Source organism: Zafaria sp. Z1313, from assembly GCF_050563205.1.
In the GTDB taxonomy this organism is placed as follows: domain Bacteria; phylum Actinomycetota; class Actinomycetes; order Actinomycetales; family Micrococcaceae; genus JAZDCJ01.
The window spans coordinates 1-55,879 of sequence record NZ_JBNWUK010000011.1; the positions used below are offsets into that span (position 1 = coordinate 1).

Consider the following 55,879-nt stretch of genomic DNA (forward strand, 5'->3'; position numbering starts at 1 on the left):
ATGAGATGGTCCTGTCGCTCTATGCCAAGGGCCTGACCACCGGGGAAATCAGCGCGCACTTCGCCGAGATCTACGGTGCGTCCGTGTCAAAGGAGACCGTCTCGCGGATCACCGACAGGGTGCTCGACGAGATGGCCGCGTGGCAAAACCGGCCGCTGGATGAGGTCTACGCGGCGATCTTCATCGACGCCATCGTCGTCAAGGTCCGCGACGGGCAGGTCGCCAACCGGCCCGTCTACGCCGCGATCGGCGTGACGCTGGAGGGTGAGAAGGACATCCTCGGCCTGTGGGCCGGCACCGGCGGTGAGGGCGCGAAGTTCTGGATGAGCGTGCTCACCGACATCAAGAACCGCGGCGTGAAAGACACCTTCTTCCTGGTCTGCGACGGCCTCAAAGGCCTGCCCGAAGTCGTCACCAACGTCTGGCCGCTGACAACCGTGCAGACCTGCATCATCCACCTGATCCGCAATACCTTCCGCCTGGCCTCGAAGAAGGACTGGGACGCGCTCAAACGGGACGTGAAGCCCATCTACACCGCCGTGAACGCTGCGGCCGCCAGGGCGGCGTTCGAGGAGCTCACCGAGCGCTGGGGCAAGAAATACGGGGCCATCGTGCGGCTGTGGGAGAACGCGTGGGAGGAGTTCATCCCGTTCCTGGACTATGACGTGGAAATCCGGCGCGTGATCTGCTCGACCAATGCGATCGAATCCCTCAACGCCAGGTACCGGCGCGCCGTGAAGGCCCGGGGTCATTTCCCCACCGAGCAGGCTGCGCTAAAGTGCCTGTATCTGGTCACCCGATCCCTCGATCCGACCGGTGCCGGCAAGACCCGATGGGCCGTGCGTTGGAAGCCCGCTTTGAACGCCTTCGCCATCACTTTCAGCGACCGATTCCCGGCCGCTGAAAGCTACTAAAAGAAACCGCCGGATACACCGTTAATGAGATAGTCCCCCAAGGACCCGAAGTGAACTGGCTCATGATCTCGGTAGATACCGATCCGAGCGATTGGCTTTGGTTCCAATGGAATGTCGGCGGCACCGAAGGCTTTTTGGAATTCATGCTTGAGGCCCCTTCACATGCCCGTCAGGCCGAGGAACTCGTAGAACGGGTCGGAGTCGACGCGTTATACCTTGAGAAGCTGGCACACCAGAGGTGGCAGTTGTGGTTCGGTGGCTCGGCGTTCCTTCCCAGTAGCAAGAAGACTGGTGGGCCCGTGACGAAGAACTTGATCAAGCTGATTCCGTCCACTGTCGATCGTTGAACGGATCACGATCCAGCGTGAGCGTGTCACACACCGTCCTTCGCTTGGTCTTCCGCAAGGAAGAAGGCCGTAAGTGGCGCGATGAGATCGACTTATTCGATGATAGTGCGGAACTCGTGTCGCTAGCCTTTTTGGCCTTCGCTGGCTGGTCTATGTACTTCGCATTCGCCTATATCCTTGGGCAGGTTGCGGCGGCACTATTATGGGAGGTGGAGATTCCGCACCCTTGGCGGGGCCTTCCCCTTGCCGTGGCTTTCAGCGGAGTTGCCCTAAGGTTCCTCAACTGCCTTGCGATCAGATTCATGGAGCGCGTGACAGGACGAGCTGATGGATGGTTTTGGTGGCCCAAGAGCGTGAAGGCCGTGACGTCGGCATGCGAGGTCGTGGCGGCACTGCTGGTTTCTGCTCTCTTCATCTTCGTTTGCGGAGCACCCGCGTGGCTTTAGTGGAAGGGCGAGTGCCGCGTCAGCCATGGGGCAGGCGAGAATAGCAAGCTAGTTTGGGCATCAAGCACCGAGTTTCACGGGGGCCTTCCTTTTTGGCGTCAAGGACGGATGCGGTCAGCCCGTCCGGGCCAGGGTCAGAAGCGGGACGACGCGTTCGGCGCGCGTCACCGAGCCGTGCTGGCCCACCACCTCGAAGGCCTGCGGGGCCACGCGCCGGCCGTCGTAGAGCGCCAGTTCGGGCACCGACGGGAGCACCAGGAGGTCGCCGATGCGTGGGAGCACGTGCGCGTCGACGTCGCCGAAGAAGCCGTGGGCCACCGCCTCGCGGCGTTCCAGGATCCAGGCACGGGAACCGAGGGCCGCCCGCCAGGCCCCCACGAGGCGCTCCCGCCCCCGGGCGGAGAGCCCGGGCTCGACGTGCAGCTGGACGCAGCGCGGCTCCCCCGCGGTGTACGCGACGCCGTCGACGAGCTCCGGGGTCAGCGAGTAGTCGATCCGGTGCCGCTCGGGGACGTCGACCATGCCGTGGTCGGCGGTCAGCAACAGCAGCGTCCCGGCGGGCAGGCGCGCCGCGAGCGTGCGCATCGCCGCGTCGAGCTCCTCGAGCTGCTCCCCCCATTCGAGGGACGCACTGCCGTGGCGGTGGCCCGCCTTGTCCAGCTCGTTCCAGTAGCAGTACATCAGAACGCGCTCGTGGGCCGCGAGGATCTCCGAGGCCCGGCGGACGCGGGCCTGGGACGTCTTCGCCGCCGCGAACTCCCCGCCGCGCAGGGCGGCCCGGGTCAGGGAGGAGCCGTCGAACTGCGGCAGGCTCACGGTCGCGACGTGCACGTGCCCGGCCGCGTCCTCGAGCACCGTGCGGTGCGGCTGCCACGCGGCGGGATCGAGGTCCGACGGCCAGCCGCCGAGCATGTTGACCACGCGCGACCCGGCCGGGTCGAGCACGTCGTAGCCCACGATCCCGTGCCGTCCCGGCGGCAGCCCCGTCCCGAGCGTGGCGAGCGAGGCCGCCGTCGTCGTCGGGAACGCGGCGTCCAGGTGCCGCCCCGTCTCGAGGTGCCGGCGCAGGAACGGCGCGTGCCCGCCCCGCGACTTCAGCAGGGCCGAGCCCAGGCCGTCCGCCATGACCACGCAGACCCGGCGGGCGGGCGGCAGTCCCAGCGTGTTGGCGTAGCCCGGCACGCCGAGGACGGCGGCCGCGCTGGGCAGCACCTCCCCCAGGCTCGCGCTCCCATAGCGGGGCGGCGCCGGAAGGCGCGCCGCACCGGCGTCGTTCGCTGTCTGCGGCACGGATCAGGCCTGGTGGTGCCCGCGGACCAGCCGGCTGCCCACCCACCCGGGGCGCGGCTCGGACACGACCGCGGCGCGCGGCTGGACGGCGGTGGCCGTCGCCGTGCTGATCTTCCGCAGGGCGCGCGCGAAGGTCCTGGCGTCCTCGACGGCCTGCAGCCCGTCCGCCTCGGCGCTCACGCGCAGCACGAGGTCCTCGTGCTGGAGGCTGCCGGTGTAGCCGTGGTCGGCGTCGCACTGCGGGTCGGCGCAGCCGGCCGGGGCCAGGTCGACGCGCTGCCCGCCCGTCCAGGCGATGCCGAGCGTCAGCTCGCGGACCTTGTCCGTCGAGGAGTAGTCCTGCGGCTGGTGGTACATCGAGGACAGCACCACGGAACCGATCCGGGACACGGCGACCGTCTCCGTCGAGGCCTGGGCCACGGCCGTGTCGCCGAGCTCGTCGAGCTGCTGGTCGTCCACGTGGACGACGACCATGACCTCCTGGGCGAGCACGAGCGCGGTCACGTGGCGGTGCACCTCGCCGTGTTCGATGTGCGTCTCCAGGTGCACCAGGTGCGCCACGGGCTCCATCCCGTCGAGGGCGTCGTCGATGACGTCGGCGACGAGCCGCGGGTAGAAGCCGGCCCGTTCCAGGGCGCTGTGGAGGTCGCGGGCGGCAGGGGTGCGGGAGATCATGTCCTCCAGTCTATCCGGGGGCCCGTCAGGGCTCCGGGGAGCGGGCGCGGTCCCGTCTACCCGGACAGGGCGCGCCGGGCGCTGTCCGTTCGCTGGCCGGGATGGCCGATCCGCAGATCGGCCGAGAGCACGGTCACGCCCGCGGCGGAGACGAGGACGGGGTTGAACTCGAGCAGCGCGACCTCGGGGTGGTTGTCCTTGAGCGCGGCGACGCGGTTGAGCAGCTCCTCGAGGCTGCGCACGTCGACGGCGGGCAGGCCCTGGTAGCCGAACAGCTTGCGGGCGGCGCGCGGGGAGCGGACGAGCTCGGCCAGGTCCGTCGTCGTCAGCGGCGGGATGGCGTGGGCCCAGTCGTCGAGGAGGTTCACCGCGTCGCCGGCGAGGCCGAAGGAGACGAGGGGGCCGAGGAGCGGATCCTCGAGGGCGCGCACGATGCAGCCCTGGCCGGAGGGGGCCATCGACTGCAGCTCGAGCCCGGGGGCCCCGAACGGCTCGAGCATCTGGCGCATGTGGCGGATGTTCCCGCGCAGGCTCGCCTCGTCGAAGATGTTCAGGCGCACCCCGCCGAGGTCCAGGCGGTGCCGCAAGTGCTCGTCCGTCGCCTTCAGCGCCACGGGCCAGCCGAGCCACGCGGCCGCCGCGACGGCCTCGTCCTCCGTCTCGAAGCCGCGCGAGGCCAGGACGTCGATCCCGTAGCAGGCGAGCAGCTCCGCCGCCTGGTCCGGGCCGAGCCGGAGCAGCTCGGTGCCGCGCACGCGTTGAACGTGGGCGGCGACGAGGTCCTCCGCCCGGTCGACGTCGGTCCCCTCCAGGGGCATCGGCTCGCCGAAGTCGCGGGCGCGCCACTCGGTGTAGCGGACGACGGCGGCGAGGGCCGCGGTCGCGTCGCCAGGGTTGGCGTAGCACGGCAGCCCGCCCAGGAGCCCCTCGGCCGGGCCCGAGGCGTCGAGACGGCCCGTGAACGCGGCGACGACGGGCTTGCCCGCCTCCCGCGAGCAATCGGACAACGTCCGCGCGACGGCGTCGGTATCGACGCCCCGGGCGGGCAGGAGCGCGACGATCGCCGTGTGCACTTCGGCGCCGGACAGCGCGTCGAGGACCGCCTTCTTGAGCCGCGGGAGGGCCCGCGACTGGCCGTCGTCGAGGGGCACGGCCCCTGCGGTGGCGGCGATCTCGAGCCCGTGCTGCAGGGCGCTGTCGGCGACGACGGCGGCGAGGGCCTCGGAGTTGGAGACGACGGCGGTTCCCCGACCGGCCGGGAGCGGCTGCGCGGCCACGAGCTGGGCGACGTCCATGAGCTCCTCGGTCGTCCCGACCCGGATGACCCCGGACTGGCGCAGCATCGCGTCCACGGCGCCGAGCGGCGCCTGCGTCGTCCGCACCGCGTGGCCGGGCGGAAGGCGCAGGCCCATGACGTCCGACTTGGCCACGATGACGGGCTTGCTGCGGGCGAGCCGGCGGGCGATCCGGGAGAACTTGCGCGGGTTGCCGAAGCTCTCGAGGTAGAGGCCGACCGCCGAGGAGCGCTCGTCGTCCTCCCAGAACTGCATCGCGTCGTTGCCCGAGACATCGGCGCGGTTGCCTGCGGAGACGATGCTCGAGACGCCGAGCGCCCGGCGGCTCGCGGCGGCGTAGAGGAGCACCCCCATCGCGGCCGACTGGCTGAAGAACCCGAACGCGCCCTCCTGCGGCATCCCCGGCGCGAGCGAGGCGTTGAGACGCACCTCGGGATCGGTGTTGACGACCCCGAGCGATGCGGGGCCGATGAGGCGCATGCCGTTGGACCGGGCCGAGCGGACGAGCGCCCGCTGCCGCGCGAGCGTGGCCCCCGGGTCGGCGTCGGCGAGGTCGGTGACGACGAGCAGGCCCTTGACCCCTGCCGCCCCGCACTCGGCGACGACCGCGTCGACCTGGTCCGCCGGCACGGCGACGACGGCGAGGTCCACCGGACCGGGGACCTCCGCGATCGAAGCGTGGGAGACCATCCCCGCGACCTCGAAGGCCTCGGGGTTCACGCCCGCCACGGTACCCGTGAACCCGCCCTCCACGATGTTCTCCAGGAGCGTGTAGCCGATCGAGCCCCACGCCCGGCTCGCACCGATCACGGCCACGGAGCGCGGCGCGAGCAGCTCGCCGAGGCTCCTGGCCTCGGCCCGGTGCTCCCGCGACTCCATGACGGCCCGGGAGCGGTCGGTGGGGTCGATGGGGAACTCGAGCATCACGACGCCGTCGTCGAATCGCCGCTTGACCTCGTAGCCGGCCTCGGCGAAGACGGTGAGCATCTTGCGGTTCTCCGGCAGCACCTCCGCGCTGAAGCGCTCGATCCCGTTCTCGCGGGCCGCGGCGGCGAGGTGCTCGAGCAGGATGGAGCCGACGCCCTTGCCCTGCGAGGCGTCCGCGATGTTGAAGGCGACCTCCGCCTCCTCGGGGTCGTCGAGCCGGTCGTAGCGGCCCACGCCGATGATCACGCCGCCGCGCAGGACGACGAGGGCGACGCGGTCGCGGTGGTCCACCTCGGTGAAGCGGGCCAGTTCCTTCGCGGTCAGCTTGGACTTGTAGGTGAAGAAGCGCAGGTAGATCGAGGCCTCCGACTGGCCCGTGTGCAGGGCCTGCAGCGCGTCGGCGTCGGACGGGGCGATGGGCCTCAGGTGGGCGGTGGACCCGTCCCTCAGGACGACATCGGCTTCCCAGTGGGCCGGATATTCCCGGCTTTTGCTCGCTGCACCCATAGGCTTAGCCTACGGCTTCCACGCCGGGGCCGGTCCGCCGTGCGCGGGACCGGCCACCGGTGCCGCCCGTGGACCGGACCGCCGGCACCGGGCGGCCGGCGGGGCGCCGGAGCAGCAGCCCAGGAAAGAGGACCCGCACGAGCATGGCCCGACGCCAGAAGACAGCTCCCGAAGAGGACTTCACGGAGAACATCGTCGACATCGACGTCACGAGCGAGATGGAGGGCTCGTTCCTCGAGTACGCCTACTCGGTGATCTACTCGCGCGCCCTCCCGGACGCCCGCGACGGCCTCAAGCCGGTGCAGCGGCGCATCCTCTACATGATGACCCAGATGGGCCTGCGCCCCGACCGCGGGCACGTCAAGAGCGCACGCGTGGTCGGCGAGGTCATGGGCAAGCTCCACCCCCACGGCGACGCGGCGATCTACGACGCGATGGTGCGCATGGCCCAGGGCTTCGCCTTGAGGCTTCCGCTCATCGACGGGCACGGGAACTTCGGCTCCCTCGACGACGGCCCCGCGGCCCCCCGCTACACCGAGGCCCGGATGGCCTCCCCCGCGGTCGCGATGACCGACTTCCTCGACGAGGACGTCGTGGACTTCATCCCGAACTACGACAACCAGCTCCTGCAGCCGGAGGTCCTCCCGGCGGCCTTCCCGAACCTGCTCGTCAACGGCACCACGGGCATCGCCGTCGGCATGGCCACCAACATGGCCCCGCACAACCTCGGCGAGGTCGTCGCGGCGGCCCGGCACCTCGTGGACCACCCGGACGCGACGCTCGCCGACGTCATGCGGTTCATCCCGGGCCCGGACCTGCCCACGGGCGGGATCATCGTGGGCCTGGACGGCATCAAGGACGCCTACGCCACGGGGCGCGGCTCGTTCAAGACGCGGGCGAAGGTCGAGCTCGAGCAGATCACGCCGCGCCGCAGCGGGCTCGTGGTCACGGAGCTGCCGTACATGGTGGGCCCGGAGAAGGTGATCGAGAAGATCAAGGACGCCGTGACGTCCAAGAAGCTCGCCGGCATCGCCGACGTCGTGGACCTCACGGACCGCAAGCACGGCCTGCGGCTCGTGATCGAGCTCAAGAACGGCTTCAACCCCAACGCCGTCCTGCAGCAGCTGTACAAGCTCACGCCGATGGAGGACTCCTTCGGCATCAACAACGTCGCCCTCGTCGACGGCCAGCCACGGACCCTGGGCCTGCTGGAGCTGCTGCAGGTGTACGTGGGCCACCGGCTCGACGTCGTCCGCCGCCGCACCGCCTTCCGGCTGGGGCGGAAGAAGGACCGGCTGCACCTCGTCGAGGGCCTGCTGATCGCGATCGTGGACATCGACGAGGTCATCCAGATCATCCGCACCTCGGACGAGACGGCGGCCGCCCGGCAGCGCCTCATGGCGGTCTACGACCTGACGGAGGTCCAGGCCAACCACATCCTGGAACTGCGCCTGCGCCAGCTGACCCGCTTCTCCCGGATCGAGCTCGAGAAGGAGCAGGACGAGCTCAAGCGCGAGATCGACCGACTCGAGGCCATCCTGGCCTCCGACGCCCTGCTCCGCGAGGTCGTCTCCGGGGAGCTCGCCGAGGCCGGTGAGCGCTTCGCGACCCCGCGCCGCACGGTGCTGCTCAAGGCGGAGGGGACGACGCCGCTCAAGGGCACCGTGATGCCCGCGCCGGCCGCCGCGGGCGGGGCCAAGGCCCCGTTGTCCCTCGAGATCGCGGACGATCCGTGCTGGGTCCTGCTCTCGGCCACGGGGCAGCTGGCCCGCACCGCGGACGCGTCGCCCCTGAACGATTCCGGACCCCGGGCCAAGCACGACGTCCTCGCGTCGGTGGTCCGCACGACGGCCCGCGGCGAGCTCGGCGCCGTGACCTCCGCGGGCCGGATGCTGCGCCTGCAGGTCGTGGACATGCCCGTGGTCCCGTCGACGGCCGGGCTCCCGCAGCTGGCCGGCGGCGTCCCGGCGAAGGATTTCGCGCCCTTGGCGAAGGGCGAGCGCGTCGTGGCGGTGGTCCCGATGAACACCGTGGTCGCCCTGGGCACGCTGCAGGGCGTGGTCAAGCGCGTCACCCCGGACTACCCGCTGAACCGCGACGAGTTCGAGGCCGTGACGCTCAAGCCCGGCGACGCCGTCGTGGGGGCCGCCCCGGCGGCGGACGACGACGAGCTCGTCTTCATCACGCGCGGCGCGCAACTGCTGCGCTGTCCGGCCTCGGCGGTGCGCCCGCAGGGCCGGACGGCAGGCGGCATGGCCGGCATCAAGCTCGGCGGCGGGGACGCGGTGGCCTCGTTCGGCGTCGTTGCGGCGGATGATCCGCAGGCCGTCGTCGTGACGATCGCGACGGGTTCCGGCACGCTGCCGGGCACGGGCGCGGGGACCGTCAAGGTGACGCCGCTGGCGGAGTATCCCGCGAAGGGCCGGGCGACCGGGGGCGTGCGCGCCCACCGCTTCCTCAAGGGCGAGGACACGTTGTCCCTGGCCTGGACGGGGCACGGCCCCGCGCGGGCGGCGTCGGCGGCCGGCGTCGCGCGGGCCCTGCCCACGGAACACGGGCGCCGCGACGGATCCGGCGTTCCCCTCGCCCAGTCCGTCGAGCTGCTCGGCGGTTCGCTTCCCCCGCAGGACGACGCCGTGGCCCCGGCCCCGGGGTCCGGCGGCGGCCCTGGCGCGCACGAGGGGCGTGACGCGCCACCGACGCTGCCGGGCCTGCCCGAGCCGGAACCGGCGCGCGCCTCCCTGCGCGCCCCGGAAGAGGATTCCGTCCCGTTCGGGGACGCGGGAGTCGTCCAGACGGATTGACCCCGGGGCCTTAGGAGGCGACCGGGGCGGCCGCTCCGAGCGCGGTCACGGCGTCGCCGGGAGCGGCGAGGCGGGGATCGTGGGTCACGAGGACGACCGACCGTCCCGAGAGTCCGAGCCGCAGGTCGGCGATGAGGTCCGCGGCCTCGTCCTGCCCCAGGTGGGCGGTCGGCTCGTCGAGGAGGACGACGTCGGAGCGCGCCACGAGCGCGCGGGCCGCGGCGAGGCGCTGGCGTTGGCCGCCGGAGAGGTGGTGGCCGCCGGATCCGATCCGCGTCGCGAGGCCCTCGGGCTGGCGCGAGAACCAGGAGCCCAGACCGACGGCCCCGAGCGCGTCGACGAGCTCGGCGTCCGTGGGGGCGTCGTGCTCCGGCCGCCCCAGGCCGAGGTTGGAGCGCACGCTCGAGTCGAAGAGGTGGGCCTCCTGGGGGCACCACGAGACGCGGGCGAAGTCGTCCGCGGCCGCGGCCCGCCACGGGCCCGTCCCCGTCCGGGCCTCGAGGCGGCCGGAGCGCAGGGGCAGGGCCCCGAGCAGGACGGCGAGCAGCGTGGACTTGCCGGTCCCGGAGGGCCCCGTGACGAGGGTCCACCGCCCCGGAGCGGCCTCGAGGTCCAGGTCCGCGAACACGTCCGGCCCGTCGCCCCAGCCGCCGGCTCCCCCGCTCAACCGGAACCGGAGGGGGCCGCCCGCGGCGGCGAGGGCGCGCGGGGGAGCCCCGTCCGCCGTCGTCGGGCCCTGAAGGGGACGGCCGGCCGCGGCGTGCGGGTCGTCGAGGACCCCGGCGACGCGGCGCAGCCCGTCGCCGAGCTGCGGGAGCTGCCGCGCGGCCGCCGCCGTGGAAGCCACCGGCTCGCCGAGCGCGAGCAGGGTCAGCGCGGCGATCGCGGCCGCCTCCGCCGTCCCGGCGACGCCGCCGACGGAGCAGAGCGCGGCGACGGCGGCCGCCGAGGCCAGGAGGACGGCTCCGCCCTGGCCGATCCCGTCGGCGCGTCCGGCGCGCTTGAGCTTCGAGGTCGCCGCGGCGTCCTCGCGCGCGAAGCGTTCCACGGCGTGCCGCGCGGCCCCGTTGCCGCCGAGGTCCACGGCGGCGGCGAGCAACGTGGGGACGCGGGTGCCGAGGGCGATCCGGTGCCCGGCGAGCGCCCTGCCGGAACGCCGTTCGACGGCGATGACGAGCACGGGCAGCAGGACCCAGCCGGCCACGCCGAGCGCCACCGCGGCGCCGAGGCCCGCCGGCGCCCAGAGCGCGATCGCCGTGGCGGCGAGCGCCCAGGTGGCGATCCCGGCGAGCGGGGGCACGAGGACGCGGGGAACGGTGTCGCGGACCTCGTCGACCTCCGCGACGAGGTGTCCCAGCGCCGCGCCGGAGCGCGTGATGCGCCCCCAGTGCCGGGGCTGGGAGACGAGGGCGTCCCAGAGCCGCTCGCGCACCGTTCCGGCCCAGCGCAGGAGGGCGTTGTGCACGGCGAGCTGTTCGAGGTAGCGCAGCACGGCGCGTCCCATGCCGAAGAAGCGGACGCCGACGATCGCGACCATGAGGTGCAGCATGGGCGGCTGGTGGCTCGCCGTGACGATCAGCCATCCCGACACCGCGGTGAGCGCCGCGGCGAAGGCCAGGGCCAGGGTCCCGTAGCCGATGCCGAGGGCGAGCCCGCCCCGCCCCCAGGGCAGGCCGCCGACGAGCGAGAAGGCCCGTCCCGCCGTGCCGCGGGGACCGTCGTCGTCGGCCCAGCCGGCGGTGGAGGAGGAGGTCTCCGAGGCCGCGGCAGGAGCCGGCAGGGCGGTGGACACCCCGGGGCCCGCCGCCCGAACGGCGTCGAACGGCCGCGCGGTGCCCCGGGGGGAAGCCCCCCGGGACGCCCGCGGATCGGCCGAACGGAGCTCGGCGGCCAGGACGCGGTCGTGCGTGGCCACGAGGACGGCCCGTCCCGGCAGCGCCCGGACCATGGCGGCCCGGACCGCGGCCGCGGACTCCGGGTCCAGGTGCGCCGTCGGCTCGTCCGCGATGAGGAGGGCGCACGGGGCCCCGTAGGCGATCCTGGCCAGCGCACGCGCGACCGCCAGGCGGCGCAGCTCGCCCGGGCTGCACTCGTCGGGGCGCCGCCCGGCCAGAGCGGTCAGGGCGGTCTCGGCGAGGAGTCCGCGCACCTCGTCCTCCCCGAGCGGGCGGCCCGCATGCAGGGCCAGCTCGGCGGCGACCGTCTCCTCCGTGAAGCGGGGGTGCTGCGGGATCCAGGCCGTGGCCGAGCGGTCCACGGCGAGGGCGCCGTCCACGACGGCGGAGGCCGGGAGCCGCCCGAGGACCGCATGGAGCAGCGTCGACTTGCCGCTTCCGCTCGCGGTGTCGAGGACCTCCACGCCCCCGGCGGGCAGGACGAGGTCCCGGGCCTGGAGCGCCGGGGGCGCCCCGGCGCCGAAGCGCACGGCGAGCCCCTCGAGGCGCAGCGCCGTGCCCGGAGCCGGCGGCTCCGCCGACGGATGGGAGGCCCCGGCCGTCCCCGTCCCGGACCGCCCGCCGCCGTCGTCCGTTCCCTCTGCCGCGCCGGTGCCCGCGAGCACGGCCTTCGAGCGCTCCATCGCCTCGACCCCGTCCTCGGAGGCGTGGAAGGCCGCGCCGACCTCGCGCAGCGGGGCGAAGCACTCCGGGGCGAGGATCAGGGCCAGCAGGCCCGTCTCGAGCCCGATGCCCCCGTGCACGAGCCGGACGCCGATGAAGACGGCGACGACGGCCACGGAGATCGTCGCGATGAGCTCGAGCGCCAACCCGGACAGGAACGCCGTGCGCAGCGTGCCGAGGGTCGTCGCGCGGTAGTCCTCCGAGGCGCGGGCCACGGCGCGTCCACGGCCGCCGGCCCGGCGCACGCCGATGAGGGCGGGCAGGCCCTGGGCGAGCTCGAGGAGGTGCCCGGAGATCCGTTCCAGCCCGTCGGCCGCCTCCCGCACCCGGTCCTGGGTGTGCAGGCCGATGAGGGCCATGAAGAGCGGCACGAGCGGCAGCGTCAGGAGCACGACGAGGGCCGAGACCCAGTCGGCGAAGAGGATCCTGGCCCCCACGAGCGCGGGGACGACGGCCGCGGCGACGAGCGCGGGGAGGTAGCGCGTGTAGTAGTTGTCCAGCCCGTCGAGCCCCCTCCCGGCGAGCGCCGCGATCGCGCCCGGTCCCTGGGGGTTCCGGACGCCGGCGACTCCCGCCCCGACGAGCCGGGCCCGCAGCCGCTCCTTGGCCCCGAGGCCCGCGCGCAGCGCTGCGTGCTGGGTGGCCCAGGCCGCTCCCCCGCGCAGGAGCGCGCCGGAGAGCCCGAACGCGAGGGCGCGGGGCGCGTCGAGCTCCCCGCCCGCGGCGAGCTGGGCGATCCCGGTGGCGAGCGCGTCGGCGAGCAGCACGAGCCCGGCGGCCTTGGCGGCGGCGAGCACGGCGAGGACGGCCAGGGCGCGGCGCGTCCCGGGGTCCTCGGGCAGGGAGGGCTTCACGGGCGGGTCCTAGGCGATCGGGGTGACGCGGTGGGCCTGCGGGATGTGCGCCTCGCTGATGCGCCGGCGGAAGACCCAGTAGGTCCATCCCTGGTAGGCCAGGACGAGCGGGATCCCGAAGGCGGCGACGATGCTCATGAGGCCCAGCGTGTAGGGGCTCGACGACGCGTTGCCGACCGTGAGGTCGAACGCGGCGTCCAGCGTGGACGGGAGCACCACGGGGTAGGCGGCGGTGAAGACCGCCGCGACCCCCGCGAGGAGGAAGCCGCCGAGGGCGAGGAACGCCCGGCCTTCCCGTCCCGCGCGGGCGGACGCCCAGGCGGCGATCGCGAGGGCGAGCCCCACGGCGATCAGGAGGAACGGAACGGTCCCTCCCCCGCGCAGCGCGACGACGAGGGCCCACGCGGCCATCGGCGCGATCGCGAGCGGCAGCCAGCGCACCACCGCCCGGCGGGCGCGGGCGCGGAGGTCGCCGTCGGTCTTCAGGCAGAGGAAGGCGAGGGCCTGGACCAGGCTGAACCCGACGACGGCGAGGCCCCCGAGCACGGCGTAGCCGTTGAGCCAGGCGAACGCCCCGCCCACGCGGTCGCCGTTGGCGTCGAGCGGCAGGCCCGTCGTGGTCAGCGCGAGCATGGCGCCCACGCCGAAGGCCGCGGTGAAGCTTCCGAGGCACAGCGCCCAGTCCCACAGCTCCCGCGCCCTCCGGGTGTGCGCTTTGCCCCGGTATTCGAAGGCCACCGCGCGGAAGATCAGCGCCAGCAGGACGACCACGAGCGGAAGGTAGAGCGCGGAGAAGAGCGAAGCGTACCAGTACGGGAACGCGGCGAACGTGGCGCCGCCGGCGGTCAGCAGCCAGACCTCGTTGCCGTCCCAGACGGGGCCGACGGTGTTGATCAGGACGCGGCGCTGGGTGTCCCCGCGCGCGAACGTGCGCAGCAGCATGCCGACGCCGAGGTCGAATCCCTCGAGGAAGAGGTATCCGCTCCAGAGGACGGCGATGAGGATGAACCAGAGGGTGGGCAGGAAGTCCATGGGGTGTTCCTTGGTCTCTCGCGGGGGTCGGTGCGGGCTAGTAGGCGAAGGACAGGACGTCGTCGTCGCGCTGCGGGCCATCGCCTGGCCGGTGGTTCAGCTCGGGCATCGCGGAGCCGGCGCCGCCGCGCACGAACCGCGTGAGCAGCACAAGCTCGACGACGAGCAGCACGGCGTAGACGAGCGTGAGGGCCACGAGGGAGAAGAGCATCTCCCCCGCCGAGACGCCGGGCGAGACGGCGGCTGCCGTGAACATGAAGACCTGGTCGATGCCCTCGAAGCTCGGGTTGGGGACGACGACGAACGGCTGGCGGCCCATCTCGGTGAAGATCCAGCCGGCCGAGTTCGCCCCGAAGGGGGCGAGGATGCCCACCACGGCCAGCCGGGAGATCCAGCGGTTGTCCGGGACGGTGCCCTTGCGGGTCATCCACAGGGCCACGAGCGCGGCGAACGCCGCGAGGCCGCCGAAGGTGATCATGAGCCGGAAGCCCCAGTAGGTGACCTCCATGAGCGGCAGGTAGTTGATCTCCTGGCCGGCGCGGTCCCCGTAGATCGAGTCGTGGGGCAGGTGGGTGCCGTACTTCTCCTGGTACTCGGGCAGCAGCGTGTTCACGCCCTTGACCTCGGTCGTGAAGTCGTCGTTGGCGAGGAAGGACAGCAGCCCGGGGATCTCGTAGACGGCCACGACGTCGTCGCACGTCGTGGCGCCGTCGGCGCCGAGGTTGCCGATCGTCAGGACGGAGAAGCCCGTGCCGTCGTGGCAGGCGGCCTCGGCGGCGGCCATCTTCATGGGCTGCTGCTCGAACATCAGCTGGGCCTGCGCGTGCCCGGAGAAGGCGACGCCGGCGAAGGAGACCATCGCGACGACGGCGCCGAGGCGCAGGGACTTGAGCCACACGGCGTGGTCGGTGCGGTCGCGGTTGCGGCCGAGCTCCGGGTCCTCTCCGACCACGACCCGCCCCTGGGCGTCGACCGTGTCGATGCCGGCGGAGCGGCGCTTGTAGAGGTGGTACCAGGAGATGCCCAGCAGGAAGCCGCCTGCGACGGCGAACGCGCCGAAGATGGTGTGGGGGAAGGTGACCATGGCGGTGTTGTTGGTGAAGACCGCCCAGGCGTCGGTCATGACGGCCCGGCCCTCGACGATCTCGGTGCCCACGGGGTGCTGCATCCAGGAGTTGGCGACGAGGATGAAGTAGGCGGAGAGGATCGTGGCGAGGGAGGCGCACCAGATGCAGGCGAGGTGGATCCGCTTCGGCAGGCGGTCCCAGCCGAAGATCCACAGGCCGAGGAACGTGGACTCGACGAAGAAGGCCAGGAGGGCCTCCATGGCCAGCGGGGCGCCGAAGACGTCCCCGACGAAGCGGCTGTACTCGCTCCAGGCCATGCCGAACTGGAACTCCTGGACGATCCCCGTGGCCACGCCCATGATGAAGTTGATCAGGAAGAGCTTGCCCCAGAACTTGGTCATCCGCAGGTATTCCTCGCGGCCCGTGCGGTGCCAGGCCGTCTGCAGCACGGCGACGAGGAGGCCGAGGCCGATCGTCAGGGGCACCATGAGGAAGTGGTAGACGGTCGTGATGCCGAACTGCCAGCGGGCGATTTCCAAGGGATCCACTGCGGGTCCTTCCCATCCGTGGCGCGGGCTGTCCCGACACCGTGGGGCCAACTTCTACGACTCGTAGAATACTCCGGTTCTACTGCATGTAGAAATCTGGGGCGAATCGGAGTAGATTGATACACCGGATGGGGTCCCGGCGACGGCCGGAGCAGGACCCGTGGACGTCGTGATCGAAGGAAACCGCACTTGGCCTCACTTGGCGAACTCGAGCGATCCGTCATGGACCTCTTGTGGGACAGCGACGGCGCGCGCACCGCGAACGAACTGCGCGACGACCTGGCGCAGGCCGGCGGCGACGACGGCAAGGAGCTCGCGGTCACCACCGTGCTCACGGTACTGGCCCGGCTCGAGAAGAAGCACCTCGTGGCCCGCGAACGGGACACGCGTCCCCACCGCTACCGCGCCGTCACGAGCCGCGAGGAGCACACCGTCGAGCTCATGAACGAGGCCCTCGGCAACGTCATGGACCGCGAGGCCGTGCTGGCCCGCTTCGTCGGCGGCATCTCGGCCGAGGAGGCGGAGGCGCTGCGCCGGATCCTGGGCGACGGCCGGCCGGCCTGACGTTTCCGGTAGGGTCCTGACCGTGTGGACCACTTCCTACCTCCTGGCCGGGCTGGCCCTGCTGCTGGCCTGGCCCGTTCCCGTGTGGCTCTCCAGGTCCGCCTGGACGGCCCGCTCCCCCTTCGCGTCCCTCGTGCTCTGGCAGGCCATCGCCCTCGCGGGCGGCCTGTCGATGATCGGTTCGATGCTCATCTGGGGACTCGAACCGCTCGGGGACAACCTGCTCGCCGCCGTCGGCTCCTTCTGGCAGCTCTTGCTGGGACGGACGGCGAACACGCTCGATCCCGTCCATGTCTTCGCTCTGTCCGCGGCCCTGCTCCTGGGCGCCCACCTGGTCTTCACGCTCCTGCTCACGGCCGTCCGGGTCGGACGGCAGCGCACGCGCCACCGCCGGCTGCTCGCCCTGCTCGGCGATCCCTCCCCCGCCAGGCCGGGCACCGTCGTCGTCCAGCACGACATCCCCGTGGCGTACTGTCTGCCCGGTTTCAACGGCTCCGTGACGGTCCTCTCGCGCGGACTGCTCGAGACGCTCGACGAGGCCGGCCTGCAGGCCGTCGTCGCCCACGAGCGCGCGCATCTGGACCAGCGCCACGACGTCCTGGTCCTGGCCTTCGCCTCGTGGCATCAGGCACTGCCGTGGCTCCCGACCTCGAAGCTGGCCCAGAGCGCGGTGCAGGAGCTCATCGAGATGCTGGCCGACGACGCCGCCCTCAAGGAGGTCCCGCGGGAGGTCCTGTTGCGCTCACTCGTCTCCGTGGCCGCCGCCTCCGGGGGCCTGGATCCGGCGTCCGACGCCGAGCCGGACCGCGCGCGGGAAGCCGGCGCGCCCACCGGGGGCGGTTCCGGCGGGTCCGTCGAGGCAGCGCGCGCCGCCTCCGGGGTCCCCGCGCCCGGGCTGTCCTCGCGCCGGCTCAAGCGCCTCCTGCACGCCGCGGACCCGCTGCCCAGGGCCTCGCTGGCGGGCCTCCTGGCGGCGTCGGCGCTGCTCATCGGCGTCCCCACCGCGCTCCTGGTCGCGCCCGGCCTGCTGGGCTGACCCGGTCCGCGGCCCGACGGCTCGGGCCCGACGGACTGGGCCTGGGGCGCCGCCGGCGCGTGCTGCCGGCGGCGGGCCGCCGAGGGGTTCAGGCGTCGATCTGCTCGCGGTCGAGCCGCTCCGCGCCGGAGACGATGAACTCCTTGCGCGGAGCCACGTCGCTGCCCATGAGCAGCTCGAAGATCCGTTCCGCCTGCTCGGCGTGGGCGATGTTCACGCGCCGCAGCGTCCGGTGCCGGGGATCCATGGTCGTCTCCGCGAGCTGTTCGGCATCCATCTCGCCGAGGCCCTTGTAGCGTTGGATGGGCTCCTTGTACCGGCGCCCGTCGGCCTCGAGGCCCTTGAGCACGCGGTGCAGCTCCGCCTCGGAGTACGTGTAGACCATCTCGTTCGCCTGGGCGCCGGGATTGACCACCTCGACGCGGTGCAGCGGGGGCACGGCGGCGTAGACACGGCCCGCCTCGACCATGGGCCGCATGTAGCGGAAGAACAGCGTCAGCAACAGGGTGCGGATGTGCGCGCCGTCGACGTCGGCGTCCGTCATCAGCACGACCTTGCCATAGCGGGCCGCGGCGAGGTCGAAGCTGCGCCCGGACCCCGCGCCGACGACCTGGATCAGGGCGGCGCACTCTGCGTTGGAGAGCATGTCGCCGACCGAGGCCTTCTGCACGTTCAGGATCTTGCCGCGGATGGGCAACAGGGCCTGGAAGTCGGAGCTGCGGGCGAGCTTCGCTGTGCCGAGGGCGCTGTCGCCCTCGACGATGAACAGCTCGGAGCGTTCGACGTCGTCGCTGCGGCAATCGGCGAGCTTCGTGGGCAGGGACGACCCTTCGAGGGCCGTCTTGCGGCGCTGGGTCTCCTTGTGGACGCGGGCCGAGATGCGCGACTTCATCTCGCTGACGACCTTTTCCAGCAGCTGGCCGGACTGGGCCTTGTCGGCGCGCGACGTGGAGGACAACCTGGCGCCGAGCTCCTTCTCCACGACGCGGGAGACGATCTGGCGCACCGCCGAGGTACCGAGGATCTCCTTCGTCTGGCCCTCGAACTGGGGCTCCGCCAGGCGGACGGTGAGGACCGCGGTGAGTCCCGCGGCGACGTCGTCCTTCTCGATCTTGTCGTTGCCCGCCTTGAGCTTGCGGGCGTTCGACTCGACGGCCTTGCGGAAGGACTTCAGCAGCGCCTGCTCGAAGCCCGTCTGGTGCGTCCCGCCCTTCGGCGTGGCGATGATGTTCACGAAGCTGCGCACCGAGGTGTCGTAGCCGATCCCCCAGCGCAGGGCGATGTCGACCTCGCACACGCGCTCCACGTCGGTGATGCGGCTGTGCCCGGACTCGTCGAGGACGGGGACGGATTCCTTGAACGTCCCGGAGCCCTGGATCCGCCAGATGTCCGTCACGGCGGGGTCGTTGGAGAGGTAGTCGACGAACTCGGAGATGCCGCCGTCGTGGTGGAAGACCTCCTCGACGGGGCCGTCCTCGCCGGCCGTGCCCTTCAGCTTGCGCTCGTCGTGCAGCTCGATCCGCAGCCCGGGAACTAGGAACGAGGTCTGCCGGGCCCTGGCCTCGAGCTCCTCATAGGAGAAGCGGGCGTCGGGGGTGAAGATCTGGCGGTCCGACCAGTAGCGGATCCGCGTCCCGGTCACTCCCCGCTTGGCCTTGCCGACGACGTCGAGCACCGAGTCCTCGACGAACGGTTCGAAGGGCGCGTCGGGCTTGGGCCTGCCGGTGTCCTTGAAGCGGCCGGGCTCGCCACGCCGGAACTGCATCCGGTACGTCTTGCCGCCGCGGTCGACCTCGACGTCGAGCCGGGAGGAAAGGGCGTTGACGACGCTGGCGCCGACGCCGTGGAGGCCCCCCGACGCCGTGTACGAGCCGCCGCCGAACTTGCCGCCGGCGTGGAGCTTTGTGAAGACGACCTCGACGCCCGTCAGGCCCGTCTTGGGTTCGACGTCCACGGGGATGCCGCGGCCGTCGTCGTGGATCTCCACCGAACCGTCGGGATGCAGCCTGACCCTGATGTTCTGGCCGTGGCCGGCCAGCGCCTCGTCGACCGAGTTGTCGATGATCTCCCAGAGGCAGTGCATGAGCCCGCGCGAGTCGGTGGAGCCGATGTACATGCCGGGGCGCTTGCGGACGGCCTCGAGGCCCTCGAGGACGGAGAGGTGCCTGGCGTTGTACTCAGAACTCGGTGCCACGAGCGGTGTTCTCCTTGTGTTTCGTTCCAGCGGAAACCGGCCGTTCCTACGCTAGTGCCCCGCACCGTCAAATGCCGCCCGGCTCGCCGCCGGGGCATCCGGCCGAGGCTTCGAGAGCCATCCGTGACCGAAGCGATGCTAAGCGGTAAGCGAAAGTGGGCCCCGAATGCGAAGAATCCGGGGCCGCTGCTGGTTGTATTAGGTACACACGTACTAAGGAGGTCGTCATGACAGCAACCACGGTCGCTACCCGTGGCCTTACGAGTCTGGACCGTTGCGACCGCTGCGGCGCCCAGGCCTACGTCCGCGCAGTCCTGGAGACCTCGGGCGGGGAGCTGCTCTTCTGCGGCCACCACGCCCGCGCGGTCGAGTCCAAGCTCCGTCCGATGACCACCCGTTGGCAGGATGAGACGAGCAGGCTCCACGAGAAGCCGAGCTTCGCCGACGAGGACTGAGGTCCCGGCCGGCAGGAACAGGAGAAGGGGGCGGCACCGGTTCACCGGTGCCGCCCCCTTCTCCGTGGGCCCGGAGGCCCGGACGTCCTAGTCCAGGTAGTCCCGCAGTCTAACCAGCTATACGCTGTGCAGATTCCCTAGTCACCTAGGGAATGTGGGAGCCGGTCATAAACGCTATGGGGCGAAATATCCTGGACTAGAAAAAGGGCCCCGGAGGTGCTGGAAACACCCCCGGGGCAACGGTCCAGGGCCTAAGCGAGAGGCCCGAACCATGCCCCACCATACCCCCCACCTCCCCGTGGGCACCCGTGTGACCCACCGCCACACCAGCGAGCCCGGCACCGTCACCGCGACGGGGACCGACACGCTCGGCCTATATGCCAGCGTCGAGTGGGACAACCCCGACGCCCGCGAGCTCCCCCGCACGGTCCACGCCGTCCACCTGGTGTGGACCGACGACGCCGCTGCGGCTGCCGCGCTCGACAAGTTCTCGGAGGCGGACATCCGCGCCGCCCTTGCCCGCCGCGACGTCAAGGCGCCCCGCTCCGGGCATCCTAATTGGTGTGTGCGTCCGGCCGAGTGCCGTGAATACCGCTCGGGCTCGCGAACGCACGCCGCCAAGGGCGCGACGCTGCGCACCAAGGTCACGACGGGCGATGCATGGCAGGACGGGGACAATACGTTCACGGCCCAAGTCGAGGCGATGGAAGCGGAAAGCGACGAAATCTACTCGCGCTACCTGCTGTTCGGCGTCGAGTCGGACCTTAGCGGCATGGACGGGGTCCAATTCACTCTTTCGCCCTCCGGGACCCGCGTGCTGGCGCGGTGGCTGCTCGAACAGGCCGCGCTTGCCGAGCTGTTGGAGGCCGGGGAATGAACGCGCTGCGCGGCCTCCTGACGTGTCTCCTGTTCTTCGCCGCCGTATCGGCTCCGTCCATGATCCCGGTCCCACTGTAGGCCGGTCCCACGCCCTGCCAGCGGCACCCCTCGGTGCCCTTGGTGGTGGCCTGGAAGTCGGCACGGCCCCCCCAACCGTGCCGGCCTCGAGGTTACTACCTCGTCACGTCGTTCCTGACGCCTTAGACGCTAACCAAGGCGCCGCGGTTACACCCACCTTCAGCCCCGTACCGCCGGGGCACCGATGCCCACGGCCGGGGCACCGGTTGACGCCAGCCTGTCCCGGAATCCGGGGCGGGCTACAGGCGTTCCAATGTCGCTGCGAGTGGGCGGGGGCGGCGGGATTTTCGGTGTCGGGGACCTTGCAAGGCCAGCCCCTTGGGGTCCGCTTCATCCTTGGAGGTTCCCGGCACCTCGAGGCCACCCACCACGCACACTCTGGAGGAATCATGACCTACGTCCCACGCCGCGCCGCGAGCCGGTTCCTTGACGGCGACTGCCCCGCCGGTGTCCTGGCAATCTTCGACTCGGGGCCCGGCGACTTTGACCGGTGGACCGTGTTCTACCGCGATGTGATCCGGCCGGACGGGAACGCCCCGACGGTCGGTTACCGTGCCATGAGCGCGGACCCGTTCGCCCCGGGCGGCGTCGGTGTCTTCGGTGAGATGCAGCTCGAGGCACTGCGGGACTACCGGCGCGCCAACCGTCGTCGCTCGGCCCGGTGGTCGGATCTGCCGGAGCAGGTCAAGCGTGCCGTGCGGGCCGATCTGGGATAGGCGTCGGGACGAAAGTAAGTGTTCCGTTCGGTCCCGATCACGGGAAAACTAAGTGTTCCGTTCGGCCCAAATCAATCGCCCGAACGGTATACTTAGAGCATGTCTCGAGGACTCGGGCGCTACCAGCGCCGAATCATGGAAGCCCTGACCGCGGATTCCCCCAGCGGCACGTTCTACTGGAGCATCCAAGAGCTCTCCGAGCGGTGCGACGGAAGCCCTCGGCAGACGATCACCGCGTGCCGGTCCCTCGAGGCGCGGGGGCTTGTCGTGGTTGGTCGCGGGGCCGTTCGATGGGTCGAGGCCGAACCTGGATTCCCGCTGCGGATGCTCGAACGCCCGGTGCCCGGCCTGCTCGTTGCGGACCGGGAACGCGACGATGCCGAAGCCGCCCGCACCAAGAAGCTGCTAGCTGGGATCTAGCACGCACCCACCCGCCGTAGAAGCCCTGGAATCGTCCCGGTGGCACTTGGATGCATCGGCGACGTTCTAGGCCATCCTCGGCGGCCCCGTGGGCTTGGTGACACGGACCCAGGGCCCACCCCCTCCCTCCCTTCCCTTTGCCGCTCCCCCAGGTGATAGCGGGCGCACTCTCACGGCGTTTTTCCACATGGGGCCTCGGGCTGCTGGGAGGGGCTTGTCTGGGGCCGTGGGGCGGCTGTGAGGGCCTAGCTTGGTGGTGGTGGACGCTTTCGGCCCCCGTGGAGGCAGGGCGGCGATTTCCGTAGTGGTGTCAGCCGATGCGCCCAAGACCCTCTAGATTCCGGGGATTATCCGTTTCACCTAGACGATGCCGCCGCGCTGGAATGCCTCGGTTCCCAGGGCGATGTAGCGGCCGGTCGAGTATCGCTCGACGTGCAGGCCGTCGGCGGTGATGGTGCGGGAGCCCTTGCCCGGTTCCATGCGGCACCAGATGTGCAGGCCGTGGCCGGACTGGGAGACCTCGATCCAGTTCCGCGGGTAGTCCTCGAGGAACCGGGCCGCTGCGGGCGTGGGCCGGCCGTCGATCAGGCAGTGGTCCAGGTCGATGACGCCGATCCCGTCGCCGGCGAGGACGAACCCCAAGCCGACGCCGATCCGCGATGCCCGGGTTTGTTCCAGCGTCGTCCAGTCGGCGGGATTCACGCATGACGCGGCCTTGCCCGTCGTCGTCATCGGCACCTTGGAACCGAGGCGGCGTATCCAGCGAGGGAGTGCGGCTAGTTCGGGCGGGATGACGTGCTGGCGGCGCTTGGAGGCGCGGTGTTCGCGGAGTCGGCATCGGCTCGTGCAGAAGCGGGCTCCGGCGCGGGGAAGCAACATCGGCCCCCCACAATGCGCACATGCCCGGTTCATGCTCCCATTCTACCAAGTGAAACGGATAATCGGCGTGATTCCGGGGAACTTTCGGTGATGGATGCAGAGCCGGGACGATGCTCGGGGCGGTTGCCGGGCCACCGTGGGGAATCGGCCCAGGACGGCCTAAAATCGGGGCGGTGGCACCCGCGGGCATCCGGGGCGATTCAGGCCCTCACAGACCCCGCCGTCCGGCTACCAAGGGGCCTCTAGGCCAGCAACGGTGCGGAAGTGCAGGGGGCTAACGCGAATCATTCGCATCGCGGGGGGATTATTCGCTACGCCCGGAGGAGCGAGCAAAGACAGGGCTTGGGGGGCATGCGCCCCACCCCGCGAGCAGGCGGCGACGATCACCAGCGGGGATTGACGAACGGCGTCAGCGTCGCGGGCTTCGTCGCGGCTTTCGGTGTCGGCCGGTTCCCTCGGGATTGGTTGTCCCTGCGGCAAATCACGCGGCAATTTTCTTCGACGTCCTTGCCACCGTGCGAGCTCGGGACGATGTGGTCCACCTCGGCGGACGCTGGTGTTCGTCCCGTATCGTAGTCCAGCCAGATCCCGCAGATCGGACAGTTCGTGAGTCCGGCGGCGCGTGCTCGGCGTAGGACCTTGGTGCGCAGGTTCTTCCACGTCGAGGTGCCTGTTCGGCTTGTTGCCATGTGTGGGTTCCTTCCGGTCCGGTGCCCGGCGCGCGTGGCTGGTGGCCGTGTCGCGCGCCGGGCTCGGGGCTGGTGCGGCTAGTTCTTCATGGCCCACGCGAGGTTCTGGACAGGGACCTTGGACGCGGCGGCTTCGCGGAACTCGGTGAACCGCTCGCTGTGGTCGCGCGCCCACCACTCGGCGGCCGTGTCGTACACGGGTTCGTGGCCGTCGAGGATGAGGCTCATCCACCAACCGGCCGAGGCGAGGTCTTCGGGGTCGGGGACGTCCGGGATGAGGCCGGGGGTGTTGGTCCATGCGGCGTCGCCTTCGTAGGCGTCCGGGTGGATCAGCCGCCGGAGCTCGTCGGCCCACACCAGCCGCTGGATCGTGGGCCGGAGGGCCTTGATCCGCTGGGCCTGCTCGTAGTCCTCGATGCCCAGGGCGGTGTCGAGGTTCCAGGTGACGTCGGGATGCTTGTCCGCGAGCCCGCGCAGCTTCTCGATGGTCGGGTTGAACACCTGCTGCTTGACCGCGGTCAGGATCGCGTCGGCGTTCGCGTTGATCGTGTCGATGTAGCCGTCCTGGGATCGTTGCTGGACCCGCTGGGCGAGGCCCTCGTGGAAGCTCCAGGCGGCAGCGAGGATCATGTGGTCCGTGGGGTCTTCGCCGCGGAGCACGGCATCGGCGGCGTCGTCGAGGTGGTCGCGGCGCTGGACGATGCTGTTCACGCGCTCGTGGCCCTCGTGGGGCCGGATGGTTGCCGGGCCGGCGGTGACCTCTGCGGGGAGGCCGGTGAGCTTGAGCCGCCGGATCAAGGTGGCGACTTGACGGGTGTCGTGCGGGCGGAGGGCGTCGGGGATCATCGGGAAGCGGTAGTTCATGGTGTCGTGCCTTTCAGTTGGTGTTGCCGGGGTCGGGGAATTCGATGGTGAACATTGACGGGACCACGCCGGGGCGCGGGCAGGGGATCCGGCGCGTGCCGCCGGAGGCGACGGGCCAGGGGTAGAGCGCGTGCACGCCGTACTGATGCAGGGCGCCGCAGACAGGGCAGTCCACGGTGACGCCGTGGCGGCCGATGCTCGTCGGCGTGGTCATGACCTGCCCTCCTTGACCTGTTCGAGCGTCGGGAACTGGATGAGGAAGGGGAGTAGGGGGACGCCCCGCATGCCGGTGCCGAAGAGGTCGGACCTGCTGCGCGAGAACTTGCACCGGACCATGCGCCGGTCACCGGGCTTGATCGGCAAGGGCCGGAGCTCGTGCAGCCCGTAGTTGTGGACGTCCTTGCACGTGGGGCAATCCACTTGCACGCCGAACTTGTTGATCTTCCTCGGCCTGATGACGTCCGTCATGCCGCCATCTCCTCGGTCAAGATCCAGCGCAGCCTCTCGATCTCCTGCCGCTGCCGTTCCACTTCGAACCGGAGCCGGGTGGACTCCTCGCGCAGCGCCGTGGCTTCGCGGTGCAGGGACTTGCGCACGGCCCGTTCGGCCCGCAGCGCCCGGTGCAGCGCCTCGCCAGGCAGGGCCGTCGTGTTGGTGTCGGTCATCGTCACTCGCTCTCGGGGATCGTGGTGGGCAGGGGCTGTTCCTCGCTGCCGTCGGCGGCGGTGAGCCGGGACAGGGCCGCTTCGGCGGTGCGTGCCCGGTCGCGCCACCGGTAGTGGTGCGCCTGGTGGTAGCGCGCGAGGCTACGGAGCCGCTCGAGCTCGGCGGCGCGTGCGGCCGCGGCTTCGCGTTCCCGCCGGGGCTGGAAGAAGCGTTCGGCCTGGGCCTTGAGGGCTTCCGTCTCGGCCTCGGTGATCGTCCGGCCCTTCATGAGCACGGCTCCGGCCGATAGCGTCCGGTCTCGGCCTCGAGGACCGCGAGCCGGGACTCGGCGAGCAGTGCCCGGTCCCGCCATGCAGCGAGCTCGTGCCGCAGCGCGGTCGTGGGGTCGATGGTTGGCATTTGTACCTCCTTGGTGGTGATGATGTGACGCTCGAGCAGTGCGTCAATGCGGGCTTCGAGCCGGTCCATCCGGACCGCGTTCGCCTCGAGCCGGGCGGGCCAAGATCCGCGTGATTCCGGGGAATCTCCCCACCGGGTGACGGGTGGTGACGGGTTTCCCGAAACTTTCCTTAGCTCTTCCTCGTGAGGAAGTTTGCAAATACCCGTCACCACCCGTCACCCCCGCCGTTTTCGGAGGCCTCGGCAGGCAGTCCGATGCCCTCCCGGTACTTGCCCGTCTTGGTGACCTTGCGCTTGAATCCGAGCCGCTCGAGCTCGTCCCCGAACGCCTTCTCCGAGAGCTTCTCGGCCCCGTCTGCAATGGCCCATTCGGTCCAGGCATTGAACAGGTCCCGGGCCCGTGCGCTGAAGTGCGGGCCGGTCAGGCAGTGGTCCTGGGTGAAGCGCTTCACGGCGTCCGATGCCGTCTGGTAGGCGTCGGTGGCCCGCCGGACGCTATCGGGCTCGTTCATGCCGCCCTGGTCCTCGTAGGCGAACCATCCTTCGACGGCCCACGTGAGCACCGCGTCAGCTGCGAGCTTGAGCCGCTCGGACAATTGCGGGTCGCGCTTGTCCTCGGGGACCACGACATCGAACGGCACAATGCGAATGCGCCTCCACACGGCAGGGTCATTGCCCTTGACCTGGGGCAGGTGGTTGGTGACGTAGACCAACTGATGCGAGGGCTCCCAGCTCACCGGGGCTTGGTACAAGTGGCGGGCCGTCAGCCGGTCGCCGCCCGTGAGGCGTTTCATGAGCGCGGCGTCAAGGTGGCGGCCGTCCTCGGTCTCGGAGCCGATGACCAACCGGGCACCGAACAGGGCCATCTGCTCCGGCCCGCCCGCGCCCCGCTCGGACGTCATGAGCAGGTCGGGGTTGATTATCGTCGCGTAGTCGCCCATCGCGTGCGTGATCGCCCCGTAGGCCGTGCCCTTGCCGTTCGCCCCGGTGCCGGTCAGCACGGGGAACAGGTGCTCCCGAACAGCGCCGTAGACGCTTTGCCCGATGACCCGTTGCAGGTAGTCGCGCTCCTCGGTGCCAGGCAGTACGGACTCCAGGAACTCTGACCATGTCCGACGCTCGGCCGTGGGGTCGTAGGCCCCGGTGGCGACGCGGGTGATCCGGTCGGCAGGATCGTGCTCCCGTAGTTCGCGGGTCCGCAGGTCCAGCGTGCCGTTGGCACAGTTCAGCAGGTACGGGTCCGCGTCGAGGTCGTCGGTCGCGGCGCGCAGCGCAGGCAGGGACGAAGCCAGTTCGAGGACGCCGTTCACGCCGGATGCGGACTCGCATCGTCGGACGTCGGTGCGAAGATCCCGATCATCGAGGGACTCGGCCAGGGCGGCGCGCAGCACCTCGAGGACCGCGGTCTTGGCTGTGTCGCGCTCGTCCACCGCCCACCGAGTGCCGTCCCAGACGTGCCAGCCGATCCCGCGAACGAACATGAGCCGCGACGCGTTCGCGGCCGCGAGGCGGTAGGCCATGCGTGCCTGTCCGCGGTGCTTCTCACCGTCCGCGGCATTGAAGTAGGGCTGATCTGTCGCGGCCGCAAAGGCCCTTGCAAGCTCGGTCACGCTGCCACCGCCTGCCGGTCGCGCAGGATGCCGCCACGCCGAAGCCCGTCGAGGAACTGGGCCAGCGACGGGGCCGGCCGGATCGTCGTCGTCGGCATCGGACGCGCTGCCGCCCTCGGCACCGTCAGGAACTCGGCCGCCGACGCCGCGAGGGCCGCCTGCTGGGCTCCCAGCTCGGCCGTGGCGAGCAGCTTCCGGGCGGTGAGCTCGGCGGCGTCCCCGGCCTGCTGGTGACCGTCTGCGAGGCCTTCCACGTAGCCGTCGGCGCGGCCCTCGAGATAGCAGCGGGTCGCGGTGCGGTTGCGCACGATGAATTCGCGCAGCTCGGCGTCACGCATGGGCTCCACCGCCGTCCACCGGCTCGAGGCGGCACAGGAACACCGTGGCCTCGAGGCCGTCCATCGTCGCCCGGTCCACGGCGCGCTGCGCGGGCGCGAGGGCCAGGTACACCCGGCGGCGGTAATGCGGCTCCGGGGCGTCGTTGCGGACTTGGACGACGGCGACGTATACGCCGGCGACGTGACCGCGGAGGGCCATATTGTCGGCGGGTGCGGGTAGACTACTAGTGGACTTGTTACCCGGTTCTGTGATTGCCGCCCCGTTGCCCGCGGGGCGGTTTTCGTTTGCGTTGGTCAAGCGGCATCACCGCCGAAAGCGGACAGTGCGGCGTCGGCGGCCTCGGCTACTGCGGCCGCTTCCTTGGCCCGACGGCGGGACTGTGCTGATTTCAGCGCGAGTCGCTGGAAGTGGGCCTTGCGGAGGTGCTCGGCTCGGCGGGCGCGTTCCGCCGGGAGCAGGACACCGTCGGGGTCGGCCTGGTGCTCGAACTTCGCCATGAGGGCGGCTCGAGCCTTGGCGGTCCTAGCGGACCTATCCGGGGTCTGGGCCCAAGACACATGCGCGGCGATTTGAGCCGCTAAGCGTCGTTCAGATGCAGAAATGGGCATCGAATATACACCTCTTCAGGTGCATTCGATGCCCATCGAACACTCGTGGTCTAGCGGATCGCCGCCCGGCCCTTGATCTTCCTCCTAAGCATAGCGCATTTACGGTGTGCGACTAGCTGATTCGCGCAGCGCTTCAACAATTGCCAATGCATCCAACTGTTCGGCATGCTGCGGGTGGTCCTTGCACCGGACCCATAGCCCCAGCGCTTCAATGTCAGCGAAATCTGACATCGGCAGCGCGTACCGGACCCAGTGGGGGCCAGTTCCTGCAATCCACCGCTCACCGGAGGGCAAGTCAGGCTGCTGCAACTGATCCATGTGCCTCCGCAGGAAGGCGTCATCCGTCATCGCACGATCCCAGGCCTCTTGTGCGCCGGCCCCTAGGTAGTGCTCCGTCATCCAAGGGCGAGGTTGGACGACGTCGTCGGGTCGCCAGGCAATACGTGATGCAAAATAGAAGATGCCGCGATGAATCGTCGCCTCGGCCAGCTTCGGACTCTTGCCGCCCGGGTGGTGCTCGCAACGGGCAATCACCACCGGCCCGGTGGCCCCGGTGAAGACGTCTCGGTTGGCTATCGCCAGCTCCCGAGCGTCGCGGCGGATCCGCATATGTCGGCGGGTGGTCATCAGGTCCGTCATATCTCCCCCAGGTTCAGCTTGCGTGCCTCGGCGGCGGCGCGCTCGGATGCGCGGGCCTTGGTGTATCTCTGGATCATGTCGGGGCGCGTCCATCCGGCAACGGCCATGAGGCCACCCTCGGAGCCTCCGGCTGCCAGCCACCGATGTGCCGCTGTGTGCCGCAGCTTGTGCGGATGGAAGCCCTTGAGGCCCGCCACCGCTCCCCGGCCGGTCAGCGCCTTGTGCAGGGCGTCGTAGCCGAACGCCCGGTTACGGTCCCCCAGCCAGAAGGCGGGCGTCCCTGCCAGTGCGTGCTGGGCGCGCAGACGACGGTAGCGGTCGAGGGCCCTTGCCGTCTGCGCACCGAAGGGAACGACGCGGCCCTTACCACCCTTGCCGCGACGGACGATGGCCGTCCCCTCGAGCAGATTCAGGTCATCCGTGAGCAGCGCGGCGCACTCCCCCGCCCTGGTTCCGGTCTCCACCATGAATCGAATCAACGCCTCGTCCCGGCGCGAGCAGAAGTCCGTCCCGTCGCACGCCTTGAGCAGGGCCTTGAGCTCGGACTCGGTCAGCGGCTCAATGACCTTGGTGTCTAGCTTGGGGGCCTTGAGCCCGAGCAGGCCGTCATCGGGCACTTCCCCTTCCTCGTCCATCCAGGCCGAGAATCGGCGCAGGGCGAGCTGCCGGGTGCGCACGGTGGCGGGCTCCCGGCCGGAGTCCAGCAGGTGCGCGGTGAAGGCGTTCACCGTTGCCTTGTCGAGGACGGCGGGGACCTCGGCATCGCGGCACCACGTCAGGAACGCGTTCACGCCGTCGCTGTAGCTCTTGATGGTGGCCGGGCTCTTCCGCTCGGCCCGCAGTGACAGCACCCATGAGGGCATGAGGAACTCAAGATCGGGCGTTGCGGGTTCCTTCGACATGCCCGAAGTCTATCAATATCTGGACTCCAAGCGCTATGCGGTGCTATCGTGATCTCGTCAGGTCCCGAAAGGCGCTTCTGACCAGCGATAACACCGCACAGCTTCAGACTCGACTAGTCCAGATAGTCCCGCAGGACCTGCGAGCGCGACGGGTGGCGCAGCTTGGACATCGTCTTGGATTCGATCTGGCGGATGCGCTCGCGCGTCACGCCGTAGACCTTGCCGATTTCGTCTAAAGTCTTCGGCTGTCCGTCGGTCAGGCCGAAGCGCATGGCCACGACGCCGGCCTCGCGCTCGGAGAGGGTGTCCAGCACCGAGTGCAGCTGCTCCTGGAGGAGCGTGAAGCTCACGGCGTCGGCCGGGACGACGGCCTCGGAGTCCTCGATGAGGTCGCCAAACTCGGAGTCGCCGTCCTCGCCGAGCGGGGTGTGCAACGAGATCGGCTCGCGGCCGTACTTCTGCACTTCGACGACCTTTTCCGGGGTCATGTCCAATTCGGCGGCCAGCTCGTCCGGGGTGGGTTCGCGGCCGAGGTCCTGCAGCATCTGCCGCTGGACGCGGGCGAGCTTGTTGATGACCTCGACCATGTGCACCGGGATGCGGATGGTGCGGGCCTGGTCGGCCATGGCGCGCGTGATGGCCTGGCGGATCCACCAGGTCGCGTACGTCGAGAACTTGAAGCCCTTGGTGTAGTCGAACTTCTCCACGGCGCGGATCAGGCCCAGGTTGCCCTCCTGGATGAGGTCCAGGAACAGCATGCCGCGACCCGTGTAGCGCTTGGCGAGGGAGACCACGAGGCGCAGGTTGGCCTCGAGCAGGTGGTTCTTGGCGATCTTGCCGTCATGGATGACCTGCTCCAGGTCCCAGCGCAGGCGCTTGTCCATGGAGTCGTCGGCCGCCGCGAGCTTCTCCACCGCGTAGAGGCCGGCCTCGATCCGCAGGGCGAGGTCCACTTCCTGCTCGGCGTTGAGCAGGGCGACCTTGCCGATCTGCTTGAGGTAGTCCTTCACGGGGTCGGCCGTCGCGCCCGCGACCATGACCTGCTGCTGGGGGGCGTCGTCCTCGTCGCTGGTCAGCACGAATCCGCGCGTCTCGTCCTCGCCCGTCGCGGCCGCGGGGGCCGCCTCGGCCTCCGGTTCGGCGGCCTCGGCCAGCTCGGTCGGCTCGGGCTCGACGGCGTCGTCGTCGGGATCCCCGGCCGGGTCATCGGCCTCGACGGCGCCCTTGGCGGCCGCCTTCGCGGTCGGCTTCCTGGCCGCCGGGCCGCCGGCGGCCTTCGCGGCCTTGTTCCTCGCCCGGGTCCGCGCGGCCTTCTGCTGCGGAGTCAGCTCCTCCGTCTCCTCGGTGTCGTTGCCGGCGGCGGAGCCGCCCTGGGTCTTCGGAGGGCTTGTCTGGGAAGCGGACACGAAATACCTTTCTCGCGGTTCGTCCGTGGCGCCGCCTTGGGGGCAACACCACTATGACCCTGTCAAGTCCGGGTCCCGCCGCACGGCGGATCCAGACGCAGGGTCCACCTCAGTGAACGCCTGCGACCGGCCTTTTGTTCCCAGCCGTCGCCGGGCGGGAACGGGGCCGCGATGCGGCCCAAGGACACGGACCCAACCGGGTCTGCGGTATCAAGTCTCTCATGTTTCGGGCACCTCCCCGTGCCACCGCCTACCAGGACCGCGGAGCCGCCTCCTTCCAGGCCGCCGAGGGATCCTGGGCCCAGGGCGGAAGGACGCCCCGCTGCAACATCACGTCGAGGAGGGTGGCGAGGCGGTCGGGCCGTCCCGCGTCCGGGCGGGACAGCAGCGCGTCCGCCGCGGAGCTGCGCCCTCGCGCCCACTCGATCCAGGCCACGAGCGTCAACACGGCCTCCCGGTCCGTGTCCCGCGCGGCGTCGGCCAGTCCCCGGCCGATCTCCCACAAGCGGTCCAGGAGCGCCCAGTCCGGAGGGGACTCGACGAAGCCGGAGAGCATTTCGGCCACCTCGGAGCAGTCGTGTCCCGTTTCGAGTCGGCCGGTGGCCGCGCAGTACAGGAGGCGGTCCCTCACGTCGGGGCCCGCAAGCGCCGCGAGGTGCCGTGCGGTGGCGACGGGCTCCGCCCTCAGATCGGCCAGGACGGCCGCGGGTTCGCTCTTCAGCAGTCGGCACCAGGCCAGCAGCTGGAGGTCGGGATCGGGGCGCCCATACGTCCCGGCGAGGATCGAGTCCACGGCCTCGCGGACGGTCTCGAGGGCCGGCCACGGCCCCGCCTCACCGGACCACCAGGCCCGGAGCGGGGCGCTGCCGCCGAAGACGAGCCGCGCATTGGCCTCCGAGTCCACGATCGAGCTGAGCGGGCGGCCCCGAGGAGGGCAGCAGTCCGCGTCCGTGCACCCGTAGCCGCGGTAGCCCTGGGCACCCACGTGCCAGGCTTCCGGCAGCTCGATGCCGCGGCGCGCGAGTTCCCCGCCGACGGCGTCCACGAGGGCCCGGTGGGGAGGCCCGCCGGCGTCGTCCGGCCCGCTGCTGTAGACCACGGCGAAGACCCTGTCGAGGGCCGGGATGCGGTCAAGGTAGCCGACGGCCCGCCGGGCGGTCGCGGCCACGCCGTGCGGCACGGGGCCACCGCGGGGCAGGTCGACGCGGAGGGTCGCGATGAGGCGGCCCGCGCCCACCGGCAGCAGGACGAGGCATTCTTGCGGTTGGACGCCGAGCTGGTGCGGCACGATGGCCAGGAGCGAGGCGGAGTCCGTGACGGTCAGGGGCTTCTTGATGGCGTTCATGGACCCACTGTCCCGGCCCACCGGGCCGCCCGCACCCACCGCGCGGGCGCTTGTGGACGGGACCGTCCCCCTCCCCCGTGGACGCCCTCCTGTGCGGGGCCTTTTCGGGCGCCCGGGCCGGCTCAGTCCGGTTCCGGGCCGGCCGCTCCCGCGGTCGGTCCACCGGCGCCGGGTCCTCGGCGGGAGCGGCGGCGCTCCGCCACGGCCTGCAGGATCGGGCGGACGACGACACCTTCGCGCGCCAGCGCCGCCCGCACCTTGCGCCGGGCGCCGAGGATGCCCACGGCGCCCATCACGAGCGGGACGAGCTGGAAGGCGAGGGCCCACCGGAAGGCCTCGAGCGTGTAGAGCGCGCCGGTGCCTCCGCCGAGGACGTGGATGGCATCGAGGATGGCGCCGACGGCGTACACCGACACGAGGGCGGCGAGGAACCCGCCGACGTTGACGATGCCGGTCGCCGTGCCGATGACGTGCGGAGGATTGAACGTGCGGGCGAAGTCGAAGCCGATCATCGAGCCGGGCCCGCCGATGGCGACGACCACGAGCAGCACCACGAGGACGGGGACCGGAGCGGGGCCCGGCCAGAGCAGGACGACGGCCCAGCCAGCGGCGATCGAGGCGATGATGGCGAGGGCGAGCGTCGAGCGCCGCAGCGGATGGCGGGAGACGGCCGAGCCGAAGACGGGTCCGAACAGGAGCGCGACGGCCACGAAGATCGACATGAGCGCCGAGGCGGTCGCGGGGGCGAGGCCCTGGCCGGAGACGAGGAAGGGGTAGCCCCAGGAGAGCAGGAAGAGGTTGGCGGAGAACTGGGTGCCGAAATGCGTCCAGAAGCCCAGCCGCGTCCCGGGCTGGCGCCAGGCCGCGGCGAGCATCGCGAGGGTCTTGGGCCGTCCGCCCACGGGCGGGGCCTCGCGGGCTCCGGCGGGCTCGTTGCGGATCACGACGACGGCGAGGACGACGGCGAGCCCGCCGAGCGCTGCGAGGGACAGGAACGCGTTGGTCCACCCGGCCCATTTCAGCACCGCGACGAAGGGGACGAGGCTCAGGAGCTGGCCGAGCTGGCCGACCATGCCCGTGAACTGGGTCAGCATGGGGATCCGGTAGCCGGAGAACCAGGCCGGCAGGAGCCGGATCACGGACACGAAGGTCATGGCGTCCCCGGCGCCGACGAAGAAGCGTCCCAGCAGGCCGGCGGCGACCGAATCGGCGAGCGCGAGCAGCGCCTGCCCCACGACCATCAACAGGGCGCCACCGGTGATCATGGCCCGCGCGCCGAGGCGGTCCACGAGCAGCCCGACGGGGATCTGCAGCCCGGCATAGACGATGAGCTGGACGACGGAGAAGGTCGCGAGGATGGAGGCGGTCGCGTCGAACCGCTCGGTGGCCTGCAGCCCCGCCACGCCGAAGCTCGTGCGCTGGGTGACGGCGATGAGGTAGGCGGACACGCCCGCGCCCCAGACGAGCCAGGACCTCGCCGAGTCCAGGCCCCGGGCGCGTGGGGTCACTGCCCTCCCTCGCCGGGGGCGGCCTCGGGACCGTGCGTGGAGAGGAAGGCCTCGACGGCGTCGGCCAGGTCCTCGGCGTCGGGCAGGGCGTCGTGCTCGTCCAGCAGGAGCGAGCGGCGCCCGGCCGCCGGGACGAACTCGTCGAAGCGCTCCTCGAAGGCGGAGACCATCTTCTGGATGTCGGGCGAGTCGGCGACCTGCGCGTCGATCTCCTCGCCGGTCCGGCGCGCGGCCTCGCGCAGCCGGTCCGTGGGCAGCCCGAGCCCCAGCGCGGCGCCGAGGAACTCGAGCGCGGACACGGCGACCTGCGGGTACCGGCCGTCGGCGAGGTAATGCGGTACGTGGAGCGAGTAGCCGACGGCGTCGCGCCCGGCCTCGATGAGCCGCATCTCGATGAGGTGCGCCGCGGCCGCGGGGATCTCGGCGGTCGGGTTCCAGGTCGAGATCCCCTCCCGCAGCTCGGGGCGGTTCCCGTGGACGGTCACGCCCATCTGCCGCGTGTGCGGGACGGGCATCGGCACACCGCCGAAGGAAGCGGTCAGGGTGACGTTGAGCGCGGCGGCGACGAGGACGACGGCGGACGCGAACCTCTCCCACTGCAGGTCCGGTTCCGGTCCGGTCAGGAGGAGGAAGTCGGTGCCGAGGCCGTCCGTGAGCCGGTACAGCTCGATCCGCGGCCGCTGGTAGGCGGTGAAGCGGTCGCCGAGGAAGGTGATCTGCGGCCGGCGTTCGCGGTAGTCGAGGAGCTGGTCGGCGTCGAACGCGGCGACGAGCTCGTGGTCGAGGGAGTCGAGCAGCTCGCTGCGGACCTGGCGGACGACATCGCCCGCGTCCGCGTGCCCGTGGAGCGCGACGATCATCCCCAGGCCCTGGAGCCGGACGTCGTCGACCACCGCATCGTTGAGCTTGACGAGGGACTGGGGGTCGAGCACGGGACTCCTTCCGGCGGCTGGGACTGGCATGGGATGTCAACCCGGGGCCCGGCCGTTTTCTTCCCGGGCACCGTTGCAGTCTAGCCGCGCCCCGGCCACCACGGCCGTGATGGACGCTACGATCGATACCACCGAAAGCACCCGCCGCGGGCAGCACCCGTGCCCCCGGCCCGCCCACCGCCGCAGACCGAAGGAACAGATCACGTGATCAACGCCAGCGAGCTCAAGCTGACCGCCGTCTCCACCGACATCAAGCGCGTGGCCGCCGACGCCGTCGTCGTCGGCGTCGCACCCGCAGCGGAAGGCGGCAACGGCTCCGCGCCGCGCCTCGTCGACGCGCCGCTGCCCGCCGCGCAGGCCGCCGCGCTGGAGGCCTCGCTGTCCGGACTCGGCGCGACGGGCGCCGCGGACGAGCTGCTGCGCCTGCCCGCCCCCGAGGGTCTGAAGGCCCCGGTCCTGGTCCTGGCCGGGCTCGGCCGGGAGGGCGCCGCGGGCGGAGCCGAGGCGCTGCGCCGTGCCGCCGGCTCGGCCGCCCGTCAGCTCGCGGGCCTCGGCAAGGTCGTCTTCGCCCTGCCCGCTCCGACGGCCGAGGCCGCCGCTGCGGTGGCCGAGGGCGCCGCGATGGGCGCCTACGGCTTCTCGAGCCACCGCTCCGAGGCCCCGGGGAAGTCCCCGCTCACGGAGGCCGTCATCGCCACCGCCGCGTCCGCCGACAAGTCGCTCCCCGCGGCCCTGAAGCGCGCCGCGGTGCTCGGGCGGGCCGTGCGCGCCGTCCGCGACCTGGTCAATACGGCCCCCAACGTCCTCTACCCGGAGTCGTTCGCCCAGGCGGCCGTCGAGGCCGCCAGGTCCCTCAAGCTCAAGGTCACCGTCCTGGACGAGAAGCGGCTCGAGAAGGACGGCTACGGGGGGCTGATCGGCGTCGGGCGCGGCTCGGCCCGCCCGCCGCGCCTCGTCAAGGTCGAGTACGCCCCCGCCAAGGCGGCCGCGCACGTGGCCTTCGTCGGCAAGGGGATCACGTTCGACACGGGCGGCATCTCCCTCAAGCCGCCGGCCAGCATGTTCACGATGAAGTCGGACATGGCGGGCGCGGCGACCGTGCTGCAGGCCGTCCTGGCGATCGCCGAGCTCGGGCTGCCCGTCAAGGCCACCGCGTGGCTGTGCCTCGCGGAGAACATGCCCTCCGGCACCGCGACCCGTCCCGGCGACGTCGTGACGATGTTCGGCGGGAAGACGGTGGAGATCCTCAACACCGACGCCGAGGGCCGGCTCGTCATGGCGGACGGCCTCGTCGCGGCGAGCGCCGAGAAGCCGGACGCGCTCATCGACGTCGCGACGCTGACCGGCGCCCAGCTCATCGCCCTCGGCAACCGCACGACGGGCATCATGGGCGAGGATGGGCTGCGCGACGCCCTCAAGGCCGCCGCGGACCGCTCCGGCGAGACCGCCTGGCCGATGCCGTTGCCCGAGGAGCTCCGCCCCTCGATCGACTCCCAGGTGGCGGACCTGGCCAACATCGGAGAACGCCACGGCGGCATGATGACGGCCGCCGTCTTCCTGCGGGAGTTCGTGGGCGAGGTCGACGGCACCCCCATCCCGTGGGCCCACCTCGACATCGCCGGGCCGTCCTTCAACGAGGGTTCGCCCTACGGATACACCCCGAAGAACGCGACCGGCGCCTCGCTGCGCACGCTCGTCGCCTACGCCGAGTCCCTCGCGGCCCGCTAGGACACGTCCACGCCCCCGGGAGCCGCTGACGGCAGCTCGCGGGGGCGTCGTGCGTCCCGCCACAGGGCTCCCCCTGCGGAGGGCAGCGGACCCCTTGCGTGAAGGCCGTCACGCACGGGTGGGCGGTCGGTCACGGCGTGTGCATCGGGGCGCGTGCACCCGCTAAGGTAAAGCTGACACATCACCATGAAGCACCGGCGCGGACCACAGCCGTGGCCGGACCACCCAACGGACGGCTCCCGGAGGACGGGGGTCCATCACACGCGAGGGAGCGTTCACGTGGCCGATACGGCAACAACGCAAGAATTCGACGTCCTGATCCTCGGCGGCGGCAGCGCCGGCTACTCGGCCGCGCTGCGCGCGGTCCAGCTCGGCTTCACCGTGGGCCTCATCGAGAAGGCCAAGCTCGGCGGCACCTGCCTGCACACGGGCTGCATCCCGACGAAGGCCTACCTGCACTCCGCCGAGCTCGCCGAGAACGCCCGCGAAGGCGCCAAGTACGGCATCAACACGACCCTCGAGTCCATCGACCTGGGCAAGGTCCGCGACTACAAGGACGGCATCGTCGCCGGCAAGTTCAAGGGCCTCTCGGGTCTGCTGAAGATGAAGAAGGTCACGGTCATCGAGGGCGACGGTCGCCTCGTGGGCCCGGATGCCATCGACGTCGACGGGGTCCGGTACACGGGCAAGAACATCATCCTCGCCACGGGTTCCACGTCCAAGACCATGGGCATCGAGATCGGCGGCCGCGTGCTGACCTCCACCGAGGCGCTGAACATGGACACCCTGCCGAAGAGCGCGATCGTGCTCGGCGGCGGCGTCATCGGCGTCGAGTTCGCCTCCGTCTGGAACTCCTTCGGCGTCGACGTGACGATCATCGAGGGCCTGCCGAGCCTGGTCCCCAACGAGGACCCGTCCATCATCAAGAACCTGGAGCGCGCCTTCAAGAAGCGCGGCATCAAGTTCAACACGGGCACCTTCTTCGAGAAGGTCGAGCAGTCCGGCGACGCCGCCAAGGTCACCCTCGCCGACGGCAAGACCTTCGAGGCCGACATCGTCCTCGTCGCCGTCGGCCGCGGCCCCGTGACCGAGGGCCTGGGCTTCGAGGAGCAGGGCATCACGATCGACCGCGGATTCGTCATCACCAACGAGCGCCAGCACACGGGCGTCGGCAACCTCTACGCGATCGGCGACATCGTCCCGGGCGTGCAGCTGGCCCACCGCGGCTACCAGCACGGCATCTTCGTCGCCGAGGAGATCGCGGGCCAGAACCCCGTCGTCGTCGAGGACATCAACATTCCGAAGGTCACCTTCTGCGAGCCGGAGATCGCCTCCGTCGGCTACTCCGAGCCCAAGGCGAAGGAGAAGTTCGGCGAGGACCAGATCGAGGTCCAGGAGTACAACCTCGCCGGCAACGGCAAGTCCTCCATCCTCGGAACCTCGGGTCTCATCAAGATGGTCCGCGTCAAGAACGGCCCGATCGTCGGCGTCCACGGCATCGGCGGCCGCATCGGCGAGCAGATCGGCGAGGCCCAGCTCATCGTGAACTGGGAGGCCTACCCGGAGGATGTCGCGCAGCTCATCCACGCCCACCCGACGCAGAACGAGTCCCTCGGCGAGGCGGCCCTCGCCCTCGCCGGCAAGCCGCTGCACGGCTGAGCCCCCCATGGCACCCCGGCGTCCCGCCGGGGTGCACTAAGCTCGAACGCAACGCCTCCACGGCCGCTCCGATCCATCGCCGGCCGCCACGAACCAAGTTGAAAGTATTGAGGAGAACGGGGACAAAATGTCTGAAACCGTGAACTTGCCGGCCCTCGGCGAAAGCGTCACCGAAGGCACCGTGACGCGCTGGCTCAAGGCCGTCGGCGACCGCGTCGAGGTCGACGAACCGCTGCTGGAGGTCTCCACCGACAAGGTCGACACCGAGATCCCGTCCCCCGTGGCCGGTGTCCTCGAGGAGATCCTCGTCGAGGAGGACGAGACCGCCGACGTCGGCGCTCCCCTCGCCCGGATCGGCGACGGCTCCGGCTCGGGCGCCGAGGCCCCGGCCGAGGAGCCCGCCCAGGAAGACGAGGCACCGGCCGAGGAGGCCGCGGCCGAGCCCGCCGCTGAGCAGGCCGACGAGGCCCCTGCCGCGTCCGGCGATTCCGACTCCGGCTCGGGCTCGGAGGTGACCCTCCCCGCGCTGGGTGAGAGCGTCACCGAGGGCACCGTGACGCGCTGGCTCAAGGCCGTCGGCGACGACGTCGAGGTCGACGAACCCCTCTTGGAGGTCTCCACCGACAAGGTCGACACCGAGATCCCGTCCCCCGTGGCCGGCAAGCTCCTGGAGATCCGCGTCGGTGAGGACGAGACGGCCGAGGTCGGATCCGTGCTCGCCGTGATCGGCTCCGGCTCCGCCGCCCCGACCCAGGACGCCCCGCAGCAGGATGCCGCGCAGGACGAGGCCCCCGCCGAGGAGCCGGCCGAGGAGGCCGCCCCCGCCACCCAGGAGCCCGTACCGGCCGAGGCACCGAAGCAGGAGCCGGCTCCCGCCCCCGAGGCCCCGAAGGCCGCCGCCCCGCAGGCGGCCCCCGCCGAGGCTCCCGCCGCGGACGGCGCCGAGGGCTACGTGACCCCGCTCGTGCGCCGCCTCGCCGCCCAGAACGACATCGACCTCTCCACGGTCAAGGGCACGGGCGTCGGCGGACGCATCCGCAAGCAGGACGTCCTGGAGGCCGTCGAGGCCGCCAAGGCCCCCACCGCGCCCGCCCCCGCGGCTCCGGCCCCGGCGTCGTCCGCCCCGGCCAAGGCCGCCGCCCCGGCGCCCGAGGCGTCCAAGCTGCGCGGCACCTCGGAGAAGGCCCCGCGCATCCGCCAGGTCATCGCCCGCCGCATGCGCGAGTCGCTGGACTCGTCCACGCAGCTGACGCAGGTGCACGAGGTCGACATGACGCGCATCGCCAAGCTGCGCGACGCCGCCAAGGCCGGCTTCCAGTCCGTCAACGGCACCAAGCTGACGTTCCTGCCGTTCATCGCCAAGGCCGTGGCCGAGGCGCTGAAGCAGCACCCGAAGCTGAACGCCGAGTACGACGAGGCGAAGCAGGAGATCACGTACCACAACGCCGAGCACCTGGCGATCGCGGTGGACACCGACAAGGGCCTGCTGGTCCCGGTCATCGCCAACGCGGGCGAGCTGAACCTGGCCGGGCTGGCCGGGCGCATCGCCGACGTCGCCTCCCGCACGCGCAACAACAAGATCGGTCCGGACGAGCTCTCGGGCGGGACGTTCTCGATCACGAACATCGGCTCGGTGGGGGCGCTCTTCGACACCCCGATCATCAACCAGCCGCAGGTGGCCATCCTCGGCACGGGCGCGATCGTCAAGCGCGCCGTCGTGGTCCCGAACGCCGACGGCGACGACACGATCGCCATCCGCCACATGATGTACCTGTCGCTCACCTACGACCACCGCCTCGTGGACGGCGCGGACGCGGGACGCTTCCTGCAGACGCTCCGTGCCCGTCTCGAGGAGGGCGCGTTCGAGGCCGACCTCGGACTGTAGCGGCTCCCCCGCCACGGCGGGCCGGGGGCGTGGATGCCACGGCATCCACGCCCCCGGCGTTTAAGCCCGCAGGTCAGGCTTGCCTTCTTCGACACGGCGTCGAAATCGCCACTATCCTTCAGGCATGGACTTCCTTCACTCGTTGCTCGTCTTCCTGCACATCCTCGGAGCGGCGGCCATCGTCGGCGGCTGGCTCGCGACGTTCAAGACCCCGACCGTCACGCAGTGGCAGTGGATCGGCGCCCTCGTCCAGCTCGTCTCGGGACTGGCGCTCGTGGCCGTCGCCGAGATGGGCGACGGCGACGGCCCGAACCACGCCAAGGTCGCCGTCAAGCTCGTCCTGGCCCTCGCCGTGGCCGTCGCCGCGTTCATCGGACGCCGCAAGGCCTCCAAGGGCGAAGAGGTCTCGACGGGGCTGGCCCACGCCGTCGGTGGGACCGCGCTGATCAACATCGCCGTCGCCGTCTTCTGGTAGACCCGGGCCCGGACCCCGCGACGGGTCCACGGGCCACGGCGGCATCCTCCGGGGAGGGGCGTCCACACCGGGCGCCCCTCCCCGTTGCCGTCTCCGGGGCCGGACCGGCGCGCGCGGCCGGGGCCCCGCAGCTGTTGGCTCCCCCGGCGGCCCCGCCTAGGATGGGCGCAGAGGCCACCGGTCCGGTGGCCGAACCCCAACAGCGAGGAGTCCCACCATGGCAACGACGCGATCCGCCAGCACCGTCTGGACCGGCGACCTGTTCACCGGCAGCGGCCAGACGACGTTCTCGACCTCGGGCATCGGCACCTTCGATGTCACGTGGAAGGCCCGCGCCGAGCAGGCCGAGGGCAAGACCAGTCCGGAGGAGCTCATCGCCGCGGCCCACGCCTCCTGCTACTCGATGGCGCTCAGCAACATCCTCAAGGAGGCCGGGTTCACGGCCGAGCGCCTCGAGACGACGGCGGAGGTCGACTTCGACACGGCCGACGGACCGCGCATCTCCGAGATCCGCCTGACGCTGAACGCCTCCGTCCCCGGGATCGACGCCGACGCGTTCCAGGAGGCCGCCCAGGCCGCCAAGGAGGGGTGCCCCGTGTCCAAGGCCCTCGCCGCCGTCCCGAGCATCACCTTGAGCGCGACGCTCGACTCCTAGCCGCAGCGGACGCGTGCCGCCACGCGGCGGCATCCCGAGGGGATGTCGCCCCGATCCGACGGCACCCCGACGTGGTGGGCCGGCCCCGCGGGGCCGGCCCACCACGCGTCTCAGCGGTCCTCGACGGCCTCGGCGCCCGCTCCGCCCTGCGGCCGCGGGGGCAGCGGCGGCGGGGTCAGCGCGCGGTAGCCGGACTGCTCGGGGGGCCGCTGCGTGGGGATCTCGCGGAGCATCTCCTTGAGGATGGCCACGCCCTGCTCGAGCTGCGGGTCCTCCCCCGCGGCGTAGGCGTGCGGCGGGAACCCCACCTCGATGTCGGGGTCGACGCCGCGGTTCTCGACGCCCCAGCCGATCCCTCCCGTGAACCACGTGGCGTAACGCGGCTGGGTGACCTTGGTGCCGTCGGCGAGCGCGAACAGGTTGTCGATCCCGATCACCCCGCCCCACGTGCGCACGCCGACGACGGGCCCGATGGCCCGCAGCTTCGCGACCTGGGTGATGATGTCGCCGTCGGAGCCGGCCCACTCGTCCGTGATGACGACGACGGGGCCGCGCGGCGCGCTCGACGGATAGGTCCCGGTGCGCGTCTCGCGGGCGATCGACCACGCGGTGACCTTGCGCCCGAGCAGTTCGGCGACGAGCTGGGAGGTGTGCCCGCCGCGGTTGCGGCGCACGTCGACGACGAGGGCGTCGAGGGCCGTCTCGGTGTCGAGGTCGCGGTGCAGCTGGGCCCAGCCGTGCGCCATCATGTCGGGGATGTGCAGGTACCCGAACGTTCCCCCGGACGCCTCGCGGACGGTGCGCCGGTTGGCGTTGACCCAGTTCTGGTAGCGCAGCCGCTGCTCGTCCTTGACGGGGACGACGGCGACGCGGCGCACCGTCCCGGGGTCGCGGGACTCGGGTCCGTTGCGCACGGTCAGCTCCACCGTGCGGCCGCCCGCGCCGTCGAGGAGGACCTCCGGGCCGCCGTCGAAGGGGACGAGCCGCCCGTCGACGGCGAGGATCTCGTCGCCGGCCCGCACGGCGACGCCCGGCGCGGCCAGCGGCGAGTAGGCCTGCGGGTCGGAGGACTCGCCTTCGAGGACGGTGGCCACCCGCCAGGCGCCGTCGACGCGGGACAGGTCGGCGCCGAGCAGGCCCTGGCGTCCGGCTCCGGGCTCCTGCGCCGCGAAGGGGACGACGTAGGCGTGGGACGTGCCGAGCTCGCCGTGGAGCTCCAGGAGGACGTCGACGAGGTCGTCGTGGCTGCCGAGCCGCGCCAGCAGCGGCCGGTACTTCGCGCCGATGGCCTCCCAGTCCAGGCCGGCCATGTCCTCGGCCCAGAAGAAGTCCCGCTGGAGCCGCCAGGCCTCGTCGTAGGCCTGTTCCCAGACCTTGGCGGGGTCCAGCTCGACGCGGATGCGCAGCAGGTCCAGCGCCTGGGACTCGGGGGCCTCCTTGTCGACCGAACGGTCGACGGGCACGCTGCGGACCTGCTGGCCGTCGACGTAGACGAGCCGTTTCTTGTCCGGGCTGACGCGGTAGCGGTCCAGCCGCTTCACGAGGGTCGTGGTGCGCCGTTCGGCGTAGTCGAAGCGCTCGAGCCGCAGGGCCGGGGCGCTGTCGCCCGTCACGCGGCCGTCGCCCGTCACGCCCGTGGACTCGTCGACGAGCCACAACAGGCCCTTCTCGACGGCGACGAGCCGGCTGTAGCGGCCCTGGGCCACGGGGACGGCGAAGAGCCGCTGGCCGATGCCCTCGGCGTCCACGCGCGTCTGGGCCGGCGCGGGCCTCCCGCCCGTGCCGGAACCGGCGGCGCCGTCGCCGCGGACCGGTGCCCCGGCGTCGTCCGCGGCGTCGCCGGCACCCTCGGCTTCCGCCGGCGGGGCCCCGGCCGGCCGCGCGGAGTACGCGGAGGGCCCGAAGAGGCTCGGCGTGTCCTCGGCGAGCGCCACCATGAAGGGCTTGGTCGAGGCGGGGAAGCTCAGGTCGAAGCTGTGGGTGTCGTAGACGGGGTCGAAGCTGCGCTCGGAGAGGAAGGCGAGGTACCGGCCGTCGTGGCTGAACGACGGCGAGTGGTCGTGGAAGCGGCCGTCGGTGACCTGGATGGCGGCGTCCGCGGAGGACGCGCGCGTGAGCATGACGCGGCTGCGGCCCTCGAACTCGGTGACCGGCTCGATCCAGGCCAGCCAGGCCGAGTCCGGTGAGAAGCTCACGTGGTCGATCCCGCCGAAGTCGGAGGCGCAGAGGCCGCGCCACGAGCCCTCGGCGACGTCGAGGAGCTGGACCTCGCCGTACTCCGTGCCGATCGCGATCCAACGCCCGTCGGGGCTCGCCTCGAGGCTGCGGACGCGGCCGCGTGTCGGCAGCGGGATCCGGCGCAGCCCGTCGCCGCCCGTTGCGTCATCCGTGCCCGCAGGGTCCGCGGCTCCGGGGACCTCGATCCGTCCGTGGCCGGTACCGGTTCCGTCGTGGGCGCCGTCGTCCTCAGGGCACGTTCCGGCCGGGGAGGCGGCGGCGTCGATGCCCGCATCCGCGCCGGTGACGGCGGCGGCGCTCACGGGGGCGGGGAGGGAGCCGCCCGGCTCCGGAGCCGGCGCGGGCGCCTGGGGGGCGGCGGGAACGGCGTCGAGCTCGTCGTCGTGGGCGCTCGGGATCGGGCCGAAGCTGCCGAAATCGCCGTCGCTGTCGACGGCCCTCAGGTGGAGGGCCTCCTCGCCGCCGTGGTCGGCGATGTAGGCGGCGGTGTGCCCGCCGAGGATCCGGCCGAGCCGTGCGCGCACGCCCGGCGTGGCCTCGATCGTGTGCGAGGGGCCGTCGCGGTGCTTGAGCAGGTGCAGGGTCCCGTGGGTCTCGACGAGGCTCGCGGCCCCGTCGTGGTCCGGGACCACGGTGCCGAGGTGGCGCGCCGCGGCGAGCGGCCTGCGGCGGCGCCCGTGGCCGGCCGAGCCCAGGTGGATCTCGAGCCGGCGTGCCTCGGCGTCGAGCGAGTCGAGCACGAACAGCCGGCCGCGGTGCTCGTAGACGAGGCGCGTGCCGTCGGAGGACAGGTGCCGCGCGTAGAAGTGCCCGTGGTCGGTGTGCCGGCGCAGCCCCGTGCCGTCGGGGGCGACGGAGTAGACGTTGCCGTAGCCCTCGTGGTCGGACAGGAACGCGATCCGGCCGCCGATCCACACGGGATCGCAGAGGTTCCCGTCGAGCTCCGGGGCGAGGCGCTCGAACCCGCCGCCGCCGTCGCGGTCGATCCAGAGCTTGCCGGCCGTTCCACCGCGGTAGCGCTTCCAGTGGGCCGGTTCGCGGCTCAGCGCGCTGCCGACGACGAGCGGGCGCTCGTCGCCGACGGACGGCCCCCAGACGACCGAGTCGACGGGCCCGTAGGGCAGGACGGTGGACGGACCGCCGTCGAGGGGGACGGAGCGCGCCCAGGTGTGCCGGGCATCGACCTGGGCGTGGGCGCTGATCGCCACGACCTGTCCGTCGGGAGTGAACCCGCGGACCCGGGTGCTCGGGTGCCCCCAGTAGCTCAACTGCCGGAACCCGCCGCCATCGGTGCCCGCCGTGACGATCTCCGGCGCACTGCCCTGCACGACGCTCCAGACCAGGGCCGAGCCGTCCGGCGTGAACCGCGGCCCGCGGGCGGGCAGCCCCATTCCGGAGACCCGCCAGGCGCGGCCTCCCTCGAGCGGGGCCATCCAGACGTCGTCCTCGGCGACGAAGGTGACGAGTTCGGGCGAGACATGGGGGTAGCGCAGATAGCTGGTCGGCTTCATCCTCCGATCCTATCCACGCGCGGGCCCGGGCCCCGGGCGGGCCGCGCGGCGGGTCACGTCCCCGTGCCGTCCTGTTCCACGCGCGCGATCCGCCAGCCGTCGGCGGTGCGCTCCAGGTGCAGGACGATCCTCTGCTCGATGCCGGCGTCGACGGCCTCCACCGTCTCCCCGTCCTCATCGACCACGGCGTAGGGTCCGATCCTGCTCTCGGCGCGCACGACGGCGGACCCGCCGCCCGGCGCCTCCTCCTGCCGCACTCCGCTCAGCACGGTGCGCAGGCCGGAGTAGCGCAGGCCCTGCCGGCGCAGTTCGCGCACGGCCTCGGCGTCGTCGCCGAGCGACTCGCCGTCCGCGGCATGGACGCCTTCGAGGGCGCCGGCGTCGGCGGCGCTCAACGCGGCGTCCCTGCGCCCGGCCAGGACGACGGCGGCGTCCGCGGGATCGTCCGGGACCTCGCCTGCCGCTTCCGCCGGCGCGCGCGTGGGGGTAGCGGACGCCTCCGCGGAGCCGCCGGACCGCGGAGCGGCACCGGCCTCTGGCACGGCGCCTGCCTCCGTCCCGGGCGATCCGGGCGGATCCCCGGCGCGGGCGCCCTCCTCGGACGGGGCGGTCGTCGCGGTCCCGGGTGCCGGAGACTGCGCCGCGGGCGCCGGCCCGTTATCCATGTCCCGGAAGGCGACGGTGACGGCGCCGGCGGCGGCGACCGCGAGGACGACGGCGGCCGCCGCGCCCGCGAGCCACGCCGTCTTCCGCGGCGTCCACGCTGCGTCGAGCCGCCGCAGGACGGCGCCCGGCCCGCGCGGGCCGGGTTCCGGCGGGCGGCGCGTCGGCAGCAGGCCCATCGCCTCCGGCCGGACGGACTCGGTCAGCTCCACGGGCCGGGGTTCGGCGCCGCAGAAGATCCCGAGGGCGAGCTCGGAGGCCGGGGGCCGCTCGTCGGGGTCTTCCGCGAGGCAGGCCTCGAGCAGGAGGGCGAACTCGTCCGGGACCCCGGGCACGAGGCTCCCGAGCGGCGGACGGCGGCTCGTCGGCGCCGGCGTGCGGCCCGTGAGGACGAACCAGGCGACGGCGGCGAGGGAGTACACGTCGCGGGCGGGCAGCAGCGCCCGGTCCCGGGCGGACTGCGGCTCCGGGGCCGTGAAGCCCGGCGTGCCTCCGCCTTGTCCGGGCCGGCCGACGAGCCCCGCGAGCCCCAGGTCGGAGAGCTTCGGGACGCCCGTGGCGGTGAAGAGGATGTTGCCCGGGGAGACGTCGCCGTGCACCGCTCCGGCCGCGTGCAGGAAGGCCAGGGCCTGCGCGATCGGCGCGACGACCGTCACGGTCTCCCCCAGGCTCCGCGGCCCGGAGGCGGCGACGAGTTCGGCGACGGAACCGCCCGGCAGGTACTCCATGAGCACGCCCGGTCCGCGGCTCGTCTCCACGGCCGAGTGCAGGGCCACGAGGTGCGGATGCCCGAGCCCGCGCAGGACCTCGACCTCGCGCTCCAGCTGCTCCACTCCCGGCGGATCCTCGGCCGCGCCGACCTTGAGGGCCAGGCGCGTGCCGCCGGCGCCCGAGAGGACCTCGTAGACCGCGGCGTTGCCACCGCGGCCGATCTCCCGCAGCGTCTCGAAGCCGGCGGTCCGCGGCAGGGGCAGGAGGGGGATCGTCGCGTTCATGGTTCCGTTCTACCGGAACCGCCCGCGGCCCGCAGGAGTTATCCACAGGCACCGCGTTGCACGGGGTCCCACGATTCGGGGGCGCCTGCGCCCGAAGCGTAGGCTGGGGGCCATGACCATTTCCTTCCAACGGGTCGGCCTGTCCCCGGACTTCGTCGACTACGGACGGGCGTGGGACCTGCAGCGGGAGCTCCACGACGACGTGGCCTCCGGCCGGCGCGGACCCACCGTCCTGCTGCTCGAGCACTCCCCCGTCTACACCGCGGGCAAGCGCACCGAGCCCGCCGACCTCCCCCTGGACGGCACGCCCGTCGTCGACGTCGACCGTGGCGGCAAGCTGACGTGGCACGGACCGGGCCAGCTCGTCGCCTACCCCATCGTCGAACTCAAGGACCACGCGGCGATCCGGGACTACGTGGAGCGCCTCGAACAGGTCCTCGTCAACGTCCTCGCCGACTACGGCGTCGCCGGCACGCGGATCCGCGGGCGCGCGGGCGTCTGGATCGAGCCGGAGCAGGGCCCGGCCCGGAAGATCGGCGCGATCGGGATCCGCGTCGACCACGGCGTGACGATGCACGGCTTCGCCTTGAACTGCTCCCATTCGCTGGACCCCTACCGGCAGATCATCCCGTGCGGCATCACCGATGCCGGCATCACCACCCTCTCGCTCGAGACCGGCCGCACCATAGAGCCGGCCGAGCTCCTGCAACGCGTCGAGGAGGAGTTCACCACCGTGCTCCTGCCCGCCGTGAAGTCCGCCGAGATCCGTGAAGGAGCCCTGTCATGAGCATCGCCCCCGAAGGCCGCCGCATGCTGCGCATCGAGCAGCGCAACGCGGCCACCCCGGTGGAACGCAAGCCCGAGTGGATCAAGGCGAAGGTCAACATCGGCCCCGAGTACGTCGGGCTGAAGAACCTCGTGAAGTCGGAGGGCCTGCACACCGTGTGCGAGGAGGCCGGCTGCCCCAACATCTTCGAATGCTGGGAGGACCGCGAGGCGACCTTCCTGATCGGCGGCTCCGAGTGCACGCGCCGCTGCGACTTCTGCCAGATCGACACCGGGCGGCCGCAGCCGATCGACCGGGCCGAGCCGTTCAAGGTCGCGATGTCGGTCAAGAAGATGGAGTTGCGCTACGCGACCGTGACGGGCGTGGCCCGCGACGACCTCGAGGACGAGGGCACCTGGCTCTACGCCGAGACCGTGCGCCGCATCCACCAGCTCAACCCGGGCACCGGCGTCGAACTGCTCATCCCCGACTTCTCCGGGCGCCGGGAGCACCTCGACGCGATCTGCGCCTCGGCCCCCGAGGTCTACGCGCACAACCTCGAGACGGTCCCGCGGCTCTTCAAGTCGATCCGGCCGGCGTTCCGCTACGAGCGCTCGCTCGACGTCATCACGCAGGGACGCGACCACGGGATGATCACCAAGTCCAACCTGATCCTCGGCATGGGCGAGACCCGCGAAGAGGTCTCCGAGGCCATGCGCGACCTGCACGAGGCCGGCTGCGACCTGCTCACCATCACGCAGTACCTGCGCCCGACCGAGCGCCACCACCCCGTCGAGCGCTGGGTCAAGCCCCAGGAGTTCGTCGAGCTGCAGCAGGAGGCCGAGGAGATCGGCTTCCTCGGCGTGATGTCGGGCCCGCTCGTGCGCTCCTCCTACCGGGCCGGACGCCTGTGGGCCGGCGCCATGCGCAAGCGCGGCCTGCCCATCCCCGAGGCGCTCGCCCACATCGAGGACTCGGGCAGCACGCGGCAGGAGGCCGCGAGCCTGCTGCCGGCCACCTGATCCGCCGCGGATCATCTAGAATTGGATCACTATGGCCAAGACCCCCGATAGCACCCCCACCGACGACGCCCAGCCGAAGCGCCGCTTGTTCTCGCGCAAGCCGAAGGCACCGAAGACCGCGAAGGAGCCCGGCCGCCTGAAGCAGCTGGGCCAGGTCTTCCAGATGACCCGGCGCCACGACCCAATGGTGGTCTGGCTCATGATCTTGGCGTTCCTCGGCGTCGTGGCCGTGGGCCTGCTGATCGGCTTCCTCGTGGACAACTGGGTCACGCTGCTGCTCGTCGCCATCCCGCTGGGCCTGCTCGCCGCCACGTTCATCCTCTCCCGCCGGGCCGAGCGGGCGGCGTTCGCCCAGCTCGAGGGGCGTCAGGGAGCGGCCGGCGCCGCGATGAGCGTGCTGCGCCGGGGCTGGATCCTCAAGGAGCAGCCCGTCGCGATCAATCCGCGCACGCAGGACCTCGTGTTCATGGCGATCGGCAAGCCCGGCGTCGTGCTCGTGACCGAGGGGCCGACGGGCCGCGTCCGCCAGCTCGTCGAGGGCGAGCGCCGGCGCATGGCCCGCGTCCTGCCCAACGTGCCGATCCACGTCCTCAACGCCGGCTCGGAGGAGGGCCAGACGGCCCTGGGCAAGGTCGGCAAGGAGATGAAGAAGCTCAAGAAGTCGCTCAACAAGCAGGAGGTCCACGCGGTGGACCTGCGCTTGTCCACGCTCGGCAGCGCCAAGCTGCCGATCCCCAAGGGCATCGACCCGATGCGGGCCCGGCCGGACCGCCGGGCGATGCGCGGACGCTGAGCCCGGACGACGACGAACGGGGCGGGTCCCGGACGATGGCCGGGACCCGCCCCGTTTCCCTACCGGTCGACCGGCTGCGTTTCCGCCGCTCCGGCCGGGACCGGATCAGCGCGTGCGGACCAGGATGGTCTTCACCACGCGGTCGTGCAGTCCGCGCTGATCCCCGTCCGCGACGAGCGGCGGAACGACGAGGCAGAGCAGGAGCGTGCGCACGACGCCGTCGAGCGGACGGATGCCCGTTCCGTCCAGGCGCTGGACCTGCATTCCCATGACGCGGTGGCCCACGGAATGCCCCGTGACGCCGACGAACACGAGCTGCATGACGGCGAACCAGAGCAGGTTGGCCCACGGGGCGGCGTCGAAGAAGAGCCAGGAGACCAGCATGGCCAGCCCCCAGTCGATGCACAAGGCCACCACGCGGGGACCGAAGCGGGCGATGCTGGCGGGACCCGATTCCGGGCGGCCGAGCCGCTGTCCCGGCCAGGACTGGTCGTTGAGCTGGGGTGGACCCTGCAGCCAGGATCCGAGGTCTTTTCTCTCCACCCCTCAAGGGTAGCCGCCTGCGCCGCGGACAGCGGCCGTGTCAACCGCCCGTAAAAGGCACCCCGTGTAACGTCCCGGAAACAACCGCGTCACTGCCGGGAAACGGCGATTCGATAGGCTGGTCACAACTTCGGGAACCGATCACCCGAGCCAGCGGCCACTTTGCCCGGCAAAATTGCCTCACATAGGAGCAGTTCTAGATGTTCAAGAATGCGGACGAAGTCCTCCAGTACATTGCCGACGAAGACGTCAAGTTCGTCGACATCCGTTTCACCGACCTCCCCGGCGTGCAGCAGCACTTCAACGTCCCGGCCAAGACGGTCGACGCCGACTTCTTCGTGAACGGACAGCTCTTCGACGGATCCTCGATCCGCGGCTTCCAGGGCATCGCCGAGTCCGACATGCAGCTCATCCCGGACGTCACCACGGGCTTCATCGACCCCTTCCGCGTGGAGAAGACCCTGGCGTTCAACTTCTCGATCGTCAACCCCCGCACCGGCGAGCCCTACCACCGCGACCCCCGCGGCGTGGCCGAGCGCGCCGAGGCCTACCTGGCCTCCACCGGAATCGCCGACACCGCGTTCTTCGCCCCCGAGGCCGAGTTCTTCATCTTCGACAACGTCCAGTACGAGTCGAAGCCGCAGGGCTCCTTCTACAAGGTCGACTCCATCGAGGCCGCCTGGAACACCGGGCGCAAGGAGGAGGGCGGCAACCAGGGCTACAAGACCCCGTTCAAGGGCGGCTACTTCCCCGTCTCCCCGACCGACAAGCAGGCCGACCTGCGCGACGCCATCTGCGTCGAGCTCGATGCCGCCGGCCTCGAGGTCGAGCGCTCCCACCACGAGGTCGGCGGCGCCGGCCAGGCGGAGATCAACTACAAGTTCAACACCCTGGTCCACTCGGCCGACGACATCCTGAAGTTCAAGTACATCGTCAAGAACGTCGCCGACGCGTGGGGCAAGTCGGCCACCTTCATGCCGAAGCCGGTCTTCGGCGACAACGGCTCGGGCATGCACTGCCACCAGTCGCTGTGGTCCAACGGCGACCCGCTGTTCTACGACGAGAAGGGCTACGCCGGCCTGTCCGACCTCGCCCGCTGGTACATCGGCGGCCTCCTCAAGCACGCCTCCGCCGTCCTGGCCTTCACGAACCCGACCGTGAACTCCTACAAGCGCCTCGTGAAGGGCTTCGAGGCCCCCGTGAACATGGTGTACTCGCAGGGCAACCGCTCCGCCGGCATCCGCATCCCGATCACGGGCTCCAACCCGAAGGCCAAGCGCATCGAGTTCCGCGCTCCGGACGCCTCCTCCAACCCGTACCTGGCCTTCGCTGCGCAGCTGATGGCCGGCCTCGACGGCATCAAGAACCGCATCGAGCCGTCGGACCCGATCGACAAGGACCTCTACGAGCTCCCGGCCGAAGAGGCCAAGGACATCCAGAAGGCCCCGGGATCGCTCGAGGAGGCCCTCGTGGCCCTCGAGAACGACTACGAGTTCCTGCTCGCGGGAGACGTCTTCACCGAGGACCTGGTCCGCACCTGGATCGACTACAAGCGCGAGAACGAGATCAAGCCGCTGTCGCTGCGCCCGAACCCGTACGAGTTCGAGCTGTACTACGGCGTCTAGCCGCACTCCGCGGCCACCCCGCGTGAACAGGGAGCCCGCACGGGCCGTCGCTTCGGCGGCCCGTGCGGGCTCCTCCGCATCCGGCTGCGCGTGCCGACGGCAGGGGCGCCGTCCAGTCCGCGCGCCTTCCGCGACTCAGCCGGCAAGCGTGGTCAGCAGGAAGACGGAGGGCTCGTCGGCGCCCACGCGGTGGACGGCGTCGGGCAGGACGAACAGTCCGCCGTGGGACACGCGCACCTCGCCGGAGTCCCATCCCACCCTCACGGCTCCACGCAGCACGAGCAGGGTCGCGGCCTCCGGTTTGGAGTGGTCGCCCAGCTCCGCCCCGGCCGCGAGGGCGATGAGCGTGTGCCGCAGGCGCCCGTCGTTCAGCACGACCCGGGCGCTGCGCCGGTGTGGAGCGGAGGCCGCCTTGGCCAGGTGCTCCTCGGCGAGGGCATCGAGTTCGGCCCGGGTCACGTGCATGGGTCCTCCTGGGGGTCTGCTCCGGCGGCCCGGGTCTCAGGTGTGCTTTCCGTAGCCCTTGTGGACGGCCTGGCGCGTGACGCCGAGGGCCTGGGCGATCGCCTCCCAGGACAATCCCTCGGCGCGGGCCCGCCGGACCAGCTCCGCCTCATGGCGGCGCAGCCGCTGCTGCAGCTCGGCGACGGCCCGCAGGCCGCGGATGGGATGGCCGTCCATGGCCCCGATCAGCGTCTTCATCGCGTCCTCCTCCACGGTGGCAACGCTACGGCGTGCACCATGCGGCGTCAACCATGATTGACAAAGGATGCGATCTGCCCGTCCGCGCGGGCTACGCCTTGTCCTCGAAGCCGTAGAAGTGCCGCTCGAAGACCTGGCGCGCCCGCCGCGTGGCCTTGCGGTAGTCCTCCTCGAGCCGCGAGGCGCTCCCGGCCGGGTAGCCGCACCAGCGCGCGACGGCCTCGAGGTCCCGCCAGGAGCGCGGAACGACGTCGGACGCGCGGCCCGTGCAGACCATCGTCGCGCTGCGGATCCGGGTCGCGAGCGCCCACGCGCGGTCGAGCAGCTCGACGTCCTCGGCGGGCAGCAGCCCGGCGACGGCGATCGCCCGCAGCGCCGGACGCGTCGACGTCGTGCGCAGTTCCGGGTACTCGGCCGCGTGGCGCAGCTGCAGCAGCTGGACGAGCCACTCGACGTCGCTCAGTCCCCCGCGGCCCAGCTTGACGTGGAGCGCCGGATCGGCCCCCCGCGGGAGCCGCTCGGCCTCGACGCGGGCCTTGATCCGGCGGACCTCCCGTTCCTCCTCCGTGGTGATTCCGGTCTGGTAGCGCACGTCGTCGGCGAGCGCCATGAAGTCTGCGGCGAGCTCGTCGTCCCCGGCCAGCGGTCGGGCGCGCAGGAGCGCCTGCCGCTCCCAGACGAGCGCCCACCGGCCGTAGTACTCGCGGTAGGCCTCGAGCGTGCGCACGAGGGGTCCCTGGCGCCCCTCGGGCCGCAGGTCGGCGTCGACGACCAGCTTGGGCTCGGCCAGCACGGCGGGCTTGAGCGGCTGGGTCGCGAGCTGGCCGAGGCGGGTCATGATCCGGTACGCCTGCTCCTGGGCCTGCTGCGGATCGGCGCCCGGCAGGGGACGGTGCACGAACATCGCGTCGACGTCGGAGCCGTAGGCGATCTCGCGCCCGCCCTGGCGCCCCATCGCGACGACGAGGACGTCCGTGATGCGCTCCCGCTCGGCGTACTCGTCCTGTTCGGCGACGCGCAGGGCGGCCAGGACCGCCGCCCGGTCCGCGTCCGAGAGCGCCTCGCCGACGCGGTCCTGGTCGATGAGCCCGGCCCCGTCGGCCAGCGCCGTGCGCAGGAGCTCGCGGCGCCGGTTGAGCCGGATGAGCCGCATGGCCTCCTCGGCGTCCGGATGCCGTTTCATCTTCGCGGCGTTCTCCTTCCACAGCTGCTCGAACGGCATGGGCTGCAGCTCGCGGTCGTCGCCGAGCCACGCGGCGGACTCCGGGGAGACGACGAGCAGGTCCGTGATGAAGCGGCTGCCGGAGAGCACGTGGCACAAGCGCTCGGCGCCGGCCCGCGAGTCCCGCAGCATGCCGAGGAACCACGGCGACTCGCCGAGCGCCTCGCTCAGGCGGCGGAAGCCGAGCAGGCCCGCGTCCGGGTCCACGCCCTCGGCGATCCACCCCAGCAGCACGGGCAGGAGCTGGCGCTGCAGCGCGGCCCGGCGCCGCACCCCGGACGTGAGCGCCTCGATGTGGCGCAGCGCGCCGCGTGGATCGGCATAGCCCAGGGCGCGCAGCCGCGCTTCCGCAGCCTCCGGCGTCAGGCGGACCTCGTCCGTGCTGAGGTTGGCGGCCGTGGCCAGGAGGGGCCGGTAGAAGATCCGCTCGTGCAGCGACTTCACGGCACGGCGCGTCTTCTGCCACTGTTCCGTCAGCCCGTCGGCCGTGGGCCGCTCCGTGCGCGCCCCCGTCCCCTCCGCGGCGCGGGCGAGCGCCCGCAGGGCGTCCTCCTTGACGGGCATGAGGTGCGTCCGGCGCAGCTTCACGAGCTGGATCCGGTGCTCGAGCACGCGCAGGTAGCGGTAGGCGGCGTCGAACTCCGCCGCGTCGGAGCGGCCGATGTATCCCGCCTCGCTCAGCGCGGCGATCGCCGACGTCGTGTCCCGCACGCGCAGCGACTCGTCGACCCGGCCGTGGACGAGCTGGAGCAGCTGGACGGTGAACTCGACGTCGCGCAGCCCGCCGGGGCCGAGCTTGAGCTGCCGGGCGACCTCCTGGGCGGGGATGTTGTCCGTGACGCGGCGGCGCATGGCCTGCACGGACTCGACGAAGCCGTCGCGCTCCGAGGAGGCCCAGATGAACGGCGCCACGGCCTCCTCGTAGGCCCGCCCCAGCTCGTCGTCGCCGGCGATCCGGCGCGCCTTCAAGAGGGCCTGGAACTCCCAGCTCTGCGCCCAGCGGGAGTAGTAGGCCACGTGGGAGTCGAGCGTGCGCGACAGCGCCCCGTCCTTGCCCTCGGGCCGCAGGTTCGCGTCCACCTCCCACAGGGCCGGCTCCGGTCCGGGGGCGCCGAGGACGCGGGCGATGCCGCTCGCGAGGAACGCGGCGATCTCCGGCGCCCGCTCCTCGGGGCAGCCGTCCGCGGCGTGGACGTAGACGACATCGACGTCCGAGATGTAGTTCAGCTCGGCCGCGCCGCACTTGCCCATGCCGATCACGGCGAGCCGCACGCCGGCCACGTCCTCGGGCCCGAAGCGCTCGGCGGCCTCGGTCCGGGCCACCGCGAGCGCGGCGTGGACGGCGGCCGCCGCGAGGTCGGCGAGGGCCCGGCCGACGCCCGGCATCGCCGCGACCGGATCCGGCGCCCCGAGGTCGGCGAGCGCGATCCGGGTCAGCTCCGCCCGGTAGGCGACGCGCAGGGCGGCCCAGGCCGCGGGGCCGGACGCGCCGGCGGTCTCCGCTCCCTCGGGACCCGCCGCGTCGACGGAGGCTAGCAGCGCCTCCCTGACGCGCCCGGACGACGCCGGGGCCCCGCCGTCGTCCCCTCCCCCGCCTCCCGCGGCCGGTTCCGTGAGGAGGGAGGTGTGCGCGGGGTGCCGGATGAGGAACTCGGCGAGGGCCTCCGAGGCGCCGAGCAGGCGGAAGAGCCCCCCGCCGTCGGGTCCGGAGACGAGGTCGAGCACCCCGGGGGCCACCTCGGCGAGGCGGACGAGGGACAGGACCGCGAGGTCGGGGTCGGCCGAGAGCGCGAGGCCCTCCAGCAGGCGTTCCGGCGCGATCCCCTCGAACTCGGGGGAGGCGAGGAAGCGCCGGGCGCGTTCGACGTCGTCGAACCCCGTGGCGATGAGCTGGCGCGCGGTGCTCATGGCCGGTGGTCCTAGAGGATGCCGAGGTAGCGGTTGAGCTCGAAGGGGCTCACGTTCTGCCGGTACTCGTGCCACTCGTCCTGCTTGTTGCGCAGGAAGCTCGCGAAGACCTGCTCGCCGAGGATCTCCGCGACGAGCTCGGAGTCCTCCATGGCCCGGATCGCGTCGTGGAGGCTGCCCGGCAGCGGGTCGTGGCCCATCGCGCGGCGCTCGGCCGAGGACAGGCTCCAGACGTCGTCCTCCGTGGCCGGCGGGAGCTCGTAGCCCTCCTGGATGCCCTTGAGCCCGGCGCCGAGCAGCACGGCGTAGGCGAGGTACGGGTTGGCCGCCGAGTCGATTCCGCGGTACTCGACGCGCGCCGACTGGCCCTTGTTGGGCTTGTAGAGCGGCACCCGCAACAGCGCGGAACGGTTGTTGTGCCCCCAGGACAGGTGGCTCGGTGCCTCGCCGCCGCCCCACAGGCGCTTGTAGGAGTTCACGAACTGGTTGGTCACGGCCGTGAATTCCGGGGCGTGGCGCAGGATGCCGGCGATGAACTGCCGCGCGGTCGTGGAGAGCTGGTATTCCTGCCCGGCCGCAAAGAACGCGTTGGTGTCGCCCTCGAAGAGGGAGAAGTGCGTGTGCATCCCGGACCCGGGGTGGTCGCTGAACGGCTTGGGCATAAAGGTCGCGTAGATGCCCTGCTGGATCGCGACCTCCTTGATGACCGTGCGGAAGGTCATGACGTTGTCCGCGGTCTGCAGCGCGTCGGCGTACCGCAGGTCGATCTCGTTCTGTCCCGGGCCGTTCTCGTGGTGGCTGAACTCCACGGAGATGCCCACGGCCTCGAGCATCGTGACCGCGCGGCGGCGGAAGTCCTGGCCCACGCCGCCGGTGACGTGGTCGAAGTAGCCGCCGTAGTCCACGGGGACCGGGACGCCCGCGGCGCCGATGTCCGGGGACTTGAGCAGGTAGAACTCGATCTCGGGGTGCGTGTAGCACGTAAAGCCCATGTCGGCGGCGACGGCGAGCTGGCGCTTGAGCACGTTGCGGGGGTC

General features: G+C 71.6%; 51 protein-coding genes (1 of these 51 cut by a window edge). 19 read left to right on the forward strand and 32 right to left on the reverse strand.

The window, feature by feature from the left end:
- The 3 genes from ACQ3I4_RS11110 to ACQ3I4_RS11120 all read left to right on the forward strand — a co-directional run.
- A partial coding sequence (locus ACQ3I4_RS11110; protein ID WP_430632801.1) for an IS256 family transposase occupies positions 1–914 on the forward strand: 914 nt, incomplete at its 5' end.
- A gap of 50 nt (positions 915–964) precedes the next feature.
- Complete coding sequence (locus ACQ3I4_RS11115) at positions 965–1,261, forward strand: hypothetical protein (protein ID WP_430633548.1); 297 nt, start codon at positions 965–967, stop codon at positions 1,259–1,261.
- A gap of 44 nt (positions 1,262–1,305) precedes the next feature.
- On the forward strand, positions 1,306–1,707 hold the full coding sequence (locus ACQ3I4_RS11120) for a hypothetical protein (protein WP_430633549.1): 402 nt from the start codon (positions 1,306–1,308) through the stop codon (positions 1,705–1,707).
- Positions 1,708–1,821: 114 nt separating this feature from the next.
- Here ACQ3I4_RS11120 and ACQ3I4_RS11125 read toward each other — a convergent pair whose 3' ends face one another.
- The 3 genes from ACQ3I4_RS11125 to ACQ3I4_RS11135 are packed head-to-tail and all read right to left on the reverse strand — an operon-like array spanning position 1,822 to position 6,401.
- Entirely contained in the window at positions 1,822–2,997 is a 1,176-nt protein-coding gene (locus ACQ3I4_RS11125) for an alkaline phosphatase family protein (protein ID WP_430633550.1), read from the reverse strand.
- Between the two features lie 3 nt (positions 2,998–3,000).
- Positions 3,001–3,672, reverse strand: a complete 672-nt coding sequence (locus ACQ3I4_RS11130; protein ID WP_329860161.1) for a DUF5998 family protein — start codon at positions 3,670–3,672, stop codon at positions 3,001–3,003.
- A 56-nt stretch (positions 3,673–3,728) separates the two neighbouring features.
- Positions 3,729–6,401, reverse strand: coding sequence for a GNAT family N-acetyltransferase (locus ACQ3I4_RS11135; RefSeq protein WP_430633551.1), 2,673 nt, complete (start codon positions 6,399–6,401; stop codon positions 3,729–3,731).
- A 143-nt stretch (positions 6,402–6,544) separates the two neighbouring features.
- Between ACQ3I4_RS11135 and ACQ3I4_RS11140 the strand changes: the two genes are divergently transcribed.
- Positions 6,545–9,205 (forward strand): DNA gyrase/topoisomerase IV subunit A, encoded by a 2,661-nt coding sequence (locus tag ACQ3I4_RS11140; protein WP_430633552.1) that lies wholly within the window; start codon positions 6,545–6,547, stop codon positions 9,203–9,205.
- 10 nt (positions 9,206–9,215) lie between these two features.
- Here ACQ3I4_RS11140 and cydC read toward each other — a convergent pair whose 3' ends face one another.
- From cydC to ACQ3I4_RS11155, 3 genes are read right to left on the reverse strand one after another with little or no spacing between them, the layout of a single operon-like run.
- On the reverse strand, positions 9,216–12,677 hold the full coding sequence (gene cydC, locus ACQ3I4_RS11145) for a thiol reductant ABC exporter subunit CydC (protein WP_430633553.1): 3,462 nt from the start codon (positions 12,675–12,677) through the stop codon (positions 9,216–9,218).
- 9 nt (positions 12,678–12,686) lie between these two features.
- Positions 12,687–13,709, reverse strand: coding sequence for a cytochrome d ubiquinol oxidase subunit II (gene cydB / locus ACQ3I4_RS11150; RefSeq protein WP_329860166.1), 1,023 nt, complete (start codon positions 13,707–13,709; stop codon positions 12,687–12,689).
- 37 nt (positions 13,710–13,746) lie between these two features.
- Complete coding sequence (locus ACQ3I4_RS11155) at positions 13,747–15,324, reverse strand: cytochrome ubiquinol oxidase subunit I (RefSeq protein ID WP_430633554.1); 1,578 nt, start codon at positions 15,322–15,324, stop codon at positions 13,747–13,749.
- Between the two features lie 189 nt (positions 15,325–15,513).
- On the opposite strand from ACQ3I4_RS11155, the gene ACQ3I4_RS11160 reads away from it, so the two are divergent.
- Together ACQ3I4_RS11160 and ACQ3I4_RS11165 are read left to right on the forward strand one after the other, a co-directional pair.
- Positions 15,514–15,888 carry a BlaI/MecI/CopY family transcriptional regulator gene (locus ACQ3I4_RS11160; protein ID WP_329860169.1) on the forward strand — a complete coding sequence of 125 codons (375 nt, stop codon included), beginning with the start codon at positions 15,514–15,516 and terminating at the stop codon, positions 15,886–15,888.
- Between the two features lie 22 nt (positions 15,889–15,910).
- Complete coding sequence (locus ACQ3I4_RS11165; protein ID WP_430633555.1) at positions 15,911–16,924, forward strand: M56 family metallopeptidase; 1,014 nt, start codon at positions 15,911–15,913, stop codon at positions 16,922–16,924.
- Positions 16,925–17,012: 88 nt separating this feature from the next.
- Here the strand turns inward: ACQ3I4_RS11165 and ACQ3I4_RS11170 are convergent, their stop codons facing one another.
- Positions 17,013–19,118 carry a DNA gyrase/topoisomerase IV subunit B gene (locus tag ACQ3I4_RS11170; RefSeq protein ID WP_430633556.1) on the reverse strand — a complete coding sequence of 702 codons (2,106 nt, stop codon included), beginning with the start codon at positions 19,116–19,118 and terminating at the stop codon, positions 17,013–17,015.
- A 227-nt stretch (positions 19,119–19,345) separates the two neighbouring features.
- Here ACQ3I4_RS11170 and ACQ3I4_RS11175 point away from each other — a divergent pair, with 227 nt between their 5' ends.
- The 4 genes from ACQ3I4_RS11175 to ACQ3I4_RS11190 all read left to right on the forward strand — a co-directional run bounded on the left by ACQ3I4_RS11175 (position 19,346) and on the right by ACQ3I4_RS11190 (position 21,666).
- Complete coding sequence (locus tag ACQ3I4_RS11175; protein ID WP_329860173.1) at positions 19,346–19,573, forward strand: DUF7455 domain-containing protein; 228 nt, start codon at positions 19,346–19,348, stop codon at positions 19,571–19,573.
- Positions 19,574–19,844: 271 nt separating this feature from the next.
- On the forward strand, positions 19,845–20,450 hold the full coding sequence (locus ACQ3I4_RS11180) for a hypothetical protein (protein WP_430633557.1): 606 nt from the start codon (positions 19,845–19,847) through the stop codon (positions 20,448–20,450).
- A 469-nt stretch (positions 20,451–20,919) separates the two neighbouring features.
- Positions 20,920–21,246 carry a hypothetical protein gene (locus ACQ3I4_RS11185; protein ID WP_430633558.1) on the forward strand — a complete coding sequence of 109 codons (327 nt, stop codon included), beginning with the start codon at positions 20,920–20,922 and terminating at the stop codon, positions 21,244–21,246.
- Between the two features lie 99 nt (positions 21,247–21,345).
- Entirely contained in the window at positions 21,346–21,666 is a 321-nt protein-coding gene (locus ACQ3I4_RS11190) for a hypothetical protein (RefSeq protein WP_430633578.1), read from the forward strand.
- 360 nt (positions 21,667–22,026) lie between these two features.
- On the opposite strand, the gene ACQ3I4_RS11195 is transcribed toward ACQ3I4_RS11190, so the two are convergent.
- The 18 genes from ACQ3I4_RS11195 to ACQ3I4_RS11280 form a co-directional block, all read right to left on the reverse strand.
- On the reverse strand, positions 22,027–22,368 hold the full coding sequence (locus tag ACQ3I4_RS11195; protein ID WP_430633559.1) for a hypothetical protein: 342 nt from the start codon (positions 22,366–22,368) through the stop codon (positions 22,027–22,029).
- Between the two features lie 560 nt (positions 22,369–22,928).
- Positions 22,929–23,234, reverse strand: coding sequence for an HNH endonuclease (locus ACQ3I4_RS11200; protein WP_430633560.1), 306 nt, complete (start codon positions 23,232–23,234; stop codon positions 22,929–22,931).
- A 78-nt stretch (positions 23,235–23,312) separates the two neighbouring features.
- A complete protein-coding gene (locus tag ACQ3I4_RS11205; RefSeq protein WP_430633561.1) occupies positions 23,313–24,098 on the reverse strand; it encodes a hypothetical protein in 786 nt (261 codons plus the stop codon).
- 13 nt (positions 24,099–24,111) lie between these two features.
- Entirely contained in the window at positions 24,112–24,312 is a 201-nt protein-coding gene (locus ACQ3I4_RS11210; protein ID WP_430633562.1) for a hypothetical protein, read from the reverse strand.
- Positions 24,309–24,566 (reverse strand): hypothetical protein, encoded by a 258-nt coding sequence (locus ACQ3I4_RS11215; protein WP_430633563.1) that lies wholly within the window; start codon positions 24,564–24,566, stop codon positions 24,309–24,311. The genes ACQ3I4_RS11210 and ACQ3I4_RS11215 overlap by 4 nt, the downstream gene beginning before the upstream one ends.
- Positions 24,563–24,763 (reverse strand): hypothetical protein, encoded by a 201-nt coding sequence (locus ACQ3I4_RS11220; protein ID WP_430633564.1) that lies wholly within the window; start codon positions 24,761–24,763, stop codon positions 24,563–24,565. The genes ACQ3I4_RS11215 and ACQ3I4_RS11220 overlap by 4 nt, the downstream gene beginning before the upstream one ends.
- 2 nt (positions 24,764–24,765) lie before the next feature.
- A complete protein-coding gene (locus ACQ3I4_RS11225; protein ID WP_430633565.1) occupies positions 24,766–25,032 on the reverse strand; it encodes a hypothetical protein in 267 nt (88 codons plus the stop codon).
- Positions 25,029–25,163 carry a hypothetical protein gene (locus ACQ3I4_RS11230; RefSeq protein WP_430633566.1) on the reverse strand — a complete coding sequence of 45 codons (135 nt, stop codon included), beginning with the start codon at positions 25,161–25,163 and terminating at the stop codon, positions 25,029–25,031. The genes ACQ3I4_RS11225 and ACQ3I4_RS11230 overlap by 4 nt, the downstream gene beginning before the upstream one ends.
- Positions 25,164–25,369: 206 nt before the next feature.
- Complete coding sequence (locus tag ACQ3I4_RS11235) at positions 25,370–26,773, reverse strand: DNA primase family protein (RefSeq protein WP_430633567.1); 1,404 nt, start codon at positions 26,771–26,773, stop codon at positions 25,370–25,372.
- The gene (locus ACQ3I4_RS11240) at positions 26,770–27,111 is read right to left on the reverse strand and encodes a hypothetical protein (RefSeq protein ID WP_430633568.1); all 342 of its coding nucleotides are present in this window, start codon (positions 27,109–27,111) and stop codon (positions 26,770–26,772) included. Before ACQ3I4_RS11240 ends, ACQ3I4_RS11235 begins: the two co-directional genes overlap by 4 nt.
- Positions 27,104–27,310, reverse strand: a complete 207-nt coding sequence (locus ACQ3I4_RS11245) for a hypothetical protein (protein ID WP_430633569.1) — start codon at positions 27,308–27,310, stop codon at positions 27,104–27,106. The genes ACQ3I4_RS11240 and ACQ3I4_RS11245 overlap by 8 nt, the downstream gene beginning before the upstream one ends.
- 95 nt (positions 27,311–27,405) lie before the next feature.
- The gene (locus ACQ3I4_RS11250) at positions 27,406–27,609 is read right to left on the reverse strand and encodes a hypothetical protein (RefSeq protein WP_430633570.1); all 204 of its coding nucleotides are present in this window, start codon (positions 27,607–27,609) and stop codon (positions 27,406–27,408) included.
- Positions 27,610–27,819: 210 nt separating this feature from the next.
- Positions 27,820–28,359, reverse strand: coding sequence for a hypothetical protein (locus ACQ3I4_RS11255; protein ID WP_430633571.1), 540 nt, complete (start codon positions 28,357–28,359; stop codon positions 27,820–27,822).
- Positions 28,356–29,261: a tyrosine-type recombinase/integrase gene (locus ACQ3I4_RS11260; protein ID WP_430633572.1), complete on the reverse strand. Its 906-nt coding sequence runs from the start codon at positions 29,259–29,261 to the stop codon at positions 28,356–28,358. The genes ACQ3I4_RS11255 and ACQ3I4_RS11260 overlap by 4 nt, the downstream gene beginning before the upstream one ends.
- Before the next feature lie 113 nt (positions 29,262–29,374).
- The gene (locus ACQ3I4_RS11265) at positions 29,375–30,667 is read right to left on the reverse strand and encodes an RNA polymerase sigma factor (RefSeq protein ID WP_430633573.1); all 1,293 of its coding nucleotides are present in this window, start codon (positions 30,665–30,667) and stop codon (positions 29,375–29,377) included.
- 250 nt (positions 30,668–30,917) lie between these two features.
- Positions 30,918–32,012 (reverse strand): DUF4192 family protein, encoded by a 1,095-nt coding sequence (locus ACQ3I4_RS11270; protein WP_430633574.1) that lies wholly within the window; start codon positions 32,010–32,012, stop codon positions 30,918–30,920.
- Positions 32,013–32,134: 122 nt separating this feature from the next.
- A complete protein-coding gene (locus ACQ3I4_RS11275) occupies positions 32,135–33,499 on the reverse strand; it encodes an MFS transporter (protein WP_329860208.1) in 1,365 nt (454 codons plus the stop codon).
- 17 nt (positions 33,500–33,516) lie between these two features.
- Entirely contained in the window at positions 33,517–34,452 is a 936-nt protein-coding gene (locus ACQ3I4_RS11280; RefSeq protein WP_329860176.1) for a PAC2 family protein, read from the reverse strand.
- A 204-nt stretch (positions 34,453–34,656) separates the two neighbouring features.
- On the opposite strand from ACQ3I4_RS11280, the gene ACQ3I4_RS11285 reads away from it, so the two are divergent.
- The 5 genes from ACQ3I4_RS11285 (at position 34,657) to ACQ3I4_RS11305 (ending at position 40,854) form a co-directional block, all read left to right on the forward strand.
- The gene (locus ACQ3I4_RS11285; protein WP_329860178.1) at positions 34,657–36,180 is read left to right on the forward strand and encodes a leucyl aminopeptidase; all 1,524 of its coding nucleotides are present in this window, start codon (positions 34,657–34,659) and stop codon (positions 36,178–36,180) included.
- A gap of 279 nt (positions 36,181–36,459) precedes the next feature.
- On the forward strand, positions 36,460–37,839 hold the full coding sequence (gene lpdA / locus ACQ3I4_RS11290; RefSeq protein ID WP_329860179.1) for a dihydrolipoyl dehydrogenase: 1,380 nt from the start codon (positions 36,460–36,462) through the stop codon (positions 37,837–37,839).
- 127 nt (positions 37,840–37,966) lie between these two features.
- Complete coding sequence (gene sucB / locus ACQ3I4_RS11295; RefSeq protein WP_430633575.1) at positions 37,967–39,724, forward strand: 2-oxoglutarate dehydrogenase, E2 component, dihydrolipoamide succinyltransferase; 1,758 nt, start codon at positions 37,967–37,969, stop codon at positions 39,722–39,724.
- Between the two features lie 124 nt (positions 39,725–39,848).
- Entirely contained in the window at positions 39,849–40,199 is a 351-nt protein-coding gene (locus ACQ3I4_RS11300) for a hypothetical protein (RefSeq protein WP_329860181.1), read from the forward strand.
- Between the two features lie 217 nt (positions 40,200–40,416).
- Entirely contained in the window at positions 40,417–40,854 is a 438-nt protein-coding gene (locus ACQ3I4_RS11305) for an OsmC family protein (RefSeq protein WP_329860182.1), read from the forward strand.
- Positions 40,855–40,964: 110 nt separating this feature from the next.
- Here the strand turns inward: ACQ3I4_RS11305 and ACQ3I4_RS11310 are convergent, their stop codons facing one another.
- On the reverse strand, positions 40,965–44,603 hold the full coding sequence (locus ACQ3I4_RS11310) for a S41 family peptidase (RefSeq protein WP_329860183.1): 3,639 nt from the start codon (positions 44,601–44,603) through the stop codon (positions 40,965–40,967).
- Positions 44,604–44,656: 53 nt separating this feature from the next.
- Positions 44,657–46,261 carry a protein kinase domain-containing protein gene (locus ACQ3I4_RS11315; protein WP_329860185.1) on the reverse strand — a complete coding sequence of 535 codons (1,605 nt, stop codon included), beginning with the start codon at positions 46,259–46,261 and terminating at the stop codon, positions 44,657–44,659.
- Between the two features lie 112 nt (positions 46,262–46,373).
- Between ACQ3I4_RS11315 and lipB the strand changes: the two genes are divergently transcribed.
- From lipB to ACQ3I4_RS11330, 3 genes are read left to right on the forward strand one after another with little or no spacing between them, the layout of a single operon-like run.
- On the forward strand, positions 46,374–47,048 hold the full coding sequence (gene lipB / locus ACQ3I4_RS11320; RefSeq protein WP_329860186.1) for a lipoyl(octanoyl) transferase LipB: 675 nt from the start codon (positions 46,374–46,376) through the stop codon (positions 47,046–47,048).
- Complete coding sequence (lipA, locus tag ACQ3I4_RS11325; RefSeq protein ID WP_329860187.1) at positions 47,045–48,049, forward strand: lipoyl synthase; 1,005 nt, start codon at positions 47,045–47,047, stop codon at positions 48,047–48,049. Before lipB ends, lipA begins: the two co-directional genes overlap by 4 nt.
- Before the next feature lie 31 nt (positions 48,050–48,080).
- A complete protein-coding gene (locus tag ACQ3I4_RS11330) occupies positions 48,081–48,842 on the forward strand; it encodes a DUF4191 domain-containing protein (RefSeq protein ID WP_329860188.1) in 762 nt (253 codons plus the stop codon).
- Positions 48,843–48,947: 105 nt separating this feature from the next.
- On the opposite strand, the gene ACQ3I4_RS11335 is transcribed toward ACQ3I4_RS11330, so the two are convergent.
- Complete coding sequence (locus ACQ3I4_RS11335) at positions 48,948–49,385, reverse strand: RDD family protein (RefSeq protein ID WP_329860189.1); 438 nt, start codon at positions 49,383–49,385, stop codon at positions 48,948–48,950.
- A 200-nt stretch (positions 49,386–49,585) separates the two neighbouring features.
- Here ACQ3I4_RS11335 and glnA point away from each other — a divergent pair, with 200 nt between their 5' ends.
- Complete coding sequence (glnA, locus tag ACQ3I4_RS11340; protein ID WP_329860191.1) at positions 49,586–51,010, forward strand: type I glutamate--ammonia ligase; 1,425 nt, start codon at positions 49,586–49,588, stop codon at positions 51,008–51,010.
- Between the two features lie 135 nt (positions 51,011–51,145).
- Here glnA and ACQ3I4_RS11345 read toward each other — a convergent pair whose 3' ends face one another.
- From ACQ3I4_RS11345 to ACQ3I4_RS11360, 4 genes are all read right to left on the reverse strand, one after another.
- On the reverse strand, positions 51,146–51,475 hold the full coding sequence (locus tag ACQ3I4_RS11345; protein ID WP_329860192.1) for a cupin: 330 nt from the start codon (positions 51,473–51,475) through the stop codon (positions 51,146–51,148).
- Between the two features lie 36 nt (positions 51,476–51,511).
- Positions 51,512–51,712: an AsnC family protein gene (locus ACQ3I4_RS11350; protein ID WP_329860193.1), complete on the reverse strand. Its 201-nt coding sequence runs from the start codon at positions 51,710–51,712 to the stop codon at positions 51,512–51,514.
- 91 nt (positions 51,713–51,803) lie between these two features.
- Complete coding sequence (locus ACQ3I4_RS11355; protein WP_329860194.1) at positions 51,804–54,842, reverse strand: bifunctional [glutamine synthetase] adenylyltransferase/[glutamine synthetase]-adenylyl-L-tyrosine phosphorylase; 3,039 nt, start codon at positions 54,840–54,842, stop codon at positions 51,804–51,806.
- Between the two features lie 11 nt (positions 54,843–54,853).
- On the reverse strand, positions 54,854–55,879 hold the 3' portion of the coding sequence (locus ACQ3I4_RS11360; protein WP_329860195.1) for a glutamine synthetase family protein. Its footprint extends 315 nt past the window's final position; the window shows 1,026 of its 1,341 coding nt (coding positions 316–1,341); its start codon lies off the right edge, out of view; its stop codon occupies positions 54,854–54,856.

Excerpts from the sequence above, each read along its gene's own strand:
- lipB (WP_329860186.1), top strand. The coding sequence starts at position 46,374 with ATGACCATTTCCTTCCAACGGGTCGGCCTGTCCCCGGACTTCGTCGAC.
- ACQ3I4_RS11185 (WP_430633558.1), top strand. The coding sequence starts at position 20,920 with ATGACCTACGTCCCACGCCGCGCCGCGAGCCGGTTCCTTGACGGCGAC.
- lipA (WP_329860187.1), top strand. The coding sequence starts at position 47,045 with ATGAGCATCGCCCCCGAAGGCCGCCGCATGCTGCGCATCGAGCAGCGC.
- ACQ3I4_RS11135 (WP_430633551.1), bottom strand. The coding sequence starts at position 6,401 with ATGGGTGCAGCGAGCAAAAGCCGGGAATATCCGGCCCACTGGGAAGCC.
- ACQ3I4_RS11180 (WP_430633557.1), top strand. The coding sequence starts at position 19,845 with ATGCCCCACCATACCCCCCACCTCCCCGTGGGCACCCGTGTGACCCAC.
- ACQ3I4_RS11255 (WP_430633571.1), bottom strand. The coding sequence starts at position 28,359 with ATGACGGACCTGATGACCACCCGCCGACATATGCGGATCCGCCGCGAC.
- ACQ3I4_RS11175 (WP_329860173.1), top strand. The coding sequence starts at position 19,346 with ATGACAGCAACCACGGTCGCTACCCGTGGCCTTACGAGTCTGGACCGT.
- ACQ3I4_RS11330 (WP_329860188.1), top strand. The coding sequence starts at position 48,081 with ATGGCCAAGACCCCCGATAGCACCCCCACCGACGACGCCCAGCCGAAG.
- ACQ3I4_RS11230 (WP_430633566.1), bottom strand. The coding sequence starts at position 25,163 with ATGCCAACCATCGACCCCACGACCGCGCTGCGGCACGAGCTCGCTGCA.
- ACQ3I4_RS11270 (WP_430633574.1), bottom strand. The coding sequence starts at position 32,012 with ATGAACGCCATCAAGAAGCCCCTGACCGTCACGGACTCCGCCTCGCTC.
- glnA (WP_329860191.1), top strand. The coding sequence starts at position 49,586 with ATGTTCAAGAATGCGGACGAAGTCCTCCAGTACATTGCCGACGAAGAC.
- ACQ3I4_RS11205 (WP_430633561.1), bottom strand. The coding sequence starts at position 24,098 with ATGAACTACCGCTTCCCGATGATCCCCGACGCCCTCCGCCCGCACGAC.
- ACQ3I4_RS11190 (WP_430633578.1), top strand. The coding sequence starts at position 21,346 with ATGTCTCGAGGACTCGGGCGCTACCAGCGCCGAATCATGGAAGCCCTG.
- ACQ3I4_RS11355 (WP_329860194.1), bottom strand. The coding sequence starts at position 54,842 with ATGAGCACCGCGCGCCAGCTCATCGCCACGGGGTTCGACGACGTCGAA.
- ACQ3I4_RS11215 (WP_430633563.1), bottom strand. The coding sequence starts at position 24,566 with ATGACGGACGTCATCAGGCCGAGGAAGATCAACAAGTTCGGCGTGCAA.
- ACQ3I4_RS11305 (WP_329860182.1), top strand. The coding sequence starts at position 40,417 with ATGGCAACGACGCGATCCGCCAGCACCGTCTGGACCGGCGACCTGTTC.
- ACQ3I4_RS11245 (WP_430633569.1), bottom strand. The coding sequence starts at position 27,310 with ATGGCCCTCCGCGGTCACGTCGCCGGCGTATACGTCGCCGTCGTCCAA.
- ACQ3I4_RS11200 (WP_430633560.1), bottom strand. The coding sequence starts at position 23,234 with ATGGCAACAAGCCGAACAGGCACCTCGACGTGGAAGAACCTGCGCACC.
- ACQ3I4_RS11240 (WP_430633568.1), bottom strand. The coding sequence starts at position 27,111 with ATGCGTGACGCCGAGCTGCGCGAATTCATCGTGCGCAACCGCACCGCG.
- ACQ3I4_RS11300 (WP_329860181.1), top strand. The coding sequence starts at position 39,849 with ATGGACTTCCTTCACTCGTTGCTCGTCTTCCTGCACATCCTCGGAGCG.
- sucB (WP_430633575.1), top strand. The coding sequence starts at position 37,967 with ATGTCTGAAACCGTGAACTTGCCGGCCCTCGGCGAAAGCGTCACCGAA.
- ACQ3I4_RS11250 (WP_430633570.1), bottom strand. The coding sequence starts at position 27,609 with ATGGCGAAGTTCGAGCACCAGGCCGACCCCGACGGTGTCCTGCTCCCG.
- ACQ3I4_RS11220 (WP_430633564.1), bottom strand. The coding sequence starts at position 24,763 with ATGACCGACACCAACACGACGGCCCTGCCTGGCGAGGCGCTGCACCGG.
- ACQ3I4_RS11315 (WP_329860185.1), bottom strand. The coding sequence starts at position 46,261 with ATGAACGCGACGATCCCCCTCCTGCCCCTGCCGCGGACCGCCGGCTTC.
- ACQ3I4_RS11140 (WP_430633552.1), top strand. The coding sequence starts at position 6,545 with ATGGCCCGACGCCAGAAGACAGCTCCCGAAGAGGACTTCACGGAGAAC.
- ACQ3I4_RS11130 (WP_329860161.1), bottom strand. The coding sequence starts at position 3,672 with ATGATCTCCCGCACCCCTGCCGCCCGCGACCTCCACAGCGCCCTGGAA.
- ACQ3I4_RS11210 (WP_430633562.1), bottom strand. The coding sequence starts at position 24,312 with ATGACCACGCCGACGAGCATCGGCCGCCACGGCGTCACCGTGGACTGC.
- ACQ3I4_RS11350 (WP_329860193.1), bottom strand. The coding sequence starts at position 51,712 with ATGAAGACGCTGATCGGGGCCATGGACGGCCATCCCATCCGCGGCCTG.
- cydB (WP_329860166.1), bottom strand. The coding sequence starts at position 13,709 with ATGGACTTCCTGCCCACCCTCTGGTTCATCCTCATCGCCGTCCTCTGG.
- ACQ3I4_RS11310 (WP_329860183.1), bottom strand. The coding sequence starts at position 44,603 with ATGAAGCCGACCAGCTATCTGCGCTACCCCCATGTCTCGCCCGAACTC.
- ACQ3I4_RS11345 (WP_329860192.1), bottom strand. The coding sequence starts at position 51,475 with ATGCACGTGACCCGGGCCGAACTCGATGCCCTCGCCGAGGAGCACCTG.
- ACQ3I4_RS11260 (WP_430633572.1), bottom strand. The coding sequence starts at position 29,261 with ATGTCGAAGGAACCCGCAACGCCCGATCTTGAGTTCCTCATGCCCTCA.
- ACQ3I4_RS11225 (WP_430633565.1), bottom strand. The coding sequence starts at position 25,032 with ATGAAGGGCCGGACGATCACCGAGGCCGAGACGGAAGCCCTCAAGGCC.